The organism is Curtobacterium oceanosedimentum (assembly GCF_040545555.1).
Lineage (GTDB): Bacteria > Actinomycetota > Actinomycetes > Actinomycetales > Microbacteriaceae > Curtobacterium.
The window spans coordinates 57524-109647 of sequence record NZ_JBEPMD010000011.1 but is presented as its reverse complement, the minus strand read 5'-3'; the positions used below and the strand labels follow the sequence as shown (position 1 = coordinate 109647).

Annotated in this window: 51 protein-coding genes and 1 tRNA gene (1 of these 52 cut by a window edge); 21 read left to right on the top strand and 31 right to left on the bottom strand. The window is 72.1% G+C overall.

Going from position 1 to position 52124, the window contains the following annotated elements; translation table 11 throughout:
• Positions 1–176: 176 nt before the first annotated feature.
• From ABIC52_RS12705 to ABIC52_RS12690, 4 genes are all read right to left on the bottom strand, one after another.
• Positions 177–812: a hypothetical protein gene (locus ABIC52_RS12705; protein ID WP_354027500.1), complete on the bottom strand. Its 636-nt coding sequence runs from the start codon at positions 810–812 to the stop codon at positions 177–179.
• A 274-nt stretch (positions 813–1086) separates the two neighbouring features.
• Entirely contained in the window at positions 1087–2460 is a 1374-nt protein-coding gene (locus tag ABIC52_RS12700) for an ABC transporter substrate-binding protein (RefSeq protein WP_354027499.1), read from the bottom strand.
• A 13-nt stretch (positions 2461–2473) separates the two neighbouring features.
• Entirely contained in the window at positions 2474–3427 is a 954-nt protein-coding gene (locus tag ABIC52_RS12695) for a carbohydrate ABC transporter permease (RefSeq protein ID WP_209679129.1), read from the bottom strand.
• 32 nt (positions 3428–3459) lie between these two features.
• Complete coding sequence (locus ABIC52_RS12690) at positions 3460–4431, bottom strand: carbohydrate ABC transporter permease (protein WP_209679132.1); 972 nt, start codon at positions 4429–4431, stop codon at positions 3460–3462.
• 196 nt (positions 4432–4627) lie between these two features.
• Between ABIC52_RS12690 and ABIC52_RS12685 the strand changes: the two genes are divergently transcribed.
• From ABIC52_RS12685 to ABIC52_RS12670, 4 genes are all read left to right on the top strand, one after another.
• On the top strand, positions 4628–5863 hold the full coding sequence (locus ABIC52_RS12685; protein ID WP_126890383.1) for a Gfo/Idh/MocA family protein: 1236 nt from the start codon (positions 4628–4630) through the stop codon (positions 5861–5863).
• A gap of 99 nt (positions 5864–5962) precedes the next feature.
• Positions 5963–6976 (top strand): LacI family DNA-binding transcriptional regulator, encoded by a 1014-nt coding sequence (locus ABIC52_RS12680; RefSeq protein ID WP_209679136.1) that lies wholly within the window; start codon positions 5963–5965, stop codon positions 6974–6976.
• A gap of 106 nt (positions 6977–7082) precedes the next feature.
• Positions 7083–8492, top strand: a complete 1410-nt coding sequence (locus tag ABIC52_RS12675) for a PepSY-associated TM helix domain-containing protein (RefSeq protein ID WP_354027498.1) — start codon at positions 7083–7085, stop codon at positions 8490–8492.
• 9 nt (positions 8493–8501) lie between these two features.
• On the top strand, positions 8502–8897 hold the full coding sequence (locus ABIC52_RS12670) for a hypothetical protein (protein ID WP_354027497.1): 396 nt from the start codon (positions 8502–8504) through the stop codon (positions 8895–8897).
• A gap of 82 nt (positions 8898–8979) precedes the next feature.
• Here the strand turns inward: ABIC52_RS12670 and hxlA are convergent, their stop codons facing one another.
• Both hxlA and hxlB read right to left on the bottom strand, forming a co-directional pair.
• On the bottom strand, positions 8980–9618 hold the full coding sequence (gene hxlA / locus ABIC52_RS12665; RefSeq protein WP_058728039.1) for a 3-hexulose-6-phosphate synthase: 639 nt from the start codon (positions 9616–9618) through the stop codon (positions 8980–8982).
• Between the two features lie 67 nt (positions 9619–9685).
• On the bottom strand, positions 9686–10258 hold the full coding sequence (hxlB, locus tag ABIC52_RS12660; RefSeq protein ID WP_354027496.1) for a 6-phospho-3-hexuloisomerase: 573 nt from the start codon (positions 10256–10258) through the stop codon (positions 9686–9688).
• A 111-nt stretch (positions 10259–10369) separates the two neighbouring features.
• Here hxlB and ABIC52_RS12655 point away from each other — a divergent pair, with 111 nt between their 5' ends.
• Together ABIC52_RS12655 and ABIC52_RS12650 are read left to right on the top strand one after the other, a co-directional pair.
• A complete protein-coding gene (locus ABIC52_RS12655) occupies positions 10370–11197 on the top strand; it encodes a helix-turn-helix transcriptional regulator (RefSeq protein ID WP_354027495.1) in 828 nt (275 codons plus the stop codon).
• Positions 11198–11276: 79 nt separating this feature from the next.
• On the top strand, positions 11277–12476 hold the full coding sequence (locus ABIC52_RS12650; RefSeq protein ID WP_354027494.1) for an ATP-binding protein: 1200 nt from the start codon (positions 11277–11279) through the stop codon (positions 12474–12476).
• A 22-nt stretch (positions 12477–12498) separates the two neighbouring features.
• Here the strand turns inward: ABIC52_RS12650 and ABIC52_RS12645 are convergent, their stop codons facing one another.
• The 5 genes from ABIC52_RS12645 to ABIC52_RS12625 all read right to left on the bottom strand — a co-directional run bounded on the left by ABIC52_RS12645 (position 12499) and on the right by ABIC52_RS12625 (position 15873).
• Positions 12499–13029 carry a GNAT family N-acetyltransferase gene (locus tag ABIC52_RS12645; RefSeq protein ID WP_126890348.1) on the bottom strand — a complete coding sequence of 177 codons (531 nt, stop codon included), beginning with the start codon at positions 13027–13029 and terminating at the stop codon, positions 12499–12501.
• Between the two features lie 3 nt (positions 13030–13032).
• Positions 13033–13117, bottom strand: a tRNA-Ser gene (locus tag ABIC52_RS12640).
• 61 nt (positions 13118–13178) lie between these two features.
• Entirely contained in the window at positions 13179–14072 is an 894-nt protein-coding gene (locus tag ABIC52_RS12635; protein WP_354027493.1) for an HAD family hydrolase, read from the bottom strand.
• The gene (gene serS, locus ABIC52_RS12630; RefSeq protein ID WP_209823962.1) at positions 14069–15337 is read right to left on the bottom strand and encodes a serine--tRNA ligase; all 1269 of its coding nucleotides are present in this window, start codon (positions 15335–15337) and stop codon (positions 14069–14071) included. The genes ABIC52_RS12635 and serS overlap by 4 nt, the downstream gene beginning before the upstream one ends.
• Before the next feature lie 74 nt (positions 15338–15411).
• Positions 15412–15873 (bottom strand): MarR family winged helix-turn-helix transcriptional regulator, encoded by a 462-nt coding sequence (locus ABIC52_RS12625; RefSeq protein ID WP_354027492.1) that lies wholly within the window; start codon positions 15871–15873, stop codon positions 15412–15414.
• A 60-nt stretch (positions 15874–15933) separates the two neighbouring features.
• Between ABIC52_RS12625 and ABIC52_RS12620 the strand changes: the two genes are divergently transcribed.
• Positions 15934–16299, top strand: coding sequence for a VOC family protein (locus ABIC52_RS12620; RefSeq protein ID WP_354027491.1), 366 nt, complete (start codon positions 15934–15936; stop codon positions 16297–16299).
• A gap of 119 nt (positions 16300–16418) precedes the next feature.
• The gene (locus ABIC52_RS12615) at positions 16419–17501 is read left to right on the top strand and encodes a diacylglycerol/lipid kinase family protein (RefSeq protein ID WP_209679151.1); all 1083 of its coding nucleotides are present in this window, start codon (positions 16419–16421) and stop codon (positions 17499–17501) included.
• Between the two features lie 24 nt (positions 17502–17525).
• Here the strand turns inward: ABIC52_RS12615 and pheA are convergent, their stop codons facing one another.
• The 4 genes from pheA to ABIC52_RS12595 form a co-directional block, all read right to left on the bottom strand.
• Positions 17526–18482, bottom strand: a complete 957-nt coding sequence (gene pheA, locus ABIC52_RS12610; RefSeq protein WP_126890378.1) for a prephenate dehydratase — start codon at positions 18480–18482, stop codon at positions 17526–17528.
• A 96-nt stretch (positions 18483–18578) separates the two neighbouring features.
• Positions 18579–19604: a GNAT family N-acetyltransferase gene (locus ABIC52_RS12605; RefSeq protein WP_354027490.1), complete on the bottom strand. Its 1026-nt coding sequence runs from the start codon at positions 19602–19604 to the stop codon at positions 18579–18581.
• Positions 19605–19613: 9 nt separating this feature from the next.
• Complete coding sequence (locus ABIC52_RS12600; RefSeq protein ID WP_209679154.1) at positions 19614–20069, bottom strand: hypothetical protein; 456 nt, start codon at positions 20067–20069, stop codon at positions 19614–19616.
• Positions 20066–21667 (bottom strand): molybdopterin-dependent oxidoreductase, encoded by a 1602-nt coding sequence (locus tag ABIC52_RS12595; protein ID WP_354027489.1) that lies wholly within the window; start codon positions 21665–21667, stop codon positions 20066–20068. The genes ABIC52_RS12600 and ABIC52_RS12595 overlap by 4 nt, the downstream gene beginning before the upstream one ends.
• Here ABIC52_RS12595 and ABIC52_RS12590 point away from each other — a divergent pair.
• Genes ABIC52_RS12590 through ABIC52_RS12580 form a run of 3 tightly spaced genes read left to right on the top strand, consistent with a single transcriptional unit; the run spans position 21599 to position 24344 of the window.
• Positions 21599–23011, top strand: coding sequence for a glycosyltransferase 87 family protein (locus ABIC52_RS12590; RefSeq protein ID WP_354027488.1), 1413 nt, complete (start codon positions 21599–21601; stop codon positions 23009–23011). The genes ABIC52_RS12595 and ABIC52_RS12590 overlap by 69 nt on opposite strands.
• 10 nt (positions 23012–23021) lie before the next feature.
• A complete protein-coding gene (moaA, locus tag ABIC52_RS12585; protein WP_435526077.1) occupies positions 23022–24101 on the top strand; it encodes a GTP 3',8-cyclase MoaA in 1080 nt (359 codons plus the stop codon).
• Positions 24102–24113: 12 nt separating this feature from the next.
• The gene (locus tag ABIC52_RS12580; protein ID WP_126890389.1) at positions 24114–24344 is read left to right on the top strand and encodes a MoaD/ThiS family protein; all 231 of its coding nucleotides are present in this window, start codon (positions 24114–24116) and stop codon (positions 24342–24344) included.
• Between the two features lie 43 nt (positions 24345–24387).
• Here the strand turns inward: ABIC52_RS12580 and ABIC52_RS12575 are convergent, their stop codons facing one another.
• From ABIC52_RS12575 to ABIC52_RS12555, 5 genes are read right to left on the bottom strand one after another with little or no spacing between them, the layout of a single operon-like run.
• Complete coding sequence (locus tag ABIC52_RS12575) at positions 24388–25416, bottom strand: ABC transporter ATP-binding protein (protein ID WP_354027487.1); 1029 nt, start codon at positions 25414–25416, stop codon at positions 24388–24390.
• Positions 25413–26234 carry an ABC transporter permease gene (locus ABIC52_RS12570; protein ID WP_354027486.1) on the bottom strand — a complete coding sequence of 274 codons (822 nt, stop codon included), beginning with the start codon at positions 26232–26234 and terminating at the stop codon, positions 25413–25415. The genes ABIC52_RS12575 and ABIC52_RS12570 overlap by 4 nt, the downstream gene beginning before the upstream one ends.
• A gap of 20 nt (positions 26235–26254) precedes the next feature.
• A complete protein-coding gene (gene modA, locus ABIC52_RS12565) occupies positions 26255–27085 on the bottom strand; it encodes a molybdate ABC transporter substrate-binding protein (protein WP_354027485.1) in 831 nt (276 codons plus the stop codon).
• Positions 27086–27110: 25 nt separating this feature from the next.
• Entirely contained in the window at positions 27111–28223 is a 1113-nt protein-coding gene (locus ABIC52_RS12560; RefSeq protein WP_354027484.1) for a ThiF family adenylyltransferase, read from the bottom strand.
• The gene (locus tag ABIC52_RS12555; protein WP_126891567.1) at positions 28220–28633 is read right to left on the bottom strand and encodes a TOBE domain-containing protein; all 414 of its coding nucleotides are present in this window, start codon (positions 28631–28633) and stop codon (positions 28220–28222) included. The genes ABIC52_RS12560 and ABIC52_RS12555 overlap by 4 nt, the downstream gene beginning before the upstream one ends.
• Positions 28634–28723: 90 nt before the next feature.
• On the opposite strand from ABIC52_RS12555, the gene ABIC52_RS12550 reads away from it, so the two are divergent.
• A complete protein-coding gene (locus ABIC52_RS12550) occupies positions 28724–30382 on the top strand; it encodes a glycosyltransferase family 39 protein (RefSeq protein WP_354027483.1) in 1659 nt (552 codons plus the stop codon).
• Between the two features lie 88 nt (positions 30383–30470).
• Here the strand turns inward: ABIC52_RS12550 and ABIC52_RS12545 are convergent, their stop codons facing one another.
• The 4 genes from ABIC52_RS12545 to ABIC52_RS12530 all read right to left on the bottom strand — a co-directional run bounded on the left by ABIC52_RS12545 (position 30471) and on the right by ABIC52_RS12530 (position 34905).
• Positions 30471–31403 (bottom strand): 4-(cytidine 5'-diphospho)-2-C-methyl-D-erythritol kinase, encoded by a 933-nt coding sequence (locus ABIC52_RS12545; protein ID WP_354027482.1) that lies wholly within the window; start codon positions 31401–31403, stop codon positions 30471–30473.
• 35 nt (positions 31404–31438) lie between these two features.
• A complete protein-coding gene (locus ABIC52_RS12540) occupies positions 31439–32746 on the bottom strand; it encodes an O-acetylhomoserine aminocarboxypropyltransferase/cysteine synthase family protein (protein WP_209679195.1) in 1308 nt (435 codons plus the stop codon).
• A complete protein-coding gene (locus ABIC52_RS12535) occupies positions 32746–33792 on the bottom strand; it encodes an LLM class flavin-dependent oxidoreductase (protein WP_209679198.1) in 1047 nt (348 codons plus the stop codon). Before ABIC52_RS12535 ends, ABIC52_RS12540 begins: the two co-directional genes overlap by 1 nt.
• 84 nt (positions 33793–33876) lie before the next feature.
• The gene (locus ABIC52_RS12530) at positions 33877–34905 is read right to left on the bottom strand and encodes an ATP-grasp domain-containing protein (RefSeq protein ID WP_354027481.1); all 1029 of its coding nucleotides are present in this window, start codon (positions 34903–34905) and stop codon (positions 33877–33879) included.
• Positions 34906–35046: 141 nt separating this feature from the next.
• Here ABIC52_RS12530 and ABIC52_RS12525 point away from each other — a divergent pair, with 141 nt between their 5' ends.
• Positions 35047–35547, top strand: a complete 501-nt coding sequence (locus ABIC52_RS12525) for a hypothetical protein (RefSeq protein WP_354027480.1) — start codon at positions 35047–35049, stop codon at positions 35545–35547.
• 38 nt (positions 35548–35585) lie between these two features.
• On the opposite strand, the gene ABIC52_RS12520 is transcribed toward ABIC52_RS12525, so the two are convergent.
• Entirely contained in the window at positions 35586–36443 is an 858-nt protein-coding gene (locus ABIC52_RS12520; RefSeq protein ID WP_126891574.1) for a helix-turn-helix transcriptional regulator, read from the bottom strand.
• 101 nt (positions 36444–36544) lie between these two features.
• Between ABIC52_RS12520 and ABIC52_RS12515 the strand changes: the two genes are divergently transcribed.
• Positions 36545–37285 (top strand): SDR family oxidoreductase, encoded by a 741-nt coding sequence (locus ABIC52_RS12515; RefSeq protein WP_354027479.1) that lies wholly within the window; start codon positions 36545–36547, stop codon positions 37283–37285.
• Positions 37286–37361: 76 nt separating this feature from the next.
• On the opposite strand, the gene ABIC52_RS12510 is transcribed toward ABIC52_RS12515, so the two are convergent.
• The 5 genes from ABIC52_RS12510 to rsmI form a co-directional block, all read right to left on the bottom strand.
• Positions 37362–37973, bottom strand: a complete 612-nt coding sequence (locus tag ABIC52_RS12510) for a hypothetical protein (RefSeq protein ID WP_209679207.1) — start codon at positions 37971–37973, stop codon at positions 37362–37364.
• 311 nt (positions 37974–38284) lie between these two features.
• Positions 38285–39133, bottom strand: a complete 849-nt coding sequence (gene rsmA / locus ABIC52_RS12505) for a 16S rRNA (adenine(1518)-N(6)/adenine(1519)-N(6))-dimethyltransferase RsmA (protein ID WP_126891577.1) — start codon at positions 39131–39133, stop codon at positions 38285–38287.
• A 2-nt stretch (positions 39134–39135) separates the two neighbouring features.
• The gene (locus ABIC52_RS12500) at positions 39136–40074 is read right to left on the bottom strand and encodes a TatD family hydrolase (protein ID WP_354027478.1); all 939 of its coding nucleotides are present in this window, start codon (positions 40072–40074) and stop codon (positions 39136–39138) included.
• On the bottom strand, positions 40071–41651 hold the full coding sequence (gene metG, locus ABIC52_RS12495; protein ID WP_209679210.1) for a methionine--tRNA ligase: 1581 nt from the start codon (positions 41649–41651) through the stop codon (positions 40071–40073). Before metG ends, ABIC52_RS12500 begins: the two co-directional genes overlap by 4 nt.
• Before the next feature lie 120 nt (positions 41652–41771).
• The gene (gene rsmI / locus ABIC52_RS12490) at positions 41772–42593 is read right to left on the bottom strand and encodes a 16S rRNA (cytidine(1402)-2'-O)-methyltransferase (protein ID WP_126891579.1); all 822 of its coding nucleotides are present in this window, start codon (positions 42591–42593) and stop codon (positions 41772–41774) included.
• Between the two features lie 53 nt (positions 42594–42646).
• Between rsmI and ABIC52_RS12485 the strand changes: the two genes are divergently transcribed.
• Positions 42647–44278, top strand: coding sequence for a dolichyl-phosphate-mannose--protein mannosyltransferase (locus tag ABIC52_RS12485; RefSeq protein WP_126891580.1), 1632 nt, complete (start codon positions 42647–42649; stop codon positions 44276–44278).
• A 21-nt stretch (positions 44279–44299) separates the two neighbouring features.
• On the opposite strand, the gene ABIC52_RS12480 is transcribed toward ABIC52_RS12485, so the two are convergent.
• Positions 44300–44959 (bottom strand): TetR/AcrR family transcriptional regulator, encoded by a 660-nt coding sequence (locus ABIC52_RS12480; RefSeq protein WP_354027477.1) that lies wholly within the window; start codon positions 44957–44959, stop codon positions 44300–44302.
• A gap of 162 nt (positions 44960–45121) precedes the next feature.
• Here ABIC52_RS12480 and ABIC52_RS12475 point away from each other — a divergent pair, with 162 nt between their 5' ends.
• The 6 genes from ABIC52_RS12475 to hrpA form a co-directional block, all read left to right on the top strand.
• The gene (locus ABIC52_RS12475) at positions 45122–46687 is read left to right on the top strand and encodes an MFS transporter (RefSeq protein ID WP_354027476.1); all 1566 of its coding nucleotides are present in this window, start codon (positions 45122–45124) and stop codon (positions 46685–46687) included.
• Positions 46688–46925: 238 nt separating this feature from the next.
• A complete protein-coding gene (locus ABIC52_RS12470) occupies positions 46926–47786 on the top strand; it encodes a sulfurtransferase (protein WP_209679222.1) in 861 nt (286 codons plus the stop codon).
• Between the two features lie 64 nt (positions 47787–47850).
• Positions 47851–48918: an NAD-dependent epimerase/dehydratase family protein gene (locus ABIC52_RS12465; RefSeq protein WP_354027475.1), complete on the top strand. Its 1068-nt coding sequence runs from the start codon at positions 47851–47853 to the stop codon at positions 48916–48918.
• 4 nt (positions 48919–48922) lie between these two features.
• Complete coding sequence (locus tag ABIC52_RS12460) at positions 48923–49453, top strand: P-loop NTPase family protein (RefSeq protein WP_126891585.1); 531 nt, start codon at positions 48923–48925, stop codon at positions 49451–49453.
• A 118-nt stretch (positions 49454–49571) separates the two neighbouring features.
• Complete coding sequence (locus ABIC52_RS12455; protein WP_354027474.1) at positions 49572–51401, top strand: thioredoxin domain-containing protein; 1830 nt, start codon at positions 49572–49574, stop codon at positions 51399–51401.
• A gap of 36 nt (positions 51402–51437) precedes the next feature.
• Positions 51438–52124 carry the 5' end (the start) of an ATP-dependent RNA helicase HrpA gene (gene hrpA, locus ABIC52_RS12450; RefSeq protein WP_354027473.1) on the top strand. It continues 3174 nt past the right edge of the window, so the window shows 687 of its 3861 coding nt (coding positions 1–687); it begins with the start codon at positions 51438–51440; the stop codon falls past the right edge of the window.

Sequence of the window (52124 nt, the reverse complement as noted above, 5' to 3'; positions counted from 1 at the left end):
CGCCGGGGCGCCCGGACTGGCCGCGGGGGGGGGGGTGGGGGCCGTGCGGCGCCCGGGGGTGCGGGGGGGGGGGGGGGGCCCCCGGGGGCCCCCCCCCCCCCCCCCGGGGGGGGGGGGGCCCCACGACCGGCGTCGGGTCGACCCCGGCTCAGGTCAGCGCGATGCCCCACGGCTGATCATGACTCAGAACACACATTCGCCATCTCAGCCTCATCCGTCGAGTCCTCGCTCCGAATCGACTCGACTTCGCTCGACGTGCTCGCGGATCCGTCGTCGGCCGGTCCGGCATCGGACTCGGACTGGGACTGGGATGAGATCACGGCACAGGTCGGCCTGTCCGAGGTGAGCGACGGGGATACTCCTTCTGCTTCCGAGTAAGCGGCAAGCCAGGACGCTGCGTGGTTGCGGCGTAGGCGCTGGGCTGTCGCCAGGGCTGTCCCGAGGATGAACACGCCAAGCGCCGGAATCCCGAGGGCCAGGTAGAAGGAGGTCGATGCATCGAGCGCTACGGCAGGATCCTGTGATGCCAAGGCTGAGAGGAACGCCGCGACGATGGTCGCGAGGACGGCGAAGATGGCGACAGTCGTCGTCATCATCGTCATCACGAGTTCGGGTCCCATCGCAGAACGTTCACGGAGCTCGCTGAGGACCTTCTGCCGGAGCTCACGGGCGGCCCTCGTGTCTCGGATGTACCGATCGACGTCCCGTTGCGTGGGTACACCACCATTGCCCCGCTGAGGCATGTAGGACTTCCAGGCTGCAGCTTCGGGGGGCGTGGCCCGGCGGACCCCGGACAGGAGTTCGATACTCATCTTGAGCATCTATCGCCACCTCTCGGTGGCCCGTTAGCGGCAAGGCCGTCTTGGCGGATGTTCTGCGTCGGGTGAACGCGCTGATGCGGCACGGTGCCGCACCTCGGCCCTACACGAGCCCGCGCTCCGGTACCCGTCACCGCCCCGGCACCATCGCGCGCCTGATTCGCTGAGCGCCTCCTCCCCTTCCACCGCCGGGCACTTCGTCGGCCCGTCGTCCGCACACCGCATCGAGGTGCGGTGTGCGGACGCCCGGCATCGGGTCGACCCCGGCTCAGGTCAGCGCGAGGAGCGTGTTCACCTGCTCGTTCACGCCGGTCAGCGACGAGACGGGCTTGCCGTTCGCGTAGATGCCGTCGAATGCCGGCTGCACGAGCGCCTGCACGTCGGCCGGGTTCCGGGTGACGGGGAACAGGAACGTCGTGCCGTCCGCCACCTGCTCGGTGAACGCGGAGACGTCGAGCCCGCGCTCCCGGAACGCGGCGACCGCGGCGTCGGTGCCCGACCGGCGGGCCGGGAAGACGATGCCTGCGCGGCCGACGATCTCCTGCGCCGCGGCGCTGCCGAGGAACGCCACCCACTTCGCTGCGGCCTCGGGGTTCCTGGCCTGCTTGGTGATCGAGTCACCCAGGCCGTTGAACATCGACGCGCGGTGCCCGATCGGCCCCTTCGGTGTCGGTGCGATGGCGACGTCGACGCCCTGCAGGTTGGCGTAGGCGCCGATCATCCACGACCCGTTGAACGACAGCGCGACCTTCTTCGACCCGAGCTGCACGTCCGGACCGGTCGTCGTGGAGAACACCCCGTACTTCGGCATGTAGCCCTTCTCGGCGAGCCCGAAGTACCAGGAGATCGTCTTCTGGAACGCGGGGTCGTCGTAGCGGAACGCGTCTCCCCAGGGGTTCCTGTTCGTGTAGAACCAATCGATCGAGCCGGTGAACGGTGACCACTGCGTCTGCCCGAACCCGTCGCCACCGCTGCCGTTGGCGCTGATGCCGTAGACCGCCACGTCCGACTTGTCGAACCCGGGCTCGTCGCCGCGGCGCCCCTTGCCGTCGATCGTCAGGTGCGCGACCGCTTTCTCGAAGGTCCCGCCGTCGTCCGGGTTCCACTCGAGGGCGGCGAGGTCCTCGGCGGTGTAGCCGGCCTTCGCGATCACGTTGCGGTCGTAGAACATCGCGACCGTGTCCCAGTCCTTCGGTGACCCGTAGCGGTGCCCGTCGCGGCCTTTCCAGAGCTGCGCGAGGCCGGACTGGTAGTCGTCGTCGCGGATCGCGCTCGTCGCCTCGAGCTCGTCCAGCTCGTAGAGCACGTCGAGGTCGGCGAACTGCGGGAACTTCGACAGGTGGTCGGTGAAGACGTCGGGCGCGGTCCCGGCGATGAACCCGGCGGTGAGCTTCGTCCAGTAGTCGCTCCACCCGAGCTGGGTGATCCTGATCCGGATGTCCGGGTTCTGCTGCTCGAAGGCCTTCGCGACGGCCTGGTAGGCGGGGAGCTGGTTCGCGTCCCACAGCCAGTAGGACACCGTGCCGGTCGCGCCGCTGCGCGGGTTCGGGTTGCTCGGTGACGAGCAGGCGGCGAGGGCGCCGAGCGCCAGGGCCGAGGCACCGCCGGCGAACAGTGCGCGTCGGGAGATGGAGTGCGTCATGTGCTGGGGTTCCCTACTTGATCCCGGAGAAGCCGATGGAGTTGACGATGCGCTTGGCGAAGACGCCGAACAGCACGATCATCGGGAGCGCGGCGACCAGGGTCGCCGCCATGAGGCCCGCCCAGTCGGTGCCGGACTGCGGGGTCTGCGACTTGAAGACGCCCAGCGCGACCGTGAGCACCCGGGAGCTGTCCGTGTACGACACCATGAGCGGCCAGAAGTAGTCGTTCCACGCGGTGATGTAGGTGAGGACCGCCAGCGTCGCGATCGGCGCCGAGGCCATCGGCAGGACGAGCCGGAAGAACACCCGGACCTTCCCGGCGCCGTCGATGAGCGCGGCCTCCTCGACCTCGCGGGAGATGCCGAGGAAGAACTGCCGCAGGAAGAACACCGCGAAGGGGGTCATCAGCATCGAGGGCAGCGCGATCCCGAGCAGGGTGTCGACCAGACCGAGTGACTTGATCAGGGTGAAGTTCGGCAGGAGCGTGAAGATCGTGGGGACCATGAGCCCGGCGAGGAACACCCCGAAGACCTTGTCGCGTCCGGGCCACCGCAGCCGGGCGAAGGCGTAGGCGGCTCCGGCGGAGAAGAACACCTGTCCGACCGTGATCATCGTCGCGGTGACGACCGAGTTGAGCAGGTACTGCCAGAAGTTGATCGCCGCGCCGGAGCCGCCCTGCGCCAGGGCCTCCTCGGTGGACTGCAGGCCGAACACCCGCTCGAACCCGCCCAGGCTGAAGCCGGTCGGGAGCAGTGAGGTCGGGTCGGCGGAGATCGCCCCGTTCGACGACAGCGCCGTGCGGAGGATCCAGTAGAAGGGGAACAGGGTCACGGCGATCACGGCGATCATCGCGGTCCAGGCGAGCACCCGTCCGACCGAGGGCTTCGGGCGCGGGGGCTTCGCGCCGCGTGTGGTGAGGGCGCGCGTGGTGGTGGGTTCGACCACCGGGGGCAGGGTGCTGGTCATCGTCGACTCGCTTCCGGTTGCTTCGGTGGCCGTCAGTCCAGGTCGCTCTCGCCGGAACGCGAGAGTCGGTACTGGACGATCGTGATGATGCTCAGGACGACGAGGAGTGCCACCGAGACGGCGGACGCGTACCCGAACTGGAACCGGCCGAAGGCCAGGTTGTAGATGTAGTTCTGCACGACGTTCGTCGCGTTGGCGGGCCCGCCCTGGGTGGTGATCGCCACCGTGTCGAACACCTGGAACGACCCGATGATCGTGATGATCAGGACGAGCGACAGGATCGGGCGGAGCAGGGGCACCGTGATGCGCCAGAACATCTTCCACTCGCTCGCCCCGTCGATGCGGCCCGCCTCGTAGACGCTCTCGGGCAGTGCCTGCAGGCCGGCGAAGATGAGGAGCGCGGTGTAGCCGACGTTCCGCCAGACGTTGATGAAGGCGATGGTCGGGATGCCCCAGACGTCGCTCTGCAGGAACGGGATGCGACCGACGCCGATCGCCGACAGGACCTCGTTGCCGATGCCGAGCTGCGTGTCGAGGATCCAGAGCCAGATGAGCGCCGCGACGACGTTCGACACGAGGTAGGGCGCCAGCACGATGCCGCGCACGAAGGTCGACTGCGTGAGCCGGTGCATCATGACGGCGATGAAGAGCGCCAGGACCGTCTGGAAGCCGATGTTCAGCACCACGTACTCGACCGTGACGGCCATCGAGTTCCAGAAGATCGAGTCCTGGACCAGGCGCTCGTAGTTCTGCAGGCCCGTGAAGACCGGCGGGGTGAGCAGGTTGTACGTGGTGAAGCTGAGCCAGATCCCCCGGATCGTCGGCCAGAGCAGGAAGACCGCGAAGCCGATCGACGCCGGGGCGATGAACACGAGCGCGAGCCACAGGTCGTTCCGTCGGCGGCGGCGCGGCGTGGTGGTCCGGGCACGTGCCGGGTCGGCGCTCCGTGCGGTCCGTGGTGGTGCCGTCACCCGGGGTGGTGACAAGGGGCTCTCGGTGGCCATCGCGACTCCTTCGTCTGCGGTGGACTGACGTCGGCAGTCCGTGGCCGGGAATCTACACGTGGGGACTCACCCCCACAAGCATGCATTCTTGGCGCGCTCCAAGGGGTTGTCACGTGTAGAACGCTGTGCCATGCTGGGCCGCGATCGCGACGGAGCGGCCTGCTCGGCGACACGTCCCCCCCACCTCGGAAGGTCACTGATGATCAGCATCGGAATGGTCGGAGCCGGCCAGTTCGCGCCCCAGTTCGCCAAGCTCTTCAAGATCCACCCGGACGTCGACCGGGTGTTCGTCACCGACGTCGTCGAGGGGCGTGCCGAGGACCTCGTCGCCGCCCAGCACCTCGACGGCACGCTCGAGGACTTCGATGCCGTCCTCGCCTCGGACGTCGACGCCGTCGCGATCTTCACGCAGCGCTGGACGCACGGCCCGCTCGTCGTCCGCGCACTCCGGGCCGGCAAGCACGTCTACTCCGCCGTGCCGATGGCGATCACGGAGGACGAGATCGCCGCGATCATCGAGGCCGTCCGCGAGACCGGGCTGACCTACATGATGGGTGAGACGAGCCACTACAACCCGGCCACCGTCTTCGCGCGGAAGCGGGTCGCCGAGGGCGCCTTCGGCCGGGTGTTCTACGCCGAGGGCGACTACGTCCACGACATGGACCTCGGCTTCTACGCCGCCTACCAGTACAGCGGCGGCGAGCAGTGGAAGCGCACCGCGAGCTACCCGCCCATGCTCTACCCGACGCACTCGGTCGGTGGTGTCCTCGGCGCGATCCCCGGGCACGCGGTCAGCGTCAGCTGCATCGGCGTCAAGGACGACCGCGACGACGGGGTCTTCGACAAGGAGGTCAGCCAGTTCGACAACGACTTCTCGAACGCGACCGCCCTCTTCGAGCTCGACAACGGCGGCGTCGTCCGGATCAACGAGATGCGCCGGGTCGGCTACCCGTCGCACCTCCGCGAGTCCCGCTTCCGGTACTTCGGCACCGAGGCCAGCTTCGAGCAGCTCGCCACCGTCAGCGTGTGGCAGGACAAGGAGGCCGTGCACGACGTCAGCGACCAGATCGACACCCGCCCGACGATGGAGCTCGACGACCCGCGTCTCGCCGACGTCGATCCGGCCCTCCGCGACGCGTTCGTGTCCGGCTACGCCCCCGTGCACGACGTCGACCGGCTGCCGGACGAGTTCGACGGGGTGCCGACCGGACACGAGGGCAGTCACCACTTCCTGGTCGACGACTTCGTCCGCGCGGTCGTCGACGGGACGCTGCCCCCGGTGAACGCCTGGGTCGCCGCGCGGTACACGCTGCCCGGCATCGTCGCGCACCGCTCGGCCCTGCAGGGCGGCGTCCGGCTCCCGGTGCCGGACCACGGGGACGCACCCGAACCCGTCACCAGCACCGTCTCGTCTAGGATCGCGAGCGAGTAACCCGCCTCGTGCGGCCCGGCCCGGCCCCGTCCCGCGACGGAGCCGGGCCGCTCCTGTCGGCCGCGAGCGGTCGACCGACCGACCGACGAAGGTGATCCAGTGAGCCTGCCGACCAACCCGAGGGCGGTCACCCGCGCGGACGTCGCCCGGTACGCGGGCGTGAGCACCTCGGTCGTCAGCTACGTCGTGCACGACGGGCCGCGCCCGGTCGCTGCCGCGACGGCTGCACGGGTGCGCGAGGCGATCCGGGTCCTCGGCTACCGACCGAACGCGAGCGCTCAGGCGCTCCGGACCGGCTCGTCGAAGATGCTCGGCCTGATCGTGCCCGAGCTCGACAACCCCTTCTGGTCGGAGCTCGCGGTGGCCGTCACGCACGCCGCGGCCGCCCGGGGGTACGACCTCCTGATCGCGAACAGCGACGGCGACGCCCAGCAGGAGCGGGAGCGACTCCGCACCCTGTCCGCCCGCCAGGTCGACGGCATCATCGTGACGAGCATCATGACGCACCCGGACCTGTCGTCGACGACCGACCCCGGCATCCCGATGGTGCTGCTCAACACCTTCTTCGAGGTGCCCGAGTACGCGAGCATCGGCGTGGACGCCCTGCGCGGCGCCCGCGAGGGCACGCAGCACCTCATCGACCACGGCTACCGGGAGATCGGGCTCGTCATGGGGCACACCGGCTCGATGGAACTCCGCGAGCAGGGGTGGATGCAGGCCCTCCGAGCCGCCGGGCTGCCGGACGGTCCGATCGTCCGCTGCTCGTTCGACCGTGCCGGCGGCTACGAGGCCGGCCTGCGGATGTTCGACGGCGGCACCGGACCACGGGCGGTGTTCGTCAGCTCCGACCTCCAGGCCGTCGGGCTCCTGCGCGCCCTGTACGAACTCGGGCTCCGTGCCCCCGACGACGTGGCCGTGGTGTCGTTCGACGGCGTGGCCGAGGCGGACTACACGAACCCGCAGCTCACCGTCGTGCGGCAGCCCGTCGAGGCGATGGCCGCGGCCGCGGTCGACCGGGTGCTCGCGCGGGAGGACCCCGACGACCACCACCTCGACCTGGTGCCGGCGGAACTCGTGCTCGGCGCGAGCTGCGGCTGCGACGTGCGCCGCTGACGCTCTACGTCTTGTAGAGTGAGCGCTCGTGCGGCGCCGTGCCCCACTCCCGCCCGACAGCCCGCCAGCCCGCCATCCCGCCAGCCCGACAGGACCCCGCGCTCCGATGCCCGTCACCGCCCCGCCCCCGTCCCGCGGCTGGTTCGCCCAGCTCCTCCTCCGTCTGCACTTCACCGCCGGGCTCTTCGTCGGCCCCTTCGTCCTGGTGGCCGCGCTCTCCGGTGCCGTCTACGCCCTCGCACCGTCGATCGAGCAGGGCGCGTACCGACAGGAGCTCACGGCGCCGTCGACGGCGGCGGCGCTCCCCCTCGCCGACCAGGTCGCCGCCGCCGAGCGGTACGTCGCCCGCCACCACCCGGACGACACCGTCGCCGAGGTCCGACCGGCCCCGGAGCCCGGCACCACCACGCGCGTGATGTTCACCGAGGAGGGACTGCTCGACTCCCAGACCCGCGCGGTGTTCGTCGACCCCGGCGACGCCGCCGTGCGTGGGGACCTGCCGGTGTACGGCACGTCGGGCTCGCTCCCCTTCCGCACGTGGATCAGCACCCTGCACCGCAGCCTGTTCCTCGGCGACGTCGGACGGCTCTACAGCGAGACCGCGGCGTCGTGGCTCGGCATCGTGTCGCTCGCCGGCGTCGGCCTCTGGGCGTTCCGCATCCGACGAGCCCGTCGGAAGCGCGACCTCGTGCTGCCGGACAACCGGGTGACCGGGTACCGACGGACGTTCTCGTGGCACGCGGCGACGGGCGCATGGGTGCTCCTCGGCGCGCTCTTCCTGTCGGCCACGGGCATCACCTGGTCGCACTTCGCGGGCGACAACGTCAGCACGCTCCGGTCCGCGCTCAGCTGGCAGGCACCGACGGTCGACACCGCGCTCGGCGACCCGTCGTCGGCAGCGTCGGCTCCGGGCGGCGAGCACGCCGGACACCACGGCGGCGGTGCGATGACGATGCGCTCGGTCACGACCACGCCCGAGCAGTTCGACGAGGTCCTCGCGGTGGCCCGCGACTCCGGCGTCCGGGCAGCGGAGGTCCGGATCCGCCCCCCGGCGACGGCCGGCACCGCGTGGACGGTCGAGGAGATCAAGATGAGCTGGCCGGTCGCGATGAACGCCGTCGCCGTGGACCCGAGCACGATGACGGCGGTGTCCGAGGTCACCTGGGCCGACTACCCGCTCATGGCGAAGGCCGCGAAGCTCGGCATCAACACGCACATGGGGGCTCTGTTCGGCTTCGCGAACCAGGTCGTGCTGCTCCTGGCGGCACTCGGGATCGCAGCGATGGTCGTGTTCGGGTACGTCATGTGGTGGCAGCGCCGGCCCGCGGGTGCGCGGGTCGGTCGCGCCCCGGCCGCGGGAGCGCTGGCCCGGGCCCCGTGGTGGGGCACCGCCGCGGTGGTCGTCGTCGCCGTCGGCCTCGCACTGCTGCTGCCGGTCGTCGGGGTCACCCTGCTCGGGTTCCTGCTGGTCGACGCCCTCCTCGTCACCTCCGGTCGGCGCAGGGCCCGGCGGTAGCCTGACGGCGTGACCGGGGCGAGCACACAGGATCAGCGGGGCTGGCGATCGACGGGTCGGGCAGCCGTGTACTGGGTCCTGGCGGGGCTCGGTGTGCTGGGCGGTGCGGCCACCTGGCTGTTCCTGTTCCTCATGACGGAGGAGGCGACGCGCGGCGCGACCCCGGACCGCTCCGGCCCGAACCCGAACTCCGGCCTCGCGTTCGGCGGCCTCCTGGTGGGGCACGTCGTCGGGCTCGTCGTGCTCGTCCTCGCGGCGCAGTGGGCCCGGCGCGACCCGCGGTCCGCGGCGCGGTTCGCCGCGGTCGCGTTCCTCGCCGACTCACTGCTCGGGCTCGTGCTGTCACTCCTGACGACGGGAGGCGCGCTCGTGGCCCCGTGGCCGCAGCGGCCGTACCAGCCCTGAGGACGGTCCGGCCAGGACCGGTGACGGACGGGAGGCCCGTGGCGGTGTCGCCACGGGCCTCCAGTCCGTCAGGTGGTGCGGATCAGGCGGAAGCGGGCTCCGAGATCGCGTCGCGCAGCGCGGACGCGGCGGCAGCCACGTCGTCGGCGCTGTAGATCGCGCTGCCGGCGACCGCGATGCGGGCGCCGGACGCCTGCACGGCCTCGATCGTGTCGGTGGTGATGCCGCCGGCGACCGAGAACGGGACGCCCGAGGCCTCGCCGTCGCGCAGCAGGGTCTCGAAGGTGAAGCCCTCCTCGGCCTGCTCGTCGAGGCCGGCGTGCATCTCGACGAACTCGGCACCGAGCGCGACGACCTCCTTCGCGCGGGCGGCCTTGTCCGGCACACCGATCAGGTCGACGACGATGCCCTTGCCGTGCGCCTTCGCGGCCTTGACGGCACCGGCGATGGTGGAGTCACCGGCGACGCCGAGCACGGTGACGAGGTCGGCACCGGCCGAGAAGGCGATGTCGGCCTCGAGCTCGCCGGCGTCCATCGTCTTGAGGTCGGCGAAGACGACCTTGTCCGGGTGCGCCTCCTTGATCGCGGTGATCGCGGAGAGGCCGGCGCTCTTGATCAGCGGGGTGCCGAGCTCGATGACGTCGACGTAGGGCGCGGCCTTGCCGGCGAGGTCGAGGGCGGCCTCGGTGGTGAGGGTGTCCATGGCGAACTGGAGCTGCATGGTGGTGTCCTTCCGGTGGTGGTTCGTGGGGGTGTCGACGGCGCGCTCGGGCGGCGTCACGCTCGGGTCACTCGAGGTTGGCGTGCCGCGGCCACAGGTCGTCGGCGGAGTGTCCACTGCGCTGCCAGAGCGCGTGGAACAGGGCATCCCCGAGCAACGCGACGCCCTGCTCGAACAGGCTGCCGGCGTACTGCGCCGAGGCCGTGCCCGAGCGGTCGGTCTTCGTCGCTGCGGGGAGCACGAGCGTGGCATCGGCGACCTCGGACAGCGACGAGTCGTCCGTCGTGCTCACGGCGAGCACCCGCGCGCCGACGTCCGACGCGGTCCGTGCCGCCTGCACGATGCCACCTGTCGTGCCCGAGCCGCTCGCGACGAGCAGCAGGTCACCCTGCCGGATCGCGGGCGTCGTGACCTCGCCGACCACGTGCACGTCGAGCCCGAGGTGCATCAGGCGCATCGCGGTCATCCGCAGCGCCAGGCCCGAGCGGCCAGCACCGTGGACGAAGACGCGCTCGGTGCCCGTCAGCAGGTCGAGGGCGCGCTCGAACGGCGCCTGGTCGGCACCGCGGACGGCGGCGATCAGGTCCTGGAGCTCGTCGCCGATCAGCCCGAGGGCGTCGGCGGTCGTCGTGGTGGCCATGACTCCGATGCTCCTCGCGCGGCGTCGATCGCGCCGCTGCCCGGGCAGGCGGTCCACCCACCCGATCGGGTGGGGCCGTCCGTCCGGGTGGGACGGGTAGGTTCGGTCCTCGTGGAGACGGAACCGGATGCACCAGCCAGCCGGATCGCGGCGTCGGAGCACGCGCGGACGGTCGCCGAGCAGGCCGACCGCCACGCGCTGACGCTGGAGTCGGTCCTCGCCGCCCTGCGCGCGAACCGCCTGTCCGACGCCGCTGCCCGCGCCGAGGCCGTCGAGATCGCCTCGGCTGCACTCGTCGAACTCCGGACCGTGACCGACCGGCAGCGGAGCACGCTGCTCGAGCCCGTCACCGGCGCGTTCTCACGGCTGCGGGCCGACCTCCGCCCGCTCGTCCGGTTCGGGGACCTCGACGTGCAGTTCGTCGAGCCGCCGGCGACCGGTAGGGCCCTGCCCGGGGACGTCGCACACAGCGCCCGGGCCATCGTCCGGACGGCCGTGCTCGCCCTGGTCGACGACGGGGTCGCCCGACGGGTCCGCATCCAGTGGGACTGCGACGGGCGCAACCTGCTCATGCAGCTGCGGGACGACGGCGCCGGCACGCTCGACACCCACGACGACGCCGTCCGGCCGATCGCCGAGCGGGTCGTCGCCCTCGACGGCACGATGCACGTCGACTCCACGCCGGGATGGGGCTCGACGCTCGACATCTCACTCCCCCTCGATCCCGCACCCGGAGCGGTGGACCTGCCCGACGACAGCGGGCTGACCGACCGGGAGCGCGACGTGCTGCGCCTCGTGGTGACCGGCGTCGGGAACCGAGAGATCGCCGAGGGGCTCGGGATCAGCCCGAACACGGTGAAGTACCACGTGGCGAACCTGCTCCGGAAGCACGGCGCCCGCACCCGAGCGGAGCTCGCCGCCCTCGGCGCCCGGCTCTGAGCCGGGCCGCTGTCGGGGACTCTGAGCGACGATCAGGGCGTGTAAGGAAATGCTTTATACGTCCTGATACTCTCCGATCATGCCGGAGCCGACCGTCGTCAACCCGTTCAAGCCCGGAGCTGGCCGAGTCCCGCCGGTGCTCGCCGGTCGCGACGCGCTCCTGAAGAGCATCGAGCGGACGCTCGCCGAGACCCTCGTCACCGGCGAGGGCGGTCGGCCCGTCGTGATCTCGGGCCTCCGTGGGGTCGGCAAGACCGTTCTCCTCAACGAGATCGGCCGACGTGCCTCAGAGACGCGGCGGTGGTCCGTCGTCAAGCTCGAAGCGTCACGGAACCGCAGCCTCCAGCAGGGGTTGGTCCGTCAACTGCACGCAGCACTCAGGGGAACCCTCTCCCTCGGTGCGACGGTGGTCGAGCACTTCCGTGCTGCGCTCGGCGCCTTCCGCTCCTTCCAGGTGACCGTGGACCCGACCGGTACGTACAACTTCGGGATCAGCGTCGAGCCTTCGCCTGGTGTCGCCGACAGCGGCGACCTCGAGCGGGACCTCGAAGACCTCCTGCGCGAGGTCGGGATGGCCTTCCGGGCGATCGGCCACGGCTTGGCGATCACGGTCGATGAACTGCAGGAGGCGCCGAAGCACGATCTCAACGCCCTCAACCTCGCGCTGCACGCGCTCGGCCAGGACACGCTTCCTGTCCCGGTGTACTTCGTCGGCACCGGATTGCCGTCGCTCCCAGCAGTCCTCGCAGACGCGACGAGCTACGCGGAACGGCTGTACGACTACCGACGCCTCGACCTGCTCACCGACGACGAGACGCGCTTCGCGCTCACGGACCCGACCGAACGCGCTGGCGTGTACTGGGACCCGACCGCCCTCGAGCTCGCAGTGCGGTCGATCCAGGGCTACCCGTACTTCGCTCAAGCGTGCGGGAAGCACGTCTGGGACGCGCGCGCCGTCGAGGACTCCATCGATGCTCTCTCCGCGGAGACCGGGGTCCTCGCCGCGCGGGACGAGGTCGACCAGGGCCTGTACCAGTCGAGGTGGGACCGGGCCACACCGAAACAACGCGAGTTGATGCAGGCCATGGCAGCCGACGGCGAAGGACCTTCGGCGATCCAGGACCTGGTGGCCCGTACGGGCAAGACCCGCACCAGTGACCTCTCCGTCTCGCGGAACGAACTGATCAAGAACGGGCACATCTACGCGCCCGACCGCGGCTACCTCGCGTTCACCGTGCCGGGCATGGCTGACTTCATCCACCGGAAGGCCAGGGGTTGACCTGCAGCAGCCCGTTCGTCACTCACGCGTCCGGCGCGAGCACCTGGAACATGACGTGGTCGCGCCACTCCCCCGCGATGCGGATGTACTCCGGTGCGAACCCGTACCGCTCGAAGCCGTTCCGCTCGAGCGCCCGCTGCGACGCCGTGTTCTCCGGCAGCGTCTCGGCCTGCACCCGGTGCAGCCCGAGCTCCCCGAATGCGTGGTCCACCGCGAGTCCGACCGCACGGGTCGCGTGCCCCTGCCGGGTGCGGTCGGCGCGGACCCAGTACCCGAGCGCACACGACTGCAGGGCTCCGCGGGTCACTCCGCTCAGGGTGATCCGTCCGAGCAACTCGTCGTCGTCTCCCACGATCACGAAGGGCACCGAGCCGCCCTTCTGCGCGGCGGCGAGCAGGACACCGATGGTCGCGCGCTGCCCTGTTTCGGTGAAGTAGCTGTGCGGACGCGTCGGCTCGAACGGTCGCAGGTGATCGGCGCTCGCGCGGACGATCCCGGCGAGCTCGGCCGCATCGGACAGCTCGATCGGTCGGAGGCGGGTCCCGGTGCTCATGTGCGGAGGGTGTGGGATTCGAACCCACGAGACATCACTGCCCACCTGTTTTCAAGACAGGCTCCATCGGCCGCTCGGACAACCCTCCGTGACACGACCACGTGGCGAGACGTGATCGTGTCCCGGGCAGTCTAGCGGCCCGGTGTCGGTCAGCGCGGCAGCGTGTCGAGCGCCGCGGCCAGACCGTCGTCGGTCACCCCGCCGGTGAGCTCGTTGCCCGCGTCGACGACGTCGTCCGGAGCCTGCCCCATCACGACACCGCGGCCCGAGGTCGACGCCCACCGCAGCATGTCGATGTCGTTCCGCCCGTCACCCGCCGCCATGACGCGGGAGCGAGGGATGTCGAGCCACTCGCGGACACGCTCCATCGCGGTGGCCTTCGTCACCCCCTCGGGAGCGATGTCGAGCCACGAGGTCCAGCCGACCGAGTACGACACCTTCTGCAGCCCCATGCGCTCGACGACCTGCAGGAAGTCCTCGGTGTCGTGCCCGGGCGAGATCACGACGACGCGGGTCGCCTCGGTCCCGAGCAGCTGCTCGAAGGGCACGTGCTCGCCGGCGACGGTCATGGTGTCGTCGGGGAAGTTCCCCGAGAGCAGGAAGTGGCCGGTCTCGTCCTCGACGCCGAACGCCGCGTTCGCGAGCGCGCCGTGGATGACCTGCAGGACCTCGGTCGGGTCGAACCGTTCGACGTGGACCCGACCGTAGGTGCCGTCGTCCTGGCGGGCCAGGATCAGGGCGCCGTTCGCGCACACGACGTACTTCGAGCGGAGCCCGAGGCGTTCGAGCAGCGGGATCGTCATGCCCTCGCTGCGACCGGTGGAGAGCATGACCTCGTGCCCGGCGGCCTCGGCCTCGCGGACGGCCGCGATCACGGCCTCGGTGATGACGCCGTCCTCGCGCATGGTCGTGCCGTCCACGTCGAGCGCGACGAGCCACCGCTTCGTGCGCGCCGGTGCCGCAGCACCGGCAGCACCGGCAGTACCAGCCGCGGACCCGCCGCCCTGCGCCGACCCGTCGACGAACCGCTCGTGGGCGCTCATCGGGGTTCGATGACCTCGACGCCGCCCAGGTAGGGGCGCAGCACCTCGGGCACGACCACCGACCCGTCGGCCTGCTGGTGGGTCTCGAGGATCGCGACGATCCAGCGGGTGGTCGCGAGCGTGCCGTTCAGCGTCGCGACGGGCGCGGTCTTGCCGCTCTCGGTGCGGTAGCGGGTGTCGAGCCGGCGGGCCTGGAACGTGGTGCAGTTCGACGTCGACGTGAGCTCACGGAAGGTCCCCTGCGTCGGCACCCACGCCTCGATGTCGTACTTGCGCGCGGCGCTCGTACCGAGGTCACCGCCGGCGACGTCGATCACGCGGTAGTGCAGCCCGAGGTCCTGCATCATCGACTCCTGCATCGCGACGAGGCGCTGGTGCTCCGCCTCGGCCTGCTCGGGGAGCACGTACGAGAACATCTCGAGCTTGTTGAACTGGTGCACGCGGAGGATGCCGCGGTTGTCCTTGCCCGCGGACCCGGCCTCGCGCCGGTAGCAGGTCGACCAGCCGGCGTAGCGGATCGGGTCGCCGGACTCGTCGAACGACAGGATCTCGTCGGCGTGGAACCCGGCGAGAGCGACCTCGCTCGTGCCGGTCAGGTACAGGTCGTCGGCCTCGAGCCGGTAGACCTCCGCTGCGTGCTCGCCGAGGAACCCGGTGCCCGCCATCGTCTCCGGACGCACGAGCGTCGGCGTGATGAGCGGCTCGAACCCGTGCTGCACCGCACGGTCGAGCCCGAGGTTCATGAGCGCGATCTCGAGCCGGGCGCCGAGGCCGCGGAGGAAGTAGAAGCGCGACCCGGAGACCTTGACGCCGCGCGGGATGTCGATGATGCCGAGGTGCTCGCCGAGGTCGGCGTGGTCCTTCGGCTCGAAGTCGAACTCGGGCTTCGTGCCGACGGTGCGGAGCGTGACGAAGTCGTCCTCGCCGCCCTTCGGCACGTCCGGCAGCACGACGTTGGGGATCGCGCGCACGACGCGGTCGAAGGTCTCCTCGGCCGCGGTGACCTCGGCCTGGGCCTCCTTCACGCGTGCGGCGAGCGCCTGCGCCTGCTGCACGAGCGCGGCCTTCTCGTCCTTCGGTGCCTTCGCGACGGTCTTGCCGAAGGCGTTCTGCTCGGCGCGGAGCGCCTCGAACGACGTGATCGCAGCGCGGCGGGCGGTGTCCGCGGACACCGCGTCGTCGACGACGGAGACGGAGGCGCCGCGCGCCTCCTGCGAGGCCTTGATGAGGTCAGGGTTGTCGCGCAGGAGCTGCAGATCGATCACCGGATCATCCTAGAGGGAGCGTGTGACCGCCGGACGGGAGGCCCGTGGCGGCCGGACCACGGGCCTCCCGTCCGTCAGCCGGTCGCGTCCCCGGTCGGTTCGTCGCGCAGGGCGGCGACCATCCCCCGCAGCAGGCGGAAGGCCGCTGCGCGGCCCGCCTCGTCGAGGTCCCGGGTCATCCGGAGCTCGACCTGCCGGACCGCCGCACTCGCTGCCTCGCGCTGTCGTCGTCCGGCCTCGGTGAGCGTCGTGGGGAGCACCTTGCCCGTCGTCGGGGTCGACGGCCTCGTGACGATGCCGTCGCGTTCGAGCTGCTGCAGGAGGGTGTTCATCGACTGCCGGGTGACGAAGGTGCCGCGCGCGAGTTCGGAGTTCGACATGCCGGGGCGCTGCGCGAGCAGTTCGAGGCACGAGTAGTGCGTGACCGTCATGCCGAGCGGGCGGAGGGCGTCCTCCATGGCGGCGCGCAGGGCACTCGCTGCCTCCTTGAGGACGTAGCCGACCGAACGGTCGAGGTCGATCCTGGCTTGACGCATGTCAGGAGTCTGACACATACTGATCGTGTCAGGCACCTGACACCAACGAAGGAGCACACCATGCCCGCCACCGGGATCGACTTCACCTCGCTGCAGGTCCGCGACCTCGACGCCTCGCAGGCGTTCTACGAGCGCTACCTCGGACTCGTCCGCTCCCCCGCCGGGCCGCCGCACGCCGTGGTCTTCGCGACCGAGCCGATCGCCTTCGCCCTGCGCGATCTCGTGGCCGGGACCGATCTCTCCAGCGGGCAGCCCGCCCTCGGCGTCGCACTGTGGTTCCACGCGACCGACGTGCAGGCGATCCACGACGCGCTGGTCGCCGACGGGCACACGATCGTCACCCCGCCGTTCGACGGGCCGTTCGGGCGGACGTTCACCTTCGCGGACCCGGACGGGTACGCGATCACGCTGCACGACCGGCGCTGAGCCAGGGCGGCCCGAGTCGGGTCGACCCGGGCTGCCGCCCGTCGCTCGCCGGACCGGACCGGGCCGGTCCGTGTCCGACGGCCGGTCGCTCGCAGGCGTCCGTCGGTAACGTCGGCAGCATGTCGACACCATCGGAGACCGCGCCCGCGGGCCAGGACGCCCTCCCCACCGAGCAGAAGACGGCCGCGGTCGTCTACAACCCGGTGAAGGTGGACCTGGAGATCCTGAAGCGCACCGTCGCGGAGCACGAGCAGGAGGCCGGCTGGGCCGAGACCCTGTGGTTCGAGACCTCGGAGGAGGACCCGGGCGGCGGCATGGCGAAGGCCGCGCTCGACGCCGGAGCCGACGTCGTCGCAGCGGCCGGCGGTGACGGCACCGTCCGTGCCGTGGCCGAGGTCGTGCACGGGTCCGACGCCGTGCTCGCCCTGCTGCCGAGCGGCACCGGCAACCTGCTCGCCCGGAACATCCCGGCGCCGATCGACGACCTCGGTGCGAGCGTCCGGACGATCTTCCGCGGCGAGGACCGCCCGATCGACTTCGGTGAGCTCGAGGTCGAGCGCGAGGGCGGCGAGCGCGAGCAGTTCGGGTTCGTCGTCATGGCGGGGCTCGGGCTCGACGCGCGCATGCTCGCCAACACGAACGACGACCTGAAGAAGAAGGTCGGCTGGCTCGCCTACGTCGACTCGCTCTTCCGGTCGGTCCGCGACGCCGACGCGTTCGAGTTCCGGTACCGGCTCGATGGTGCGAGCAACCAGTCGGTGCGGGCACACTCGCTCATCGTCGGCAACTGCGGCATGCTGCAGGCCGGCGCGACGCTGCTGCCGGACGCCGAGATCGACGACGGGGTGTTCGACATCGTCGTCATGCGACCCCGCGGGTTCTTCGGGTGGGTCCGGATCGGCGCCCGGGTCTTCTGGGAGAACGCGATCCTGCGCTCGTTCCGCCGCTCGAAGATCGGGCAGACCCAGGTCGGCAAGCGCATCGCCACCGCTGCCCGCGACGAACGACCGCTCCGGTACATCCGCGGTCAGGAGTTCGTGGCGCGGCTCGAGCGTCCGGACGAGTTCGAGATCGACGGCGACCCGGTCGGACAGGTCGTGGCGTTCAAGGCGAAGATCGACGCCAGCGGACTCCGGGTGCGCGTCGCCGGGCCGCAGGACCAGACCCGCAACACCCGTCGGGTGGAGAACGCCCACAGCTGACCCGGGGTGCCTCCGAGAGCGGGCTCAGCCGGCGTCGGGCTCGCCGGCGACGATGGCGCGGAGCCAGTCCCGTGCCTCGACGAACGCCTCGTCCGAGTAGCGTGCGGAGACCTCGGGGCGGAAGCCGTCCGCCCGCGGGTACGACCCGAGGAACGTCACGCGCGGGCTGAACCGCCGCAGGCCCAGCAGGGCGTCGGCCACCCGCTCGTCGCGCACGTGGCCGTCGAGGTCGATCACGAACCGGTAGCGCCCGAGCTCGTCGCCGATCGGCCGCGAGGACAGCAGCCCCATGTTGATGCCCCGCGTCGCGAACTGCTCGAGCATGTCGACGAGGGCACCGGGGTGCTCGCTCGGCAGCTCCACGATGACGCTCGTCTTGTCCGCTCCCGTGCGCTCCGGGATCGCGAGGGTGCGCGAGACGAGCACGAACCGGGTGACCGCGGAGGCGTTGTCACCGATGGAGGACGCGAGCACGGCCAGGTCGTGGTGGTCGGTGATCCCGGGCGGCGCCACGGCGGCGTCGGCGACGGGGTGCTCGTCGAGCAGCGCGGTCGCTGCGGCGACGTTCGACGACGCCGGGATGTGCCCGTGCCCGCGCAGGTTGGTCTCGAGCCACCGGTGGGTCTGCGCGTAGGCGACGGGGTGCGCGTTGACGGTCCGGACGTCCGACAGGGCGGTGCCGTGCCGGGCGACGAGCACGAAGTCGACGGGTACGAGGTACTCACCGACGATCCGCACGCCGGGGATCCGCGCCAGGGCGTCCTGCGTGGCGCTGACGCCGCCGTCGACGCTGTTCTCGATCGCGATGACCGCGCCGACCGACCGACCGGTGACGACGTCGTCGAGCGCTTCGCCGACGTTGTTCACGCTGCGCCACGGCTTGCCGGCCGCGGCCTCGACGAGCTTCAGCGCCGCCTCGGTGAACGTGCCGGCGGGTCCGAGGTAGGAGTACGTGTCGGACGGCGTGGCACGGTCGGTCATGCGCCAGATCCTACTGGTGTACCAGTCACCCGCGACGAGAGCAGACCGACGAGACCGATCAGACCGATCAGACCGACCAGGGCGACGGGCCGGACGTCAGGACCGCACGAGCATCGTGTCCGAGTCGCCGTTCCGCCCGACCGTCCGGAACCCGGCCCGCTCGTACGTGATCCGCGCCCCGGTGTTGCCGTCCTCGACGCTCAGGCTGACACCCGGCCAGCCCGCGGCCCGGCCGGCGTCGAGCACCCGCGCGAGCAGCGCCGTGCCGATCCCCCGACCCCGCCCGCGCGGCTCGACGGCCATCGTCAGTTCCGGGACGTCCTCGGCCACGAAGCCGTACCCCGGGTCGTCCGCCGGCAGGAACCGCACCCATGCGACCCCGACGGGTCCCTCGCCGTCCACCGCCACGACGCCGTGGTCGCGGGCGGGGTCGAAGCCGTCGAAGTAGTGCGCGAACTCGGGGCGGTCGAGATCGGCGTCCACGAACGACGAGGCCTTCCAGTTCATCGCTGCGAGCGTCGCGTGCCGGAGCAGCCCGGTGTCGTCCGCGGTCGCGTCCCGGAAGAGCACGCCCGCCGGTGCCGCAGGCGGAGCGCCCGTCAGACGTTCCTCGCACAGCACCTCGCCGTCGGACCGCGGGTACGTCAGCGCCGCGAACCGCCCCTCGGGGTCGAGCCGTCGGAGCAGCGCCCGCGTGATGCCGTCGAGCTGTCGGACCTGCTCGTCGCTCAGCGCGTCGATGACGAAGCGCCGGGCAGTCCGGACGTGGTCGGGTGCCGCGGCGACGATCGCTGCGAACCCGTCGTCGGTCAACTGCACGTCGGTCGCGCGGCGGTCGTCGGCGGAGGGGCACCGGGTCACGAGCCCCCGCTTCTCGAGCCGCGACACGACGTGGGACAGTCGCGGCAACGACGCGTTCGTCGCTGCGGCGAGCGCCGACATCCGGAGCGTGCGCGACTCGGTCTCGGACAGCATCGCGACGACCATGTAGTCGAAGTGCGTCAGGTCGGCGTCCCGCTGGAGCTGCTGGTCGAGTGCCGCCGGCAGGAGTTCCATGACGGCGACGAGCTTCATCCACGCGCGGAGCTGGTCGCGCGTGAGCCAGGGCGTCTCGTCCGTCATGCCACCATGCTAGCCATTGGTTGTCGATGCAACCAGTGGTCGTGGCGATCGCCGTGCACGGACGACACCCACCACGAGCGCGACCACGACGACGGCGAGGAGCAGCCCCTCGACGACGAGCAACCGCGTGGTGTAGTCGAACGGCAGCACGGTCGGGTTCTTCTGCCCGTGGTGCTTCGCGGCGATCTCCGGCAACACCACGAGGGCGAGCACGCACCCGAGCACGACGGCGGTCTGCACGACGACGAGCACCCCGGCGCCGAGCGTCCTGCCGGTCCGGCGCAGCAGGAGTCCCGCTCCGACGACGAACGGCGACAACACCGCGTCGTGCAGCACGACCGCGGCGAGCAACCACGTCGCCAGGCCCCAGATGCGGGCCGGCCGGACGGTCGTGACGAGCACGTACGCCCCGAACGCCATCACCAGCACGCCCGCGACGACGAGCAGGATCCTCGCGGCCCTCATCGGATCACCTCGATCTTCCCGATCCACTTCGTCTGCAGCACGCCGGGCCGTCCCGGCGCGATGACCCGGGCGGGGAACCCGTGGTCCAGGTCGAGCGTCTTCCCGTTCACCTCGAGCGCCAGGAGCGTCGTCGGGTCGGAGGCGTACTCCGGCCCCATCTCGGTCACCCGGTAGCCACCGCTCTTCTCGAGGCTCGTGATCCGCAGCGCCGACGCCGGGTCGGCCTGCACCGACGCGAGCAGGTCGCGCATCCGGACCCCACGCCACGACGCCATCTGGCTCCACCCCTCGACGCACGAGATCGGCAGGTCGGCCGTCGCGGTCCCGAGCGCGACGAGCTCGGCGCGGGAGAACGTCCGCGTGACGTCCGGCCCGACCACGGTCAGCGTCCAGTCCGCAGCGGTCGCCGTCGCCAGGACGCCCGCAGCACGCGCCGTCCGGTTGACCGGCAGGTCCTCCGGTCCGATGTACCGCCGGCGGGCGCCGAACACGTTGAGCGGCTCGAGCAGCCGGTTCGACTGTCCCGCCGTGAGTGCGACGACCCCGACGGTCGCCGCCGTCACACCCGCCACGAACCCGCGTCGCGCGATCCGCTGACGCGGACCGGGGAGCGCGTCGTCGTGCTCCGGCCGGGAGGCACGACCCGCCTCCGTCCCATCGGCGCCGTCCCCGAGACTCGCGCCCAGCGACAGATCACGCGCCGCGGACGCCGAGTCCGGTCGCGCAGCCCGAGTCTCGGCAGCGCCCGCCGGCGCAGCCGGCGCAGCCGGCGCGGCCGGGCCGTCCACCCAGCGGAGCAGGCGGCCGGTCAGGCCACGGGGGTACGAGCCGGCCGAGCGCTCGGCCGCAGGGCGCTCACCCACGGCGGCGCGGGCCTCCCGGCCGTCGGGCAGCAGCTCGCTGCCCACCGTCGGGTCCGCGACGAACCGACCGTCCGCGTCGTAGGCGTCCCGCGCCCGCCAGTAGCGCGCGATGATCGGGAGCTTCGACGCGATGTGCACGATCAACGACCCGATGATCAGGTACGACAACGCGTAGTGGACCTGCCGGAACGGGAACGGCCACGGGTACCACTGGTACGTGTTGAGCAGGCCCGTACCGACCTGCACGATCGACGCTGACACGAGCACGGCGATCGACAGCCGCTCGAGCAGGTGCAGGACACCCCGCACGGGCGGCACCTGCGCCAGTGCGGGCATGACCACGTTCAGCTTGGCGAGGAGCAACGGGATGATCGCGATGCCCGCCGTGATGTGCAGGCCCTGCGTGAACTGGTAGAGCTGCGTCGGCCGGGTCGGGAAGCGCATCCACGGCAGCGGGTCCTGCAGCAGGTGGCTGTAGACGCCGGTCCCGAAGCAGACGACGAACGCGATGCCGAGCAGTCGACCCCAGACGACGGCCGAGCGGGCGTTCCGGTTCGAGGACGCCGTGACGGCCCGCGCGCCCAGCAGGACCCGTCGCGCGATCGGTAGCCTCGGGGAACCATGAGCAGACGACCGCGCGCCGCCTCCGTCCCGACGACCGCGGTCGTGTCGACCGCCCTGTCCGTCGTCGGCGTGCTGGCGCTGGCGGGTGTCATCGCCTTCGGCATCACGCATCTGGGGTTCCTCCGTGCCGGTCATCGTGGACCATTCGTTGCCTGGACGCTGATCGCTTGGGCGGTCTTCGCGGGAGCCGTGCTCGCGGTGCGCTCCGTGCCCCGCGAGTGGATGACCCGGATCGTCCTCGGTGGGGCGGTCGTGGTCGGGATCGCAGCGCTCGTCGGCCCGCCGAACACCAGTACCGACTCTGCCCGGTACGCCTGGGACGGGATCGTACAGCACGCCGGTACATCACCGTACGCATACACTCCACAGTCGAACGCGCTGGCCGACCTCCGCCCCGACTGGCTCTTCCCGGACAAGATCGACGGCACGTGCACGCCGCTCGAACCGCGGATGCGCGGGCTGGGCGACGGCGCCGACGGCCACTGCGTCGCGATCAACCGCCCGGACGTCGTGACGATCTACCCGCCGATGGCCCAGCTCTGGTTCGCCGGTGTGCGCGCCCTCGTGCCCGCGACCGCGCAGTACATGCCGTTCCAGGTCGCCGGCCTGCTCGTCTCGCTCGGCGTCACGGTCGGCCTGGTGATGGTGCTCCGCCGCGTCGGGCGTCCGACCTGGTGGGCGGCGCTGTGGGCGTGGTCGCCGCTCGTCGCGTCCGAGGCGGTCACGAACTCACACGTCGACGTCGTCGGCGCAGCCCTCGCCACGGCGGGCGTCGTCCTCGTCGCCTTCGGTCGGCCGATCTGGGGCGGGATCGCCCTCGGCGCGGCGACGGCCACGAAGCTCATCCCGGCGATCGTCTACCCACCCCTGCTCGGTCGGTGGCGGTACTGGTGGGCGATCCCCGTCGGCATCGCGACCTTCGCGCTGCTGTACGTGCCCTACGTGATCAGCACCGGCGTGAAGGTCCTCGGGTACCTGCCCGGCTACCTGTCCGAGGAGGGCTACGAGGACGGCTCCCGGTTCGCCCTGGTGTCGTACGTCATCAAGGGCGACGCAGCGACGATCGTCGTCGGGCTCGTGGTGCTCCTGGCCGCCGTCGTGTCCTGGCGCCTCGCGGACCCAGCACGACCGTGGTCGGCCGAGGTGTTCATGATCGGTGTGACCTTCCTCGCCGTGACCCCGCGCTACCCCTGGTACGCGCTGCTCCTCATCCCGTTCGTGGTCCTCTCCGGCCGGTGGGAGTGGATGGCCCTGAACCTCGCGATCGCCCTGCGGGGGGTGTGGCCCTCGGCGCCCGCGTTCCGGTGGTGGCTCCTCGCCGCGGTGCTCGTGATCCTGGTCGTCACCGTCGTGCGCACCCCGCGCTCGGAGTGGGTCCGGTGGGGGCGGCGTCTCGATCCCCGCCGGTGGCGGTCCGTGGACCCCGGCAGCCGACAGTCCGTCGACGCGGGGTAGCATCGGCCGGGTGACGGCGCGGATCCTGCCCTCGACCGGCCTGCTGCGCCGGGTGCGCAGCGAGTCGCCGGCCCTCCCCCCTCGACCCGTCGACGACCCCGGGCTCGTCGACCGGTTCGCCCGGCGTGCGGTCGACCTGCGGGTCTCGCTCACGGAGCGCTGCAACCTCCGCTGCACGTACTGCATGCCGGCGGAGGGGCTGCCGGTGATCCCGTCCGACGCGCTCATGACGGCGGCGGAGATCGACCGACTGGTCGGCCTCGCCGCCCGGACCCTGGGTGTCCGCAAGGTCCGGTTCACCGGTGGTGAGCCGCTCCTGCGCGCCGACCTCGTCGACATCGTCCGCCGCTGCTCCGCCCACGACGTCGAGCTGTCGATCACCACGAACGCGATCGGCCTGGCGAACCGTGCCGAGGCCCTGGCAGACGCGGGACTCCGCCGCGTCAACGTCTCGCTCGACACCGTCGACCCGGACGTCTTCGCCGAGGTCACCCGGCGCCCGTTCCTCGACCGCGTGCTCGAGGGCATCGCCGCCGCGGCGGACGCCGGACTCGGGATCAAGGTCAACGCCGTGCTGCTCCGCGGGGTGAACGACCACCTGGCGGTCGACCTGCTCGCCTGGTGCCTCGAGCGCGGACACGAGCTGCGGTTCATCGAGCAGATGCCCCTCGACCCCGGCCACGCGTGGGACGGCGCGACGATGGTCACGGCCGAGGAGACCCGCGCCCTGCTCGGCGAGCACTACCGACTCGAACCCGACGAGGCCCCGCGCGACGGCGCCCCGGCCGAGCGGTACCGGGTGTCCACGCTCGACGGCGAACAGCTCGGCACCGTGGGCGTGATCGCGAGCATCACCGAGTCCTTCTGCGCCGACTGCACCCGCACACGCCTGACCGCCGAGGGGCACGTGCGCTCCTGCCTGTTCTCGGACGACGAGGTCGACCTGCTCGGCCCCCTGCGGGCCGGCGCCGACGACGGCGTCCTGCTCGACACGTGGCGGCGGGCGATGTGGGCGAAGCCGCGCGACCACGGCGACGATGCGGACGGGATCGTGCACCCGTCCCGCGGCATGAGTGCGATCGGAGGCTGACCGGTGACGACGATGCGGTTCTTCGCCGCGGCCCGCGCGGCCGTCGGCCAGGACGAGACCACGGTGGACGCGACGACACTGGACGCCGCCCTGCGGAGCGTCACGGCGGCCGACCCGGATCGGTGGACGGCACTGCAGGAGCGGTGCTCCTACCTGGTCGACGGGGTCACGACGCGCGACCGCTCGACGGCGCTCGACGGCGTCGCGACCGTCGACGTGATGCCGCCGTTCGCCGGCGGCTAGCGCGACCTCACGCGGGCTCGTCGACCCGGCGGCCAGCGGGACCTCACGCCGGCGCGTAGACGCTGACCTCGTCGGGGTCGACGACGATCCGCACGGCGACGCCCGGTTCGAGCCGGAGCGCCGCGGCCGTCGCCACGGTCACGTCCGCCACCAGGTCACCGGCGCGCACCCGCACGAGACCGTCCCGCGGCTCGACCGCGATCACCGTCCGTCCGAGCCCGGGTCCGGCCCCGTCCCGGCGCAGGCGCGCGGCGGTCGGGTGCAACGCCGCCACCGCGGGTCGGCCGGGAGGCACCGCGTGCGTCGCCGATACCAGCTCTCCCCCGCCGGCGGGTGCGATCCCGGTCGCGGTGGCGGTCCCGGCGAGGAGCACCAGCCCCGAGAAGGACGCCGCGAACGGCGTGCGCGGCGTCCGGAGCACGACGTCGGTCGGCCCGTCCTCGACCACGCGGCCGTCCTGCAGCACCACGATGCGGTCGGCGAGCGCGACGGCCTCGAGCGGGTCGTGCGTGACGAGGAGTGTCGGGCGGCCGCCGCGTGCGGTGCGCAGGGCCTCGCGCACCTCGGCGCGGGCGTCGACGTCGAGCGCCGTTGTCGGCTCGTCGAGCAGCAGCAGCGCGGGGTCGGTCGCGAGCGCGCGGGCCACCGCGACCCGCTGCGCCTGCCCGCCGGACAGCGTGTCCGGCGACCGGTCGGCGAGACCGGACGCCCCGACGGCGGCGAGGGCCGTGGCGGAGCGGAGCCGAGCCTCCCGGCGGGTGGCCCCGGTGGCACGCGGACCGAAGGCGACGTTGCCGGCGACCGTGCGGTGGCCGAAGAGGTCGGGGCGCTGGGCGACCAGGCCGACCCGGCGGCGGTGCGTCGGGAGGGCCGTCAGGTCGCGGTCGGCGAGCACGACGCTGCCGTCGCGGGTCCGGAGGAGCCCCGCGAGGGCCTCGACCACGGTCGACTTGCCGGCACCGTTCGGTCCGACCAGGGCGACGCACTCCTCGGGGCCGATCGTCAGGCGCACGTCCACGTGCCGCTCGGGGACGACGACGTGGGCGCTGAGCCCCGCTCCCCCGATCGTCACGGCATCACCGGACGGCTGCGCACCGTCGTCGTCCCGATCACGACGAGGGCGACCACGACGAGGACGAGCGCGAGGGCGACCGCGGTGTCCGGGTCGACCTCGCGCTGCAGGTAGACCTCGAGCGGGAGGGTCCGCGTGACCCCCTGCAGGCTGCCGGCGAAGGTGAGCGTCGCGCCGAACTCGCCGAGCGCCCGGGCACCGCAGAGCACCAGGCCGGAGGTGATGCCCGGGAGCACGCGGGGCGTCGTCACGGTGAGGAAGGTGCGCGTCGGCCCGGCGCCGAGCGTCGCGGCGACCCGCTCGGCACGGCCACCGCCGGTACGGAGCGAGCCCTCGATCGACGAGACCAGGAACGGCATCGAGACGAACACCTGTGCCATCACCACCGCCGTCGTGGTGAACGCGATCCGCAGCCCGTGCTCGTCGAGGAACGCGCCGAGCACGCCGAGCCGACCGAACGCCGCGAGCAGGGCGAGACCGCCCACGACCGGCGGGAGCACGAGCGGCAGGAGGACCAGGGCTCGGAGGACCCCCACCCAGCGCGACGTCGAGCGGGCGAAGAGCACGGCGAGCGGGTAGCCGAGGACGAACGCGACACCGGTGGCGGCTGCCGCGGTGCCGAGGCTCAGTCCGAGCGCGGTGGTCGACGCGGATGCGGTGACCAGGGCGACGAAGGACGACCAGTCGACCCGACCGACCATCGCCGCCACGGGCACGACGACGAACAGGCCGCCGAGAACCGCGGGGACCGGGAGCCACCACGGCACGGGGGTGCGCTGGTGGCGCAGCGTGGTCCGGTTCGTCGTCGTCCTGTTCATCTGATGCGTCGTGGTCGTCGTCAGGGTGCGCCGAAGCCGGCGTCCGTGAGCACCTTGCGTCCGGCGTCGGAGCGGACGTACGCGGCGAACGACGCCGCGGTCTCCGGGTTCGCGGACTCCTTCAGGACACCGATCGGGTACGTGTTCACGGCCGTCGACGACTCGGCGAACGGGACACCCTCGACCTTCCCCCCTGAGCCTTCGACGTCGGTGACGTAGACGAGCCCGGCGTCGGCCTGCCCGGACTCGACCTTGCCGAGGACGTCGGTGACCGACTGCTCCTCGCTCACCGGGCGCAGCTCGATGCCCGCGGCCCGCTCGACCTCCGCCGTCGCCGCACCGCACGGCACCGGGGCGGCGCAGGTGACGACCTGCAGGTCGGACGCGGTGAGGTCGCGGAGGTCCTCGACGTGCTCGGGGTTCCCGGGAGCGACCGCGATCTCGAGGGTGTTCGTCGCGAAGTCGCGGGGCCACCCCGTCGCCAGGTCGGTCGACGTGAGCTTCGCCATGTTCGCCTCGTCGGCGGAGGCGAACACGTCGGCGGGGGCGCCGTTGCGGATCTGCGAGACGAGGTCGCTCGAGCCGGCGAACGAGAACGTGACCGTGGTGCCCGGGTGCTGCTGCTCGAACCGCTTCCCGAGCTCGGTGAAGGTGCGCTGGAGCGAGGCGGCCGCGAACACCGTGATCGAGCCGGTCGGGCCGGTGCTGCCCGTGGCGGTCCCGCTCGCGGTGGTGCCCGTCGCTCCGCTGCCTGTCGCGCCGCTCGTGGCCGGCAGGGTCGTGCACGCGGTCAGCGTCAGCCCGGCGACGACGAGCGCGAGCGCGGAGCTGGTACGCAGGAGCGGCTTCACGAGGCGATCCTATCCGCACGTGCGGTCATACCGAGGTCGGGAGGCCTTCCTGGCGCCATGCGGTGATCCCGCCGTCGAGGACGGTGACGGGCGGAGCCCCGGCCGGTCGGTCCGCGATCGCCTGCCGCGCCCAGGCCGTGGCGCGCTTCCCGGACGCGCAGACGACGACCAGTTCGTCGCCCGGATCGGGGTCGGTGAGGTCGCCCGGCGTCAGCGAGCCGGGGATGACGCCGGTCGCGCGCTCCTCGTCGGTGCGGACGTCGACCAGGACGGTGCCGGAGCCGGTCCCGGTTCCGGTGCCGGTGCCCAGCCGTCGTGCGAGCTCGGCCGGGGCGATCCGCGGTGGCTCGGCGAGCGCCGGCGCCGCGGGACGGACGGACCCGGGACCGCGGCGCAGCCGGCTCTCGGTCCAGCGCCAGCGCCGGGCGTCCACCGTGAGCACCCGGCCGAGCAAGGGCTCGCCGAGGCCGGCGACCAGGGCGGTGACCTGCGCCGCCATCACCGCACCGACCGCGCCGCACAGGGCGGGCAGCACACCGTCGGCGGCACAGGACCCCTCGTCCGGCAGTGCCTCGGGGTGCAGGTCGTGGAAGTCGACCGGGTCGGCCGCGGCGTCGTGGAACACGGAGACCTGCCCGTCGTAGCCGAGGGCGGTCCCCCAGACGAAGGGCACGCCGGCCGCGGCGCACGCGTCGGAGACGGCACGGGTCACCTCGACGCTGTCGGCCGCGTCGACCACGACGTCGTGGTCGGCGACGTGCTCGGGTCGGAACCGCTCGGCCAGGGCGACGACCTCGACCACGGCGTCGACGCCGCGCACCCGGTCGGCGGCGCACTCGGCCTTCGAGCGCCCGACGTCGGCGGCGGCGAACAGGGTCTGTCGTGCGAGGTTCGACGTGTCCACGGTGTCGTGGTCGACGATCGTGATGCGGCCGAGCCCGGAGCCCGCCAGGTACGTCAGCACGGGTGCCCCGAGGCCCCCGGCGCCGACGACGAGCACCCGGGCACCGGCGAGCGCGTCGAGCGCGGGCTGCCCGGCGCCGTCGAGCGCGGCCGTGCGCGAGGTGCTGCGGCGCCGATCGGCGAGCGCGGCAGCGTCGGGGTCGGGCGCAGCGGGGTCGGGCGCAGGCGTGGTCACCGTGCGCGCTCCGGCTGGTCCGGCACCTCGACGGTGACCATGGTGGCCTTGACCGAGGCGACCGCGACGGAGCCGACCTCGAGCCCGAGGTCGCGGACGGCCTCGGCGGTCATCAGGGACACCACGCGGTTCGGCCCCGCCTGCAGCTCCACCTGCGCGACCACCCCCTCGACGACCAGGTCGGTGACGATGCCGACGAAACGGTTCCGGGCGGAGCTCCGCACGCCGGACGGGTCTTCGAGCCCGGCATCGCGTCCGCGGACGTACGCAGCGAGGTCCCGCCCCTCCACCACGGTGCGGCCCGACGGGTCCTCGGACCGGGGCAGGGTGCCGGCGTCGACCAGGCGTCGGACGGTGTCGTCGCTGACGCCCAGGTACCGCGCGGCGTCTCGGATGCGGAGTGTCGTCATGGTGTCCGTGACCCTACGGCATGGCGAACTCTCACGGAGGGGACACCGCTACCGGGCACTCGTCCAGCCCGGCGCGCTACCGTCGCGGGCGTGACTGCACCCCAGACCGGTACCATCGCCGTCCCCGCCTCCGCCGGGGTCGCGCCGGTCCGTACCCGTCTGCGGTCCGCGTCGACGGCCCTGCGGGTCGCGGCCGTCCGCACCCCGGAACTCACCATCGGTGCGCTCGGCGTCCTCACGGGTGCGCTCTTCGCCTGGGTCCCCTCGATCTGGTACGACGAGGCCGCGACCGTCACCAGCGCGACGCGCAGCTGGCCGCAGCTCTGGGCCGAACTCCAGAACGTGGACGCCGTGCACGGCCTCTACTACGTCCTCATCCACGCCTGGTTCTGGCTCGTGGGGTACACGCCCTTCACCCTCCGCTTCCCGAGCGCGCTCGCCATCGGCGTCTCCGCCGGGCTCGTCGTCGCTCTCGGACGTCGTCTGGGCGGTCGTCGGCTCGGCATCGTCGCCGGGCTCGTGTTCCTCGCGATCCCCCGCGTGCAGTGGGCCGGGTCCGAGGGACGCCCCTACGCGACCGTGACGACCCTCGCCGTCGCGCTGACGCTCGTCGGCATCACGGCCCTCCGCCGCACCCGGTCCGGCGCATCGCGAGCATCGAGCATCCGCTGGTGGGTCGCCTACGGGCTGCTCGCACTCCTGGCGGTCTCCTTCAACGTCTACCTGGCACTCGCGGTCGTCGCGCACGCTGCCGCCCTCGCCTGGACGTGGCTCGCCGAGCGCAGGACGCGCACGTGGAGCCGTCGCTCGAGCGCCGGTGCTCCGCTCGTCAGCCGCGTGGTCCTGGTCCGCTGGGTCGTCGCCGCTGCGGCCGCTGCACTCCTCGCCTCGCCGCTCGTGCTCGAGGTCGTCGAGCAGTCGAAGCAGGTCGCGTGGATCTCCGGCATCTCCCAGCGCACCCCGCGCCAGGTGTTCGCCACCGCGTGGTTCGGCGGGATCGACTCGTACGCAACCGTGGCGTGGGCGCTCCTGGTGCTCGGCACCGTCTCCGCCCTGGTCGCCGCGCACCGCCGCGTCCCCACCGTGCGCGCGCTCCTGCGTGCGCAGGCCGTCCGGGTCGCCCTGCCGCTGGCGCTGCTGCCCACCGGGGTGCTCCTCGCCGCGACGGCGCTCGGCAAGCACCTGTACTCCCCCAAGTACGCGTCGTTGAGCATGCCCTTCGTCGCGCTCCTCATCGCCCTCGCGATCACGGCCCTGCGACGCCGGGCGTTGATCGCCGCGGTGCTCGCGGTCTTCCTCGTCCTCAGCGTCCCGAGCGCGATCGACGTCAAGACGCCCCGCTCGAAGCAGGAGTCGACGTGGGCGAACGCCGCGTCGATCATCGCGGCCGAGCGCGGGTCGCGGACGGGCGCCAACGAGGGCGTCGTGTTCGGGAGCGTCTACGGCCACCCGACCTCCACGGCCGAGGTCGTCCGGGTGTCCTACCCGTGGGCGTTCTCCGGCATGACCGACCTCGGCATCTCGACGAACGGCGCCGAGACGGGCGCGCTCTGGAACCAGAACGGCGACCTGGCGTCGACGATCCCGGCACGCCTCGGCGACATCGACACCGTCTGGTTCGTCGGCGGCACCCCCAAGGCCCGGAACATCCAGCCCGAGACGACCGAGGTCCTCGCCGAGCACGGCTTCCACGTCGAGCAGAAGTGGCGCACCGGACGGGTCGTCATCACTGAGTTCGTCCGCGGCTGAGCCCCGGCGGAGCCACGCCCGACGGGCGACCCACGGCCCGCTCGACACGCGGTGTCCGCGGTGTCTGCGGTGTCCGCGGTGGGAGCGGTCAGTGCACGACGCGGGCGCCGTGCACCGGGCCGGTCGCCCGGAGCGCCACGAGCCCGGCGGCGCTGAGCTCCACCTGCACCTCGAGCGCAGCATCGCGGTCGGCGACCAGGAACGCCACCGTCGGCCCGCTCCCCGAGACGATGCCCGCGAGCGCTCCGGCCTTCTCCCCGACCTCGATCGTCGCGGCCAGCCCCGGCTGCAGACGCATCGAGGGTGCCTGCAGGTCGTTGTGCAGGCAGTCCGCCAGCAGGTCGGCGTCGCCGGCCCGGAGCGCCTGGAGCACGTTCGCCTCGACCACGGGGGTGGTGGGCGCCGGGCGGATGTCGGCGCGGTAGCGCTCCCGGTGCTCGTCGAGGGCGCGGTACACCGCGGGGGTCGAGAGCCCGTCGTCGCTGAGCGCGAGGACCCAGTGGAACTCGCCCTTGGCCAGCGCGGGGCTCAGCTCGTCACCGCGGCCGGTCCCCACTGCGGTGCCCCCGGCGAACGCGAAGGGCACGTCCGCTCCGAGGCGGGCCGCCAGGCGCAGCAGCTCGTCCCGCCCCAGGGCGGTACCCCACAGGGTGTCGCAGGCGAGCAGGGTCGCCGCAGCGTCCGCCGATCCCCCGCCCATCCCGCCGGCGACGGGGACCTGCTTCTCGATGGTGAGCCGGACGCCACCCCGGTGCCCGGCGGCCTCGGCCACGAGCCGAGCCGCGCGGATCGCCAGGTTCGAGTCGTCGGTCGGGACCGCGCTCGTGTCGATCGGCCCCGTGAACCGGACCGAGAAGTCGTCGGCGGCTTCCGCGGTGACGTCCTCGTACAACGAGACCGCCTGGTACGCGGTCGCCACGTCGTGGTAGCCGTCGTCCTGCAGGGCACCGACGGACAGGAACACGTTGATCTTGCCGGGAGCGCGCACCCGCACGCGGGTCGGTGCGGCCAGCGAGGTCATGCGTCCAACCTATCCTCCCCGCGCCGGGCGGTGGACTACGCCGGGGTCCCCGCCGCCGCGAACCCCCGCGCCAGGTCGGCCAGGATGTCGTCCACGTGCTCGAGCCCGATCGACAGGCGGATGAGGCCCTCCCCGACGCCGGCGGCCGCACGCTGCTCCGGGGTCATCTGCACGTGGGTCGTGGACGCCGGGTGCACGACGAGCGACCGCACGTCGCCCAGGTTCGACACGTGGTCGAAGAGCTCGAGCGCGGCGACGAACCGTCGGCCGGCCGCGACACCACCGGCGAGGTCGAACGCCAGCACGGCGGACGGTCCCTTCGGCACGTAGCGCTGCTGCAGGTGGTGCCACGGCGACGAGGGCAGTCCCGCGTAGTGCACGTGCTCGACCTGCGCGTGGTCGTCGAGCCACGAGGCCACCACCGCCGCGTTCGACACGTGCCGGTCCATCCGGAGCGACAGCGTCTGGATGCCCTGGAGCACGAGGAAGGCGTTGAACGGCGCGATCGCGGGCCCCAGGTCGGCGGACAGCTTCGACCGGGTGCGCTGGATGAACGCGCGGCGACCGAACTTCTCGGCGAAGGCCGTGCCGGCGAACCCGGACTGCTCGACCGTGGTGAGCTGGGGGTACTTATCCGCCTGCGCGGCCCAGTCGAAGTTCCCGCTGTCGACGATGATCCCGGCGATGGCGCTGCCGTGGCCGGCGAGGTACTTCGTCGCCGAGTGCACGACGATGTCGGCGCCGTGCTCGATCGGCCGCACGAGGTACGGCGTCGCGATGGTGTTGTCGACGATGAGCGGGACCCCGGCCTCGTGCGCCACCCCGGCGACGCCGGCGAAGTCGAGCACGTCGCCGCGCGGGTTCGGGATGCTCTCGCCGAAGAACGCCCGCGTCTCCGGGCGCACCGCGGCACGCCACTCGTCGAGGTCCGTCGGGTCCTGCACGAAGGTGAACGAGATGCCGAGGTCGCTCAGGGTCGAGTGGAAGAGCGTGTACGTCGCACCGTAGAGCGACGCCGACGAGACGACGTGGGCGCCCGCTCGGGCGACACCGAGCACGGCCAGCGAGGTCGCGGCCTGTCCCGAGGCCAGCGCCAGTGCGCCGATCCCACCCTCGAGGTCGGCGACGCGACGCTCGAGTGCGGCGGCCGACGGGTTGTTGACCCGCGTGTACGTGTGGCCGGGGGCGTCGAGCATGAACCGCGCCGCGGCGTCCTCACCCGAGGGGTAGACGTACGCCGCGCTCTGCGCGATCGGGGGCACGTTCGCGCCGAAGCCGGGATCGGCCGTGAACCCGGCGCGGATCTGCCGGGTCTCGAACGCCCAGTCGTCCTCGGCCGCCATCAGGCGACCGGCTCCGCGACGACCGACGAGCGCACGAGCGGGATGACCTGCTCGCCGAAGCGCTCCATCTCCTCGGCCTGCGGCGAGAACTGCAGCAGGAGCGTGTCGACGCCGGCGTCCTCGAACTCGCGGATGCGGTCGGCGACCTGCTGCGGGGTGCCGACGAACCCGGGGCGCAGACCGCGGTTCGACACCGAGTAGTCCTCGAGCGACGGGACGTGCTCGAGCTGCGACTTCGAGATGAAGTCCTGGTACGACTCGTACGCCCCGCCGTGGCGGACGTCGGTGATGCGGGCCAGCTCGGCCTGCGCCTCCTCCTCCGTCTCACGGACGATCACGTACGCGGCCATGCCGAACGCCTCGAACGGCGCGGCGCCGGCGTCCTCGCGGCGGCGCCGCATCTCGGCGATCTTCGTGCGGAGCTCGTCGACCGTGCCGCCGTGCGTCAGGTAGGCGTCGGCGAAGCGCGTGATCGAGCTCTTGCCCGCCTCGCTCTCGCCGCCGGCGTAGATGCGCGGCGTCACCCGGGGCTTCGGCTCGAGGTGCGTGTTCTGCACGTCGTAGTACTCCCCCGTGAACGAGAACGGCGTCTCCGCCCACAGGCCCTTGAGGATCGCGACGAACTCCTCGGTGCGGGCGTACCGGTCGTCGTGCTCCGAGAAGATGCCGCCGTACTGCCGGGCCTCCTCCGCCCACCAGGCGCTCACCACGTTGAACGTGAAGCGACCACAGGAGATCTCGTCGATGGTCGCGGCCTGCTTCGCCGTCACGGCCGGCAGGTGGTAGCCCGGGCGCATCGCGGCCATGATCTCGAGCCGCTCGGTCGTGGCTGCCAGCGCGGCCGCGAGCGCCCACGCCTCGAGACTCGGCGCCGCCGTGCCCTTGATGTCGTTGAGGTTGAGCTCCGGGACGAGCGTCAGGTCGAAGCCGATCCGCTCGGCACGCTGCGCGAGCCGCTTCACGTAGTCGAAGGTGACGGGCATGTCCTCGTCCTCGACGTTGCGCAGCCAGCCGCCGAAGAGCGGGGTCCAGTATCCGAATCGCACGTGTGGTTCCTCAGGTGGGTCGTGACGGTCTGGAGGCGCGGGGCGGGCCCGCCACGAGCCTCCAGGCCGGTGGGTGGTGTCGTCTCAGGCCGTGGTCGCCGACGCGGCGTACGCCTGCTCGAGGAGCGCGCCGGTGAAGCGCGCGATCGCGCGCGGACCGGAGACCGGCGCGAGCGCCTCGACGGCGGGGTTGTAGTTCGTGTTCGTGTTCACGTCGTAGACGACCGTGCGGCCGTCCGTGGTCTCCATGAACTCGACACCCGCCACCTGGATGCGCTGCTCGGCGAGGAAGGTCCGGAGCTGCTGCACGAGCGGGTGACCGGCGGTGACCTCGCCGCGGACGGCGAAGGCGGCCGGTGCGCCGGGCGCTGCGGTGCTGGTCGTCTCGACGCCCGGCACGTCGCAGACGGCGCCGGCGATGGTCTGCGGCACCTCGCACGCGTCGGCGGGGCAGAGCTCGAAGCTGCCGGCGCTCGTGTCGACGCGGACGGCGTAGACGAACTCGCCGCCGACGAACTCGGCGCGGGTGATGAACGGCTCGCGCGCGGTCAGGAGTTCCTGGAGCAGGGTGATGCCGTCGACCGGAGCCTCGAACTCGGGGCTGTCGACGTAGGCGTCGAACTCGGCGAGGGTGTCGAAGCGCCGGACGCCGAGGCCCTTGCCGCCCTGGTTGTGCTTCGTGATGAACGGGATGTCCTGCCCGTCCGTGAAGGTCCGCGCGGCGTCCTTGAGCGCGGCCGAGCCGAAGACCGCAGTGGTGCGGGGGACGTCGAAGCCGGCGTCGCGGAGGAGCCCGTGCTGGGCGACCTTCGACACCTCGAGCTCGAGCACGTGGCTGCCGTTCACGACCGTCGCCCCGGAGCGCTCGAGCCAGCCGAGCAGCGCGCGGGCGTACTCCTTGGAGTGCTCGTTACCGCGGGTGTGGCTCGACGCGGACATCCGTGACCAGTAGACGCCCGGAGCAGGCTCGGCGGACAGGTCGATGCTGCCGAGGGCACCTCCGTCGATGAGCAGGAGTTCCTCGACCGGGACACCCTCTGCCGCGAAGGCAGCGGCGAACGGCGGGAACCACTCGGGGTTCTCGTGGATGACGTACACGCGCGGAGTTGTCACCGGGCCACCCTAGGCACGGCGAGCCTGGGGGTGCCAGGTGTGTGACGTGGGATTGCGACGTGCGTCCGCGCCGGGGTCGCCTCGTGCGTCCGCGCCGGGCTCGCCTCGTGCGTCCGCGCCGGGTGTGCGAGGGTGGAACGCATGTCCTACCCCGCGTACGAGGAGACCGTCCGTCCCGGCCGCGTGATGACCGTCATCGGTTGGGCCGTGATCGCGACCGCCGTCGGGATCGCGACGCTCGTGCTCGCGGTGCCGGCAGGGTGGCAGGACCAGCCGCCGACGGCGTCGGACGTGGGCGTCCTGGTGGTCACACTCGCCGTCACGGTCGCGCTCGGGATCGGCTCGGTGCTGATGCGGATGACGGTTCGGGTCGACGAGGTCCTCGAGGTGCGTGTCCGGCCGTGGTGGTACCGGCGGCGCGTCGCCCCCGAGCAGGTCACCTCCGCCGAGGTCGTGCACATGACGGGCGGCAACTCCGGCGGGCTGGGCATCCGACTCGTTCCCGGCGGGACGGCGGTGTTGCTCGACGGCGGACCCGGCGTCCAGGTCACGATCCGCGACGCACGGTCGCTGCGGTTCCGGTGCAACGACCCGGAGGCCGTCGTCGCGGCGCTGCGGGCCCGGGGCGCTGCAGCCGACTGACGGTCGACGGTCCTGGTCGGGCGCCGGCCGACCGAGGATCAGCGCGCGACGCTGTCCGCGCCGAACTGCTGCGTGCCGACGACGCCGAGCAGCTCGAGCTTCTGCGCGTCCTCGCTCCCGGGCGGCGCGGTGAAGAGCAGGAGCGCCTGCGCCTGGTCGTCCGTGTGCAGCACCTGGCAGTCGACGGTGATCCGTCCGAGCTCGGGCTGCACGATGGTCTTGTTGTCCGACCAGCGGGTCGCGACCTCGTGCCGTTCCCAGAGCTCGCGGAAGGCCGGGCTGCGGCGCTGCAACTCGGCGACGAGCTCCGTCGCCCGCCGGTCGGTCGGTCCCGCGAGTCCGACGGCAGCGCGGAGCGACGCGACCACCACCCGTCCGAGTCGGTCGTGCTGCTCGGGCGCGTACTTCGCCTGCTCGGTTCCCGTCACGAACCAGCGCCACGCCTGGTAGCGCTCGTTGCCCGGCAGGTCCACGGACCCGCCGAGCAGCGCCCGTGCGAGCCGGTTCTCGACGAGGGTCTCCCCCAGGTGGCTGACCACGATCGCCGGGGTGTCCTCGAGCCGGTCGAGCACGCGCAGGATCGCCGGGTCGACGTGGTCCGCACGGTGCAGACGGACCGGGGCGGTGTGCCCGGCGAGGTGGAACAGGTGGTCGCGCTCGTCCAGGCTGCAGCGCAGTGCCCGGGCGATCGCCGCGACCATCTGTTCGGAGGGTTGCGGACCGCGCTGCTGCTCGAGCCGCGTGTAGTAGTCGACGCTCATCCCAGCGAGCCCGGCGACCTCCTCACGGCGGAGACCGGGCGTCCGTCGGCGCGCGCCGCTGCCGAGGCCGACGTCCTCGGGCCGCAGGAGCTCGCGGCGGCGGCGCAGGAAGTCGGCGAGCGCGGGTCGGTCCATGCCCCCATCGTGCCGTCTCGCACGCGGCGGAACCAGGGACCGCCGGTCCCCCGATGCACGCGCCCTGGAGGCGACCCGCCCGCAGGAGCATCGTGGTCGGCATGGACACCACGAACAGCACCGTCTTCATCTCCGGCGGGACCTCGGGCCTCGGGCTCGCCCTCGCGCAGCGCCTGCAGGCCGCCGGCAGCACCGTCGTGATCGGCGGTCGACGCCAGGACCGCCTGGACGCCCTCGCCGCCGAGCACGGCTTCGGCACGGTCGTGATCGACGTCGCCGACGCGGACTCGATCGCCGGCGCCGCAGCGGACGTGATCACCCGCCACCCGTCGCTCGACACCGTCGTCACGATGTCGGGCATCATGCGGAACGAGGACCTCCGCGATCCCGGGCACATCGACGACGCGCTCGAGACCGTCCAGACGAACCTGGTCGGCACGATCCGCCTGATCGACGCGTTCCTGCCGCACCTGCTCGCCCGACCGGCGGCGACGCTGATCACGGTGTCGTCCGGTCTCGCCTTCGTACCGCTCACCGCGACCCCGACCTACAGCGCCACGAAGGCGGCCGTGCACTCCTACACGCAGGCGCTCCGGCAGCAGCTCGTCGGCAGCTCGGTGGAGGTGCTGGAGCTCGCGCCGCCGGCCGTGCAGACGGACCTGATGGGCGGGGCGGACTTCGGTGGGATGCCCCTCGACGAGTTCACCGACGAGGTGATGGGCCTGCTCGAGTCCGGCGCTGCGCCCGAGATCCTCGTGCAGAACGTGCAGCCGCTGCGCTGGGCGGAGCGCGACGGGACGCACCAGCAGCTCCTCGAGGCGATGGCGGGTCGCGGCCACTGAGCCGCGGGCCGCGGCCCGCGGCCCGCGGCCGGGAGCGTGTCGGATGGAGGAGATCCTCCATCCCCTCGACTCGCGGTCAGTCGCGATGCGCACCCTTCTCCGTCGACATCTGTTCGCGCAGGATGGCATCTGCAACCCGACCAGGTACGAAGATCGGGAGCGTTGCCGACGCGACCGCTGCGAAGGCCGGATCCGTGGTCACCAGTCCATCGGCCTCCGTGACCTTCGCCAGGCTGACCGATGCTGCGCGCGCGGCGTCGATGTCGTGCGCGGCCATGACGGCCCACGTTCCCTCGATCACCTCCGGGATCTCGCAGTACATGGCTTCGGTCGAGGCGACCAGTGTCCGCCAGCGGTCGAACACGTCCTCGGGAGTCGGAGGCAGGAGTGCGAGGCCGCCACGACCGAGCGGGCGACTGCCAGATGCATCCGGGCGCTCCACGGCTCGGAGCGCCCGAGCGAGATCGTGCAGTTGGAGCTCGGTCAGATCGGTGAAGAAGAGGACCGTCCCGGCGTCGGTCAGCCGCTCCAGGTACGCGCTGCACTCCCGGTGATCGGCGTCCTGCTGATCCAGGCAACTCGCGACGAAGCTGATGTCGACGGCAAAGCTCTGCGGGAGTACGCGGCCCCGGCCGAATGCCTGCAGGCCAGCTTCAGCTTCGGACCCATCAAGATCGTCCACCCCCACCGATCAGACGGTCCTGCTGTCGGCCGAGGATGGGTGCGTCGGTCGTTCGCGAGGCGGGTTCATCGCTTCGTGCAATCGAGCCAAGCGTTCCTGCAGCGTTCCCACCAAGGGCGTCCTGCGCAGGACCAGCGGCTCGCCCGGGGCTCGCCTGCGCGCGGTCACCGGGAAGGGTGGAACATCCGACGAGCTCCAGGATTCGCGCGTTGTCCGTTCGTGCTGTTCGTGCATGATCGCCTCGTTTCCCTCTTGTGGAGACGACCGTAGATCGCGGCGTACCGCGACACCGAACACTTCGTATTTCGCAAGCGCCGTCAGCCGGCGGCGAGGACCGTCCGCCCGAGCTGCACGAAGTCGGCCGGCGACAGCGCCTCGCCCCGTGCTGTCGGGTCGAGGCCCGCAGCGATCAGCAGCTCCGACGCACGAGCGCTGGAGCCGAGCACTCCGGACAGGCTCTGCCGGAGCATCTTGCGGCGCTGCTGGAACGCCCCGTCGACGAGGGCGAAGACCTGCGCCCGCAGCGTCTCGTCCCCCGGGCGCTCACGACGGTCGAACCCGACGAGCACGCTGTCGACGTTCGGCACCGGCCAGAAGACCTGGCGGCTGATCTGCCCGGCCGTCGACCATGACCCGTACCACGCTGCCTTGACGCTGGGCGCGCCGTAGACCTTGCTGCCGGGCTCCGCTGCGATGCGGTAGCCGACCTCGGCCTGCACCATCACGAGCACCCGCTCGATCGTCGGGAAGGTCGCGAGCAGGTGCAGCAGCACGGGGACGGAGACGTTGTACGGCAGGTTCGCGACGACGTGCGTCGGTGCCTCCGGCAGTTCGTCGGCGGTCACGGCGAGGGCGTCCTGGTGGACGACCTGCAAGCGCGCGTCGGGCTGCATGAGCGAGACGGTCGTCGGGAGCTGCGCCGCGAGCCGCCCGTCGATCTCCACCGCGGTGACCGATGCGCCGGTCTCGGTCAGGCCGAGGGTCAGCGACCCCAGGCCCGGTCCGATCTCGAGCACGCGCGAGTCCGGCGTGACCCGACCGGCCGTCACGATGCGGCGCACGGTGTTGGCGTCGTGCACGAAGTTCTGGCCGAGCTTCTTCGTCGGGGTGACGTCGAGCTTGGCAGCGAGGTCCCGGATCTCCGCCGGGCCGAGCAGCGTGCCCACGGCTACTGGTCCACCGTGACGGGCTCGGCGTCCCACGCCCCGTACACGAGCTCGGTCGTCGAGGCGATCTGCGCCGCGAGCATCGACGGATCGGTGCCGAGGGTCTCGGCCATCGACCGAAGCGTGAGCGGGATGAGGTACGGGGCGTTCGGCCGACCACGGTACGGCGTCGGCGTCAGGAAGGGCGCGTCGGTCTCGATCATGACCAGGTGGCGCGGCGCGACCTCGAGCGCGTCACGGAGCGACTGCGCGTTCTTGAAGGTGACGTTGCCGGCGAACGACATGTACCAGCCGCGCTCGGCGCAGAGCCGGGCGAGGTCCGGACCGCCGGAGAAGCAGTGGAAGACGGTCTTCTCGGGAGCGCCGACGCGGTCGAGCACCTCGACCACGGCGTCGTGCGCGTCGCGGTCGTGGATCGTCAGCGCGAGGTCGTGCTCCTTCGCGATCCGGATGTGCTCCTCGAACGAGCGGACCTGCGCCGCACGGCCGTCCTCGCCGGTCCGGAAGAAGTCGAGACCGGTCTCGCCGATCGCCCGGACCCGGGGCAGCGCCGCGAGCCGTTCGATGCCGGCGAGGTGCTCGTCGAGCAGCCCCTGCTCGTCGAGCACGGGTGCCTCGTTCGGGTGCAGCGCGACGGCAGCCAGCACACGGGGCTCCCGCGCGGCGATCTGCGCCGACCACTCCGACGTCGCCAGGTCGGTGCCGACCTGCACGACGCCGCGGACCCCGACGCTCGACGCGCGGTCGAGGTGCTCGCGGTAGTCGAGCGGACCGTCGCCGCCCTCGCCGACGCCGTCGGCGATCTCCATGTGCGTGTGGTTGTCGTACACCGGGACGACGAGCGCCTGCGGCAGCGGTGGGTAGCTCAGGTCGCGCTTCGAGCCGCCGGACGACCCCTCGCCCCGAGCCCGGACGTGCGAGCCGTCGGCCGCGTCGGTCACGCTGCGCCCTGCTCGGGCTGCTGCTCGATGCGCGGGAACAGGCCGGACTCGAGGGGCACGACGGTCTCGGCGCCCTGCCACTCCCAGGCACGGTCGACGCGCTGCTCGGTCACGGAGCCGCCGGCGCCGATCGACGCCCAGAGCTTCTCGGTCGCCTTCGGCATCACCGGGGAGACCAGGACGTTCACGGTGCCGAGGCCACGCAGCGCGGTCGCGAGGACGGTGCCGAGGCGCTCGCGCTTCGTCTCGTCCTTCGCCAGCGCCCACGGCTCCTGCTCGGTGATGTACCCGTTCAGGGCGTCGACGAGCTCCCACACGGCGGCGATCGCCTCGTGTGGCGCGAATCCCTCGACCGCGGCGTCGGCACGCTCGGTGACGGACACCGCGAGCGCGTCGATCGCCTCGTCCGACGGGGTCAGCTCGCCGCGCGACGGGACGGCACCGTCGAAGTACTTCTGCAGCATGGCGACGAGGCGCGAGGCCAGGTTGCCGAAGCCGTTCGCGAGGTCGGCCGAGTACCGGGCGGAGATGTCCTCCCAGCTGAAGTTGCCGTCCTGCCCGAAGGTGATCGCGCGGAGGAAGTAGTAGCGGAACGCGTCCGAGCCGAAGGTGTCGGTGATCTCCGACGGCGCGATGCCGGTCAGCTTCGACTTGGACATCTTCTCGCCGCCGACGAGCAGCCAGCCGTGCCCGAAGACGCGCTCCGGTACCGGGAGCCCGGCCGCCATGAGCATGGCCGGCCAGATCACGGCGTGGAAGCGGGCGATGTCCTTGCCCACGATGTGCACGCTCGGCCAGAGGCGACGGAAGGCCTCGTCGTCGTCCGACCCGTAGCCCAGTGCGGTGACGTAGTTGAGCAGCGCGTCGAACCACACGTAGAGCACGTGGTCGTGGTCCCAGGGGATCTGGATGCCCCAGTCGAAGCTCGAGCGGGAGATCGACAGGTCGCGGAGGCCCTGCTTCACGAACGAGACGATCTCGTTGCGGACGCTCTCGGGCTGGATGAACTGCGGGTTCGACTCGTACAGGTCGAGCAGACGCTGCTCGAAGTCGCTCATGCGGAAGAAGTAGTTGCGCTCGGACAGCACCTCGACCGGGATCGAGTGGATCGCGCAGACCTGCTGGCCCTCGTACGCACCGGTGCCGGGCACGAGGTCGCTCGGCTGCTTGTACTCCTCGCACCCGACGCAGTAGAAGCCCTCGAACTCACCGGCGTAGATGTAGCCGTCGTCGTACAGCTTCTGCAGGAACGCCGTCACGCCCCGCTCGTGGCGCTCGTCGGTGGTGCGGATGAAGTCGTCGTTCGCGACGTCGACCGTGTCGAGCAGCGGCTTCCACGCGTCGGTGACGAGCCGGTCGGCCCACTCCTTCGGGGAGACGTCGTTCGCGCTGGCGGTGCGCAGGATCTTCTGGCCGTGCTCGTCGGTGCCCGTGAGCAGCCAGGTGTCGTCGCCCCGCTGCCGGTGCCAACGCGCCATGAAGTCCGCGGCGACCTCGGTGTAGGCGTGCCCGATGTGGGGCACGTCGTTCACGTAGAAGATCGGCGTGGTGATGCTGAACGAGGACCCGTCGGACATGCGGACCATCCTACGGGCGGGCCGGAGCCGCGTGACGCGCCCCGCGCGCCGCCTGTGGAGAACCGGACGGGAGGCGCGTGGCGAGCCCGCCCCGTGCCTCCAGACCGACGGTGGTCGGCCCTACCGCGCGGCCAGCGCGCCCTCGTACAGGTCGCGCTTCGACAGCCCGGTCGCGTCCGCGACCGCCGCGGCGGCCTCCTTCATGCGGGACCCGGCTGCGACCCGCTCGAGCACGAGCCGCACACCGTCCTCGATGCTCGTCACGTCGAGCGCACCGGTCGACCCCTCGACGACCACGCAGATCTCCCCGCGCACCCCGTCGGCAGCCCACGCGGCGAGCGCGGCGAGCGAGTCGCGGCGGACCTCCTCGTGCAGCTTCGTGAGCTCGCGGCACACGACCGCGCGGCGGTCGTCGCCGAAGCCCGAGGCCATGTCGGCGAGCGTGTCGGCGAGCCGGTGCGGTGACTCGAAGAACACCATCGTCCGCTGCTCACCGGCCAGGGACGCGAACAGGCGACGGCGCTCCCCCGCCTTGCGGGTCGGGAAGCCCTCGAAGCTGAAGCGGTCGGTCGGCAGGCCGGACACGGCGAGCGCCATGAGCACCGCGGACGGGCCGGGCAGGGCGGTGACGGTGACCCCGGCGGCCGCCGCGGCCTCCACCAGGGGGAAGCCGGGGTCGCTGATCGCGGGCATGCCCGCATCGGTGAGGACCACCACGTCCTCGTCGCGGGCGAGCTCGACCACCTCGGAGGCCTTCGCGCGCTCGTTGTGCTCGTGGAGGGCGATGAGGCGGGGGCGGTTCTCGATGCCGAGCGCGCGCATCAGGTGGATCGCGGTCCGGGTGTCCTCGGCGGCCACCACGCTCGCGTTCGACAGGGTCTCGACGAGTCGGCGCGACGCGTCGCCGAGGTTGCCGATGGGCGTTGCTGCGAGGACGATCACCTCCCCATTCTGGTGCCAGGTCCGCCGTGGCGGCGATCCGTAGGATGCAGGCGATGACCAGCGAGCTGACCGACGACCGCACCGCCCTCGTCGACGGACCGGCCGGCTCCCGCCTCGACGACTGGTGGGGTCGGGTCCTGTCGACGTCGCAGCGCGTCGCGATCTGGCGGTGGACGGGTCCGATCGCGGTGACCCTGCTGGCGGCCGTGCTCCGGCTGGTCGGACTCGGTCACCCGCACTCGCTGGTGTTCGACGAGACGTACTACGTCAAGGACGGCTGGTCGATCGTGCACCTCGGGTACGAGGGCACCTGGCCGGGGAACTCCTCCGACGACGGCGCCCCGACGACCGACCAACGCTTCGCCGACGGCGAGACCGACCTGTACTCGAGGGCGGCGGAGTTCATCGCGCACCCGCCGCTCGGGAAGTACCTGATCGGCCTCGGCATGCTGCTGTTCGGCGCCGACAGCTCGTTCGGGTGGCGGTTCACGGTCGCCGTGCTCGGCACCGCGACCGTGTTCCTGACCGCGGTCATCGCGCGCTCGCTGTTCCGCTCGACGGCGATCGGGACGCTCGCCGGGTTCCTGCTCGCGATCGACGGGCAGGCGATCGTGCTGTCGCGCGTGACGCTGCTCGACGGCATCCTGACGTTCTTCGTCGTGCTCGGAGCGGGAGCGCTGCTGCTCGACCGGAGGTGGACGCAGCGGCGGCTCGACGACTGGGTCAGGCGCCGTGCGGACGACGGACGCGACACGCTCTGGGGGCCGGTGCTGGTCTGGCGGCCGTGGCTCGTCGCGATGGGCGTCGCGCTCGGTCTGGCGTCCGCGACGAAGTGGTCCGGCCTGTACTTCCTGGCGTTCTTCGCGCTGTACTCCGTGCTGAGCGACATGATGATGCGTCGCCGCGCGGGTGTGGCGTTCTGGTCGTCGAGCGCCTTCCTGCAGCAGGCGCCGGTGACGTTCCTGCTCACGGTGCCGATCGCCGCCGTGACCTACCTGGCGTCGTGGACCGGGTGGTTCCGGACGTCCGGCGGATGGGACCGGGACTGGATCGCATCCGGCGGGGAGCGGTGGACGGGCCTGCTCGCGTGGGTGCCGGACTCGTTGCAGAACTGGTGGCACTACCAGTCGGAGATCTACGGCTTCAACATCGGCCTGCACACCCCGCACTCGTATCAGGCGAACCCGCTGCTCTGGCTCGTGATGCAGCGGCCCACGTCGATGTACTACGTCGGGACGAACCGCGGCCAGGACGGCTGCTGGGCGGACCGCTGCGGCGAGGCGATCACCGGCATCGCGAACCCGTTCGTCTGGTACGCCTCGGTGGTCGCGGCGGTAGCGCTGCTCGTGCTCTTCGTGCTGCGTCGACGCTGGGAGTACGGCTTCGTGCTGATCGGTGTGGCGGGCGGGTACCTGCCGTGGCTGCTGTACACCGACCGCACGGTGTTCCAGTTCTACACGGTGGCGTTCGAACCGTTCCTCGTCATCGCCCTGGCCGCGGCGATCGGGCTCGTCGCCGGGTCACGGACCGATCCGCGGCCGCGACGGACGCGCGCGCTGGTGTGGGTCGGGGTGTACCTCGGCGTGGTCGTGCTGGCGTCGGCGTACTGGTACCCGATGTGGACCGGGCTGCAGGTGCCGTGGGACTTCGTCCGGTCGCACTACTGGCTGCCGAGCTGGCTGTAGCGGTCGAGGCGCCGGCGACCGTCAGGGCTGGCCGTGCAGGGCGCGTTCGATGGCGGCGCGGTCGAGCGGCGCACCGACCATCGGATCGGTGGTGCCGCCGGGCAGGACGCCCTCGAGCACGACCTCGGCGTAGCGGCGCCAGGCGTCCGGGTCGTGGGCGCGGGTCGAGTCCGCGACGGCGCCGACCATCGTGGTGAGCATCGGGAGGTCGGCGTAGCTGAACCCGGCCCGCACCACCCCGGCGACGGTGGCACGCTCGATGATCGTCGCGACCTGGCGTTCGAGCCGGTCCCGCTCGTGCACGATCGACGGCCGCGCCTTCCCCGCGCGGACGATGGCGTCGGCGAGGGCTCGGTCGCGCGCGCGGAACTCGAAGACGCCCATCAGGTAGATGCGCAGCGCCTCACGCGGATCGGACTCCTGCGCGGCGCGGGCGGCGGCGGCGTTCATCGCCTCGAACTTGGTGGCGAGGAGCGCCTCGATCAGGGCGTCCTTGTCGGTGAACCGGCGGTAGACCGTCCCGACCCCGACGCCGGCCTCGTGCGCGATGTCGTTGAGCGTGACCGACAACCCGCGCTCGGCGAAGCACCTGCGAGCGGTCTGCAGGATCAACTCGCGGTTGCGCGCGGCATCGGCGCGCAGGGGGCGCTCGAGGTCGTGCGCGGTGTCGGTGGTGCTCACGAGGTCGACCGTAGTTGAAGATTCTGGGAACAAACGGATGCACCGACTCCGTTTCGGTCTACACTCGACACAAACGGATGCACCACATCCGGTTCCACCTCCTCGCGAAGCGCTCGACGGCGCGTGCTCCGCCACCTCCACCCTTCCCAGAAGGAGGCTGCCGTGACGGCAGAACAGACCGTGCCGACCCGGACCGGGTCCGCACACACGACGACCGGCCACGCTGCCGGCACCACGCCCGGCTCCGGCTCCGGCCGGGCCGAGCACCGCTGGATCGCGCTGGCGGTCATCGCCCTCGCCCAGCTCATGGTCGTGCTGGACGCGACCATCGTGAACATCGCCCTCCCGTCGGCGCAGGCCGACCTCGGCTTCGGCACCGACCAGCGCCAGTGGATCGTCACCGCCTACTCGCTGGCGTTCGGCTCCCTGCTCCTGCTCGGCGGTCGCCTCGGAGACCTGTTCGGCCGGAAGACCACCTTCATCGTCGGCCTGGTCGGGTTCGCCCTGGCCTCGGTGCTCGGCGGCCTCGCGGACTCGTTCGGCCTGCTCGTCGCCGCCCGCGCACTGCAGGGTGTGTTCGGCGCCCTGCTCGCCCCGTCGGCGCTCGGCATGCTCACCACGACCTTCCGTGACCCGAAGGAACGCGGCCGGGCCTTCGGCATCTTCGGGTCGATCGCCGGCTCGGGTGCGGCGATCGGCCTGCTGCTCGGCGGTGTGCTCACCGAGTACGCGTCCTGGCGCTGGTGCCTCTACGTGAACGTCGTGTTCGCGGTGCTCGGTGTCATCGGTGCACTCGTCTTCATGGCGAAGCCGCCGAAGGTCGAGCGTCCGCGCATCGACGTCGCCGGGGTCCTGACGATCACCGCGGGCCTGGTCGGCATCGTCTACGGGTTCTCGAACGCCGAGTCGAACGGCTGGGACGCCCCGCTGACGATCGTCATGCTCGCCGCGGGGGTCCTGCTCGTCGCCGCGTTCGTCCTGATCGAGACCCGGGTCGCACACCCGCTCCTGCCGCTCCGCGTCGTCCTCGACCGCGACCGCGGCGGCGCGTTCATCGCCATCGGCCTGGTCGCCATCGGCATGTTCGGCATCTTCCTGTTCCTGACGTACTACCTCGAGCAGACGCTCGGCTTCAGCTCGCTGCAGACCGGGCTGGCGTTCCTCCCGATGCCGCTGTCGATCATGATCTCGGCGACGCAGATCGGTGGGCGCCTCCTCCCCCGCGTGGGTCCGAAGATCCTGATCTTCGCCGGCGGGCTGGTCGCGGCGACCGGGCTGCTGCTCCTGCTCCGCACCGAGGTCGACAGCACCTACGCGGGGACCGTCCTGCCGGCGCTGATCGTCATCGGTCTCGGCATGGGCACGATCTTCTCGTCCGCGATGAACACCGCGACGACCGGGGTCGCCCGGGCCGATGCCGGCGTGGCCTCGGCGACGGTGAACACCATGCAGCAGATCGGCGGCTCGATCGGCACGGCCCTGCTCTCGACGATCTTCGCCGACGTCGTGAAGGACAGCCTGTCAGGCCTCTCGGCAGCGCCGACGAAGCTGCAGCAGGCTCAGGCCGTGATCGACGGGTACCACGTGGCCTTCGGCATCTCGGCCGGAGTGCTCGTGCTCGTCGCCCTCGCCGGCGGGCTGCTCATCAACCGGCAGTCGGTGCGGCTCGCGAAGCTCGCGCACGCGTCGGCCGCCACGACGGGCAGCATCCCGGCCGCGGCGCACTAGGCAGCTGCGGCGGACCCCGCTGCTGCCGCTGCCCGGGCCGCCACGGTCGCTCCGCTCTGCGACATCCCACGCGTCGATCGACGCGTGGGATGTCGTGTCCCCGGCCCGGCCGAACGAACGGGCAACGTCCGCCCGTCCGGTGCGAGCGGATTCGGCATCCAGGCGTCAGGGACACTGGCGTTGCGCAGTGTGTCGGACATCCGAGGCCTCGTCGGAGGGCCGCGTTACGGTGGGCGCCATGGCCCCCGTCCTGACCTCGCCGCTCGTGTCGACGCAGTGGCTCGCCGACCACATCGGTGCCGACGAACTCGTCGTCCTCGACGCGTCGGTGCACACGACGGGGGTCGGCACGGCGATGCAGTGGCAGGCCGCCCGCGACGCGTACGAGCAGCACGGGCACGTCCCCGGGGCCCGGTACGCCGACCTCGTCGACGACTTCTCCTCGCCGGACGCCGACGTGCCCTTCACCCGGCCGAGTGCCGAGCGCTTCGAGTCCGCCGCGCGTGGTCTCGGCGTCACCAACGGCTCGACCGTGGTCGTGTACGACGACAGCGTCGGCGAGTGGGCCGCGCGGCTCTGGTGGATCTTCCGCGCGTTCGGCTTCGACGACGTCGCGGTGCTCGACGGCGGCTTCGCCAAGTGGCGCGACGAGGGACGACCGGTCCGGGTCGGACCGCTCCGTGGCGAGGTCCGCCCGTCGTCCGCCGAGTCGTTCCTCGCCGGTGAGGAGCGTCCGGTGTGGGCCGACCACGACCGTGTCCTGCGCGCCGTCCGTGGTGAGGAGCCGGCGGCCGTCGTCCTGGCGGCCCCTCCGTCGGCCCTGGGCACGGACCACCCCGGCGTGGTGCCCGGCAGCACGGCGATCACGACGGACGACGTGGTCGACCCCGAGACGAACACCCTCCGCCGCGGCCCGGCCCTCGCCGAGGTCTTCGCACGGGTGCTCGACGCCGACGAGATCGTGACGTACTGCGGCGTCGGCAGCGCGGCGTGCGTGGACGCGCTCGCCCTGACGGTGCTCGGGCACGACCACGTGAAGGTCTACGACGGGTCCCTCGCCGAGTGGTGGCGCCTCGAACCGGAGCTGGTCGCGTCCTGAGGCCTCGGCGTCGACCACGCCGACCACGCCGTCCGTACCGTCCCCGCGGCACTAGCGTTGGCGCATGAGCACCAGACGCGCGGTCGTCCTCGGCGGTACCGGCGGGACCGGGTCGGCGGTGGTCCGTGACCTCCTCGACGTCTCCGGCCGCGGCGGCGACGACTGGCAGGTCGACGTCCTGGCCCGACGCGGCGGTCCCGCAGCCGGTGCGTTGACCGCAGCCGGTGCCTCCTTCGTGTCCGGTGACCGCCGCGACACGAGCGTGCTCCGCGATCTCCTCCGCCCGGGTGCCGACCTGCTCGTGGACACCGTGGGCGTGACCCGGGACGACGCCCTGCAGCTGCGGCCGTTCCTCGACGACGTCGGCTCGACGGTGTTCGTGTCGTCGAAGGCGGTCTACGTCGACGACCAGGGGCGGCACGCGAACTCGGTCGACAAGCCGGTGTTCGGCGGCGCGGTGACCGAGCTCCAGCCGACCGTCGTCGCGGACGACGGCGACCCGACCGCGCGCGACGGGTACGCGGCCGCGAAGGTCGCCGCCGAACAGGTCCTGCTCGACCACGGTGCCCCCGTCACCGTGCTCCGTCCCTCGAAGGTGTACGGCGTCGGCACCGGCCGCCCGCGGGAGTGGTTCGTGGTGCGCCGCGCACTCGACGGCCGGGAGCGCATCCTGCTCGCCGACCACGGACGGGGCGTCGACCACACGACGGCGGCGAGCGGGATCGCGTCCCTCGTGCGTCTGGTCGCCGACGCTCCGGACCGCCGCATCCTCAACGTGGCCGACGAGACCGCGCCCGACGTCCTCGAGATCGTGCGCACCCTGGCCGGGCTCGTCGACCACCGGTTCGACGAGGTCCTGCTCGACCAGGACGCCCCCGCCTTCGTCGGGACGACCCCGTGGAGCGCACCGTCGCCGTTCGTCCTCGACACGACGGCGGCTCGCGCGCTCGGGTGGCAGCCCCCGCGGTACGCCGACGCCGTCCGGCCCGAGGTCGACTGGCTGCTCGAGACCGCACACGCCGTGCCGGCCGGCGGTGACGTCCCCTGGGCGCAGGACCCGTTCTGGGACCGCATGTTCGACTACGGCCCGGAGGACGCCGCCCTCGTGCTGCTCTCGCTCGGCAGGGGCTGAACCGGTGCCACGCTCGGAGGTCCTGTTCGTCGGCGGGCGTTCGGGCGTCGGCAAGTCGACCGCGGCCGAGGCGCTCCACGACCTGCTGGCGGCAGCCGACGTCCCGCACGCGGTCATCGAGGGCGACCTCCTGGACCTCGCGCACCCGGCTCCGCACGTGGCGCACCCCACCGTCCGGCTCGCCGAACGGAACCTGCGCGCGATGTGGGCGGAGTACCGCGAACTCGGGCACCACCGGCTCGTCTTCACGAACACCGTGTCCGTGCTCGAGCACGAACGGCTCGCCGCCGCGATGGGTGACGACCCGGTCGTCACCGCGGTCCTGCTCCGCGCCTCTGACGCCACCACCACCGGTCGACTGGCCCGGCGAGCGGGCGGCACGGTCCCGCAGGCGCAGCTCGCCCACAGCGCGGCGACGGCCGGGAGGCTCGACTCGGCCGTCGCGGACACGGTCGCGCGGGTGGACACCGACGGCAGGTCCCCGCTCGAGATCGCACGACAGCTCGCGTCGCTCACGGGCTGGCTGCCCGGCTGACCGCCGGCCCGGGCACCGTGGCCCTGACTCCGCGGCTTGCGCCTGTGGACGAGCACGAGCTGTCCACCGATCGCCGGATCGTCACCACCGCCCAGCCCCCACGGGGCACGCTGGAGGAATGAAGGACAACCGGCTCGGAACCGCGGTCAGCCCGTACCTGCGCCTGCACGCCGACAACCCGGTGGACTGGCGCGAGTGGGGACCCGCGGCATTCGCCGAGGCGCGGGAGCGCGACGTGCCCGTGCTCGTCTCGGTCGGGTACGCCACGTGCCACTGGTGTCACGTCATGGCGCGCGAGAGCTTCTCCGACCCGGAGATCGGCGAGCTGCTCCGTCGGGACTTCGTCGCCGTGAAGGTCGACCGAGAAGAGCGTCCCGACGTGGACGCCAGCCTCATGGCCTCGGCGAGCGCGTTCACGCAGCAGCTCGGGTGGCCGCTGACGGCGTTCGCGACGCCCGAGGGGCGGGTGTTCTTCGCGGGGACCTACTACCCCCCGACCCAGGTCGGCCAGGTCGGCTCGTTCCGCCAGGTCCTGGCGGCGGTGCTCGACGCGTGGACCCAGCGACGGCACGAGGTGGACGCGAACGCCGGCGCGATCGCCGCGGCGATCGCCCAGGGGGCGCAGGCGGACGCCACCGCGCAGGGTGGTGCGCCGTCCGGCGGGGCTGCACCGGGCCTCCCGTCCGCCGACGCGATCCGCTCGGTGACCGCGCAGCTCGTCTCGGCGGAGGACACCACGTACGGGGGCTTCGGCGGTGCGCCGAAGTTCCCGAGCGCGCCGCTCCTCGAGTTCCTCGGCGAGGTCGCGGCCGACGGCGACGACGTCGCACGAGGGCTGCTCGAGCGGAGCCTCCGGGCGATCCGGACGACCGAGCTGACCGACGCCGACGGCGGTGTGTTCCGGTACGCGACCAAGCGCGACTGGAGCGTGCCGCACTACGAACGGATGCTGTACGACAACGCGGGACTGCTCGCGGTCGCCGAAGCCGGGCAGGCACGGGGCATCGCGGACTTCCTCCGGGACACGCTGCGGCGACCCGACGGTGCGTTCGTCGCGGCGCAGGACAGCGAGTCGACCATCGACGGACGACGTGTGGAGGGCGACTGGTACCGCCTGCCGCTCGACGAGCGCGGGCGGTTCGATCGGCCACCGCTCGACGACCAGGTGCTGACCGGCTGGAACGGACTCGCCGTCCGGGGGCTCGCCCGTGCTGCGGCGCGGCACGGCGACGACGAGATGACGACGCTCGCGCGGAGTGCTGCCGACGCGGTCCTCGCCGCCCACGTGCGGGACGGACACGTCGTCGTCCGCTCGAGCACCGCCCACGGCTCGTCGTCTGCGCCGCCCACGATCGAGGACGTCGGCCTGCTCGCCGAAGGGCTGCTCGAACTCGCGCTCCTGACCGGCGAGGTCCGGTACGCCGAGACGGCACGCTCGCTCGTCGACGACGGTCTCGCCGGACGGTTCGACGCCGATCCGGTCCTGCGTGCGGCCGGGACGGCGACGGGCGAGCAGCCGCAGACGGCGCTGCGCTCCGGCACGGTCGCGCTGGCGGGGGCGGCCGCGACGCTGGCCGCGCTCACCGGCGATCGAGCACTCCGGGACGCCGCGACCCGGCTCGTCGCCGACCGCGCACAGACCGGGACGGAGCGGCCGCTCGGCCACGCGGACGCCCTCGGGGTCGCGCTCGCACTGCAGCGCCCGTCGCGTGAGGTCGTCGTCGTGTCCGAGGCCGACGACCCGATGCGACGGACCGCCCTCGCTGCCCGCCGACCGGGGACCGTCGTGGCGACGGTGACCCCGGAGCAGGCGCTGGCGTGGGCCGGTGCCGGGTTCTCCCTGTTCGCGGGGCGGGACGGCTCGGCGCCGGTCGCGTACGTCTGCCACGACCACGTCTGCGCGCTGCCGGCCCGGAGCGACGCCGCTCTCGCCGAACAGCTGCGCTGACGGCTGCCCCCGCCGGACCGCTATCCTGGAATGCTCATGTCTGCCACGCCCGTCATCACGTACCCGCCCGAACTGCCGGTGTCGCAGCGGCGGGACGACATCGCCGCCGCGATCCGTGACCACCAGGTCGTCATCGTCGCCGGCGCCACCGGTTCGGGCAAGACGACGCAGCTGCCGAAGATCTGCCTCGAACTCGGCCGCGAGTCCATCGGGCACACCCAGCCCCGTCGGATCGCCGCCCGCACGATCGCCGAGCGCGTGTCCGAGGAGCTCGGCGGCGAACTCGGTGACCTCGTCGGCTACCAGGTGCGCTTCACCGACAAGGTGTCGAGCAACACCCGGATCAAGCTCATGACCGACGGGATCCTGCTCAACGAGATCCACTTCGACCGTGACCTGAAGCGCTACGACACGATCATCATCGACGAGGCGCACGAACGCTCCCTGACGATCGACTTCCTGCTCGGGTACCTCAAGCGGCTGCTGCCCCGGCGACCCGACCTCAAGGTGATCATCACGAGTGCGACGATCGACCCGGAGTCGTTCTCGCAGCACTTCGGCGGCGCCCCGATCATCGAGGTGTCCGGCCGCACCTACCCGGTCGAGATCCGCTACCGCCCGCTCGTCGCCGACGACGCCGCCGATGCGGACGACGGCGACGACACCGACCCGCGGACCGACGACAGCGGCAGCCGCGGCGGTGGGAGCGCAGACGACCGCGAC

Coding starts and splice junctions, on each gene's coding strand:
- ABIC52_RS12705 (WP_354027500.1), bottom strand. CDS start 812: ATGAGTATCGAACTCCTGTCCGGGGTCCGCCGGGCCACGCCCCCCGAA.
- ABIC52_RS12700 (WP_354027499.1), bottom strand. CDS start 2,460: ATGACGCACTCCATCTCCCGACGCGCACTGTTCGCCGGCGGTGCCTCG.
- ABIC52_RS12695 (WP_209679129.1), bottom strand. CDS start 3,427: ATGACCAGCACCCTGCCCCCGGTGGTCGAACCCACCACCACGCGCGCC.
- ABIC52_RS12690 (WP_209679132.1), bottom strand. CDS start 4,431: ATGGCCACCGAGAGCCCCTTGTCACCACCCCGGGTGACGGCACCACCA.
- ABIC52_RS12675 (WP_354027498.1), top strand. CDS start 7,083: ATGCCCGTCACCGCCCCGCCCCCGTCCCGCGGCTGGTTCGCCCAGCTC.
- hxlA (WP_058728039.1), bottom strand. CDS start 9,618: ATGCAGCTCCAGTTCGCCATGGACACCCTCACCACCGAGGCCGCCCTC.
- hxlB (WP_354027496.1), bottom strand. CDS start 10,258: ATGGCCACCACGACGACCGCCGACGCCCTCGGGCTGATCGGCGACGAG.
- ABIC52_RS12650 (WP_354027494.1), top strand. CDS start 11,277: ATGCCGGAGCCGACCGTCGTCAACCCGTTCAAGCCCGGAGCTGGCCGA.
- ABIC52_RS12645 (WP_126890348.1), bottom strand. CDS start 13,029: ATGAGCACCGGGACCCGCCTCCGACCGATCGAGCTGTCCGATGCGGCC.
- ABIC52_RS12635 (WP_354027493.1), bottom strand. CDS start 14,072: ATGAGCGCCCACGAGCGGTTCGTCGACGGGTCGGCGCAGGGCGGCGGG.
- ABIC52_RS12625 (WP_354027492.1), bottom strand. CDS start 15,873: ATGCGTCAAGCCAGGATCGACCTCGACCGTTCGGTCGGCTACGTCCTC.
- ABIC52_RS12620 (WP_354027491.1), top strand. CDS start 15,934: ATGCCCGCCACCGGGATCGACTTCACCTCGCTGCAGGTCCGCGACCTC.
- ABIC52_RS12615 (WP_209679151.1), top strand. CDS start 16,419: ATGTCGACACCATCGGAGACCGCGCCCGCGGGCCAGGACGCCCTCCCC.
- pheA (WP_126890378.1), bottom strand. CDS start 18,482: ATGACCGACCGTGCCACGCCGTCCGACACGTACTCCTACCTCGGACCC.
- ABIC52_RS12605 (WP_354027490.1), bottom strand. CDS start 19,604: ATGACGGACGAGACGCCCTGGCTCACGCGCGACCAGCTCCGCGCGTGG.
- ABIC52_RS12600 (WP_209679154.1), bottom strand. CDS start 20,069: ATGAGGGCCGCGAGGATCCTGCTCGTCGTCGCGGGCGTGCTGGTGATG.
- ABIC52_RS12595 (WP_354027489.1), bottom strand. CDS start 21,667: ATGCGTGATGCCGAAGGCGATGACACCCGCCAGCGCCAGCACGCCGAC.
- ABIC52_RS12580 (WP_126890389.1), top strand. CDS start 24,114: ATGCGGTTCTTCGCCGCGGCCCGCGCGGCCGTCGGCCAGGACGAGACC.
- ABIC52_RS12570 (WP_354027486.1), bottom strand. CDS start 26,234: ATGAACAGGACGACGACGAACCGGACCACGCTGCGCCACCAGCGCACC.
- ABIC52_RS12555 (WP_126891567.1), bottom strand. CDS start 28,633: ATGACGACACTCCGCATCCGAGACGCCGCGCGGTACCTGGGCGTCAGC.
- ABIC52_RS12545 (WP_354027482.1), bottom strand. CDS start 31,403: ATGACCTCGCTGGCCGCACCGACCCGCGTGCGGGTGCGCGCTCCCGGC.
- ABIC52_RS12540 (WP_209679195.1), bottom strand. CDS start 32,746: ATGGCGGCCGAGGACGACTGGGCGTTCGAGACCCGGCAGATCCGCGCC.
- ABIC52_RS12525 (WP_354027480.1), top strand. CDS start 35,047: ATGTCCTACCCCGCGTACGAGGAGACCGTCCGTCCCGGCCGCGTGATG.
- ABIC52_RS12520 (WP_126891574.1), bottom strand. CDS start 36,443: ATGGACCGACCCGCGCTCGCCGACTTCCTGCGCCGCCGCCGCGAGCTC.
- ABIC52_RS12515 (WP_354027479.1), top strand. CDS start 36,545: ATGGACACCACGAACAGCACCGTCTTCATCTCCGGCGGGACCTCGGGC.
- metG (WP_209679210.1), bottom strand. CDS start 41,651: ATGTCCGACGGGTCCTCGTTCAGCATCACCACGCCGATCTTCTACGTG.
- ABIC52_RS12485 (WP_126891580.1), top strand. CDS start 42,647: ATGACCAGCGAGCTGACCGACGACCGCACCGCCCTCGTCGACGGACCG.
- ABIC52_RS12470 (WP_209679222.1), top strand. CDS start 46,926: ATGGCCCCCGTCCTGACCTCGCCGCTCGTGTCGACGCAGTGGCTCGCC.
- ABIC52_RS12465 (WP_354027475.1), top strand. CDS start 47,851: ATGAGCACCAGACGCGCGGTCGTCCTCGGCGGTACCGGCGGGACCGGG.
- ABIC52_RS12455 (WP_354027474.1), top strand. CDS start 49,572: ATGAAGGACAACCGGCTCGGAACCGCGGTCAGCCCGTACCTGCGCCTG.